58 protein-coding genes and 2 tRNA genes (1 of these 60 running past the window's edge) are annotated in these 54,728 nt (G+C 62.2%); 34 read left to right on the top strand and 26 right to left on the bottom strand.

Features of this window, described 5'->3' with window-relative positions:
• The 3 genes from NKJ08_RS09585 to NKJ08_RS09575 all read left to right on the top strand — a co-directional run.
• Positions 1 to 1,271: the 3' portion of a glutamine synthetase family protein gene (locus tag NKJ08_RS09585; protein ID WP_352526320.1), read on the top strand. It extends 163 nt beyond the left edge of the window; the window shows 1,271 of its 1,434 coding nt (coding positions 164-1,434); its start codon lies beyond the left edge, outside the window; the stop codon is at positions 1,269 to 1,271.
• Between the two features lie 128 nt (positions 1,272 to 1,399).
• On the top strand, positions 1,400 to 2,686 hold the full coding sequence (locus NKJ08_RS09580) for an NAD(P)/FAD-dependent oxidoreductase (protein ID WP_352526319.1): 1,287 nt from the start codon (positions 1,400 to 1,402) through the stop codon (positions 2,684 to 2,686).
• A 366-nt stretch (positions 2,687 to 3,052) separates the two neighbouring features.
• Complete coding sequence (locus NKJ08_RS09575; protein WP_352781680.1) at positions 3,053 to 3,745, top strand: SH3 domain-containing protein; 693 nt, start codon at positions 3,053 to 3,055, stop codon at positions 3,743 to 3,745.
• A 68-nt stretch (positions 3,746 to 3,813) separates the two neighbouring features.
• Here the strand turns inward: NKJ08_RS09575 and NKJ08_RS09570 are convergent, their stop codons facing one another.
• Positions 3,814 to 4,560, bottom strand: coding sequence for an SDR family oxidoreductase (locus NKJ08_RS09570; RefSeq protein ID WP_352526316.1), 747 nt, complete (start codon positions 4,558 to 4,560; stop codon positions 3,814 to 3,816).
• Between the two features lie 274 nt (positions 4,561 to 4,834).
• Here NKJ08_RS09570 and zwf point away from each other — a divergent pair, with 274 nt between their 5' ends.
• From zwf to edd, 3 genes are all read left to right on the top strand, one after another.
• A complete protein-coding gene (gene zwf / locus NKJ08_RS09565; RefSeq protein ID WP_352526315.1) occupies positions 4,835 to 6,304 on the top strand; it encodes a glucose-6-phosphate dehydrogenase in 1,470 nt (489 codons plus the stop codon).
• Positions 6,286 to 7,005: a 6-phosphogluconolactonase gene (gene pgl / locus NKJ08_RS09560; RefSeq protein ID WP_352526314.1), complete on the top strand. Its 720-nt coding sequence runs from the start codon at positions 6,286 to 6,288 to the stop codon at positions 7,003 to 7,005. The genes zwf and pgl overlap by 19 nt, the downstream gene beginning before the upstream one ends.
• Before the next feature lie 74 nt (positions 7,006 to 7,079).
• On the top strand, positions 7,080 to 8,903 hold the full coding sequence (gene edd / locus NKJ08_RS09555) for a phosphogluconate dehydratase (protein ID WP_352526313.1): 1,824 nt from the start codon (positions 7,080 to 7,082) through the stop codon (positions 8,901 to 8,903).
• Positions 8,904 to 9,002: 99 nt separating this feature from the next.
• On the opposite strand, the gene NKJ08_RS09550 is transcribed toward edd, so the two are convergent.
• From NKJ08_RS09550 to NKJ08_RS09535, 4 genes are all read right to left on the bottom strand, one after another.
• Positions 9,003 to 10,670 (bottom strand): vWA domain-containing protein, encoded by a 1,668-nt coding sequence (locus NKJ08_RS09550; RefSeq protein WP_352526312.1) that lies wholly within the window; start codon positions 10,668 to 10,670, stop codon positions 9,003 to 9,005.
• A 111-nt stretch (positions 10,671 to 10,781) separates the two neighbouring features.
• Positions 10,782 to 11,780, bottom strand: a complete 999-nt coding sequence (locus NKJ08_RS09545) for a GlxA family transcriptional regulator (RefSeq protein WP_352526310.1) — start codon at positions 11,778 to 11,780, stop codon at positions 10,782 to 10,784.
• Positions 11,781 to 11,796: 16 nt separating this feature from the next.
• Positions 11,797 to 12,714 (bottom strand): bifunctional methylenetetrahydrofolate dehydrogenase/methenyltetrahydrofolate cyclohydrolase, encoded by a 918-nt coding sequence (locus NKJ08_RS09540; protein WP_352526309.1) that lies wholly within the window; start codon positions 12,712 to 12,714, stop codon positions 11,797 to 11,799.
• A gap of 209 nt (positions 12,715 to 12,923) precedes the next feature.
• Positions 12,924 to 13,658 (bottom strand): hypothetical protein, encoded by a 735-nt coding sequence (locus NKJ08_RS09535; protein WP_352781679.1) that lies wholly within the window; start codon positions 13,656 to 13,658, stop codon positions 12,924 to 12,926.
• Between the two features lie 307 nt (positions 13,659 to 13,965).
• Between NKJ08_RS09535 and proC the strand changes: the two genes are divergently transcribed.
• Complete coding sequence (proC, locus tag NKJ08_RS09530) at positions 13,966 to 14,781, top strand: pyrroline-5-carboxylate reductase (RefSeq protein ID WP_352526307.1); 816 nt, start codon at positions 13,966 to 13,968, stop codon at positions 14,779 to 14,781.
• 14 nt (positions 14,782 to 14,795) lie between these two features.
• Here the strand turns inward: proC and NKJ08_RS09525 are convergent, their stop codons facing one another.
• The 3 genes from NKJ08_RS09525 to NKJ08_RS09515 form a co-directional block, all read right to left on the bottom strand.
• The gene (locus tag NKJ08_RS09525) at positions 14,796 to 15,188 is read right to left on the bottom strand and encodes a type II toxin-antitoxin system VapC family toxin (RefSeq protein ID WP_352526305.1); all 393 of its coding nucleotides are present in this window, start codon (positions 15,186 to 15,188) and stop codon (positions 14,796 to 14,798) included.
• A complete protein-coding gene (locus NKJ08_RS09520) occupies positions 15,188 to 15,430 on the bottom strand; it encodes a type II toxin-antitoxin system VapB family antitoxin (RefSeq protein WP_352526304.1) in 243 nt (80 codons plus the stop codon). Before NKJ08_RS09520 ends, NKJ08_RS09525 begins: the two co-directional genes overlap by 1 nt.
• A 124-nt stretch (positions 15,431 to 15,554) precedes the next feature.
• Positions 15,555 to 16,868: an NAD(P)H-dependent oxidoreductase gene (locus NKJ08_RS09515; protein ID WP_352526302.1), complete on the bottom strand. Its 1,314-nt coding sequence runs from the start codon at positions 16,866 to 16,868 to the stop codon at positions 15,555 to 15,557.
• Positions 16,869 to 17,256: 388 nt separating this feature from the next.
• Between NKJ08_RS09515 and NKJ08_RS09510 the strand changes: the two genes are divergently transcribed.
• The 3 genes from NKJ08_RS09510 to NKJ08_RS09500 are packed head-to-tail and all read left to right on the top strand — an operon-like array spanning position 17,257 to position 19,323.
• A complete protein-coding gene (locus tag NKJ08_RS09510) occupies positions 17,257 to 18,489 on the top strand; it encodes a pilus assembly protein TadG-related protein (protein WP_352526300.1) in 1,233 nt (410 codons plus the stop codon).
• 5 nt (positions 18,490 to 18,494) lie between these two features.
• Positions 18,495 to 18,929: a TadE/TadG family type IV pilus assembly protein gene (locus NKJ08_RS09505; protein ID WP_352526298.1), complete on the top strand. Its 435-nt coding sequence runs from the start codon at positions 18,495 to 18,497 to the stop codon at positions 18,927 to 18,929.
• A gap of 40 nt (positions 18,930 to 18,969) precedes the next feature.
• Complete coding sequence (locus NKJ08_RS09500) at positions 18,970 to 19,323, top strand: TadE/TadG family type IV pilus assembly protein (RefSeq protein WP_352526296.1); 354 nt, start codon at positions 18,970 to 18,972, stop codon at positions 19,321 to 19,323.
• 72 nt (positions 19,324 to 19,395) lie between these two features.
• Here NKJ08_RS09500 and NKJ08_RS09495 read toward each other — a convergent pair whose 3' ends face one another.
• Positions 19,396 to 19,581 (bottom strand): hypothetical protein, encoded by a 186-nt coding sequence (locus tag NKJ08_RS09495; RefSeq protein WP_352526294.1) that lies wholly within the window; start codon positions 19,579 to 19,581, stop codon positions 19,396 to 19,398.
• A gap of 185 nt (positions 19,582 to 19,766) precedes the next feature.
• Here NKJ08_RS09495 and NKJ08_RS09490 point away from each other — a divergent pair, with 185 nt between their 5' ends.
• From NKJ08_RS09490 to NKJ08_RS09480, 3 genes are all read left to right on the top strand, one after another.
• Positions 19,767 to 20,648, top strand: a complete 882-nt coding sequence (locus NKJ08_RS09490) for a YihY/virulence factor BrkB family protein (protein ID WP_352526292.1) — start codon at positions 19,767 to 19,769, stop codon at positions 20,646 to 20,648.
• Positions 20,638 to 21,411 (top strand): SDR family NAD(P)-dependent oxidoreductase, encoded by a 774-nt coding sequence (locus NKJ08_RS09485; protein ID WP_352526290.1) that lies wholly within the window; start codon positions 20,638 to 20,640, stop codon positions 21,409 to 21,411. The genes NKJ08_RS09490 and NKJ08_RS09485 overlap by 11 nt, the downstream gene beginning before the upstream one ends.
• 129 nt (positions 21,412 to 21,540) lie before the next feature.
• Positions 21,541 to 22,041 (top strand): DUF2314 domain-containing protein, encoded by a 501-nt coding sequence (locus NKJ08_RS09480; protein ID WP_352526288.1) that lies wholly within the window; start codon positions 21,541 to 21,543, stop codon positions 22,039 to 22,041.
• Between the two features lie 74 nt (positions 22,042 to 22,115).
• Here NKJ08_RS09480 and NKJ08_RS09475 read toward each other — a convergent pair whose 3' ends face one another.
• The 4 genes from NKJ08_RS09475 to NKJ08_RS09460 all read right to left on the bottom strand — a co-directional run bounded on the left by NKJ08_RS09475 (position 22,116) and on the right by NKJ08_RS09460 (position 27,560).
• Positions 22,116 to 22,877, bottom strand: a complete 762-nt coding sequence (locus NKJ08_RS09475) for a glutamine amidotransferase (RefSeq protein WP_352526286.1) — start codon at positions 22,875 to 22,877, stop codon at positions 22,116 to 22,118.
• An 89-nt stretch (positions 22,878 to 22,966) separates the two neighbouring features.
• Positions 22,967 to 23,968 carry a rhamnose ABC transporter substrate-binding protein gene (locus NKJ08_RS09470; protein WP_352526284.1) on the bottom strand — a complete coding sequence of 334 codons (1,002 nt, stop codon included), beginning with the start codon at positions 23,966 to 23,968 and terminating at the stop codon, positions 22,967 to 22,969.
• 47 nt (positions 23,969 to 24,015) lie between these two features.
• The gene (locus NKJ08_RS09465; protein WP_352526282.1) at positions 24,016 to 25,005 is read right to left on the bottom strand and encodes an ABC transporter permease; all 990 of its coding nucleotides are present in this window, start codon (positions 25,003 to 25,005) and stop codon (positions 24,016 to 24,018) included.
• The gene (locus NKJ08_RS09460) at positions 25,002 to 27,560 is read right to left on the bottom strand and encodes an ATP-binding cassette domain-containing protein (protein ID WP_502906320.1); all 2,559 of its coding nucleotides are present in this window, start codon (positions 27,558 to 27,560) and stop codon (positions 25,002 to 25,004) included. The genes NKJ08_RS09465 and NKJ08_RS09460 overlap by 4 nt, the downstream gene beginning before the upstream one ends.
• 74 nt (positions 27,561 to 27,634) lie before the next feature.
• Between NKJ08_RS09460 and NKJ08_RS09455 the strand changes: the two genes are divergently transcribed.
• The 7 genes from NKJ08_RS09455 (at position 27,635) to NKJ08_RS09425 (ending at position 33,595) form a co-directional block, all read left to right on the top strand.
• Entirely contained in the window at positions 27,635 to 29,038 is a 1,404-nt protein-coding gene (locus NKJ08_RS09455; protein WP_352526278.1) for an ROK family transcriptional regulator, read from the top strand.
• 208 nt (positions 29,039 to 29,246) lie between these two features.
• Positions 29,247 to 29,447, top strand: a complete 201-nt coding sequence (locus NKJ08_RS09450; RefSeq protein WP_352526276.1) for a CsbD family protein — start codon at positions 29,247 to 29,249, stop codon at positions 29,445 to 29,447.
• A 663-nt stretch (positions 29,448 to 30,110) separates the two neighbouring features.
• Positions 30,111 to 30,494, top strand: a complete 384-nt coding sequence (locus NKJ08_RS09445; RefSeq protein ID WP_352777852.1) for a hypothetical protein — start codon at positions 30,111 to 30,113, stop codon at positions 30,492 to 30,494.
• 272 nt (positions 30,495 to 30,766) lie between these two features.
• Entirely contained in the window at positions 30,767 to 31,024 is a 258-nt protein-coding gene (locus NKJ08_RS09440; protein ID WP_352526273.1) for a hypothetical protein, read from the top strand.
• 83 nt (positions 31,025 to 31,107) lie between these two features.
• Complete coding sequence (locus tag NKJ08_RS09435) at positions 31,108 to 31,701, top strand: SOS response-associated peptidase (RefSeq protein WP_352526271.1); 594 nt, start codon at positions 31,108 to 31,110, stop codon at positions 31,699 to 31,701.
• A 70-nt stretch (positions 31,702 to 31,771) separates the two neighbouring features.
• Positions 31,772 to 32,656 (top strand): transglutaminase family protein, encoded by an 885-nt coding sequence (locus NKJ08_RS09430; RefSeq protein ID WP_352526269.1) that lies wholly within the window; start codon positions 31,772 to 31,774, stop codon positions 32,654 to 32,656.
• Between the two features lie 84 nt (positions 32,657 to 32,740).
• On the top strand, positions 32,741 to 33,595 hold the full coding sequence (locus tag NKJ08_RS09425; protein WP_352526267.1) for a transglutaminase-like domain-containing protein: 855 nt from the start codon (positions 32,741 to 32,743) through the stop codon (positions 33,593 to 33,595).
• Positions 33,596 to 33,733: 138 nt separating this feature from the next.
• On the opposite strand, the gene NKJ08_RS09420 is transcribed toward NKJ08_RS09425, so the two are convergent.
• From NKJ08_RS09420 to NKJ08_RS09395, 6 genes are all read right to left on the bottom strand, one after another.
• A complete protein-coding gene (locus NKJ08_RS09420; RefSeq protein ID WP_352526265.1) occupies positions 33,734 to 34,285 on the bottom strand; it encodes a group I truncated hemoglobin in 552 nt (183 codons plus the stop codon).
• Positions 34,286 to 34,589: 304 nt separating this feature from the next.
• Complete coding sequence (locus tag NKJ08_RS09415; protein WP_352526263.1) at positions 34,590 to 34,832, bottom strand: hypothetical protein; 243 nt, start codon at positions 34,830 to 34,832, stop codon at positions 34,590 to 34,592.
• A gap of 118 nt (positions 34,833 to 34,950) precedes the next feature.
• Positions 34,951 to 35,181: a hypothetical protein gene (locus tag NKJ08_RS09410; RefSeq protein WP_352526262.1), complete on the bottom strand. Its 231-nt coding sequence runs from the start codon at positions 35,179 to 35,181 to the stop codon at positions 34,951 to 34,953.
• A 117-nt stretch (positions 35,182 to 35,298) separates the two neighbouring features.
• Entirely contained in the window at positions 35,299 to 35,448 is a 150-nt protein-coding gene (locus NKJ08_RS09405) for a hypothetical protein (RefSeq protein ID WP_352526260.1), read from the bottom strand.
• Positions 35,449 to 35,639: 191 nt separating this feature from the next.
• On the bottom strand, positions 35,640 to 35,903 hold the full coding sequence (locus tag NKJ08_RS09400; RefSeq protein WP_352526258.1) for a hypothetical protein: 264 nt from the start codon (positions 35,901 to 35,903) through the stop codon (positions 35,640 to 35,642).
• A gap of 205 nt (positions 35,904 to 36,108) precedes the next feature.
• Positions 36,109 to 36,183: transfer RNA gene (locus NKJ08_RS09395), tRNA-Thr, on the bottom strand.
• A gap of 160 nt (positions 36,184 to 36,343) precedes the next feature.
• Between NKJ08_RS09395 and NKJ08_RS09390 the strand changes: the two genes are divergently transcribed.
• From NKJ08_RS09390 to NKJ08_RS09345, 10 genes are all read left to right on the top strand, one after another.
• Positions 36,344 to 36,550 (top strand): hypothetical protein, encoded by a 207-nt coding sequence (locus NKJ08_RS09390; RefSeq protein ID WP_352526256.1) that lies wholly within the window; start codon positions 36,344 to 36,346, stop codon positions 36,548 to 36,550.
• Between the two features lie 158 nt (positions 36,551 to 36,708).
• The gene (gene murA / locus NKJ08_RS09385; RefSeq protein ID WP_352526254.1) at positions 36,709 to 38,001 is read left to right on the top strand and encodes a UDP-N-acetylglucosamine 1-carboxyvinyltransferase; all 1,293 of its coding nucleotides are present in this window, start codon (positions 36,709 to 36,711) and stop codon (positions 37,999 to 38,001) included.
• Positions 38,002 to 38,094: 93 nt separating this feature from the next.
• A complete protein-coding gene (locus NKJ08_RS09380) occupies positions 38,095 to 38,529 on the top strand; it encodes a DUF2948 family protein (protein ID WP_352526252.1) in 435 nt (144 codons plus the stop codon).
• A 4-nt stretch (positions 38,530 to 38,533) separates the two neighbouring features.
• Positions 38,534 to 39,826, top strand: coding sequence for a histidinol dehydrogenase (gene hisD / locus NKJ08_RS09375; RefSeq protein ID WP_352781677.1), 1,293 nt, complete (start codon positions 38,534 to 38,536; stop codon positions 39,824 to 39,826).
• Between the two features lie 2 nt (positions 39,827 to 39,828).
• A complete protein-coding gene (locus tag NKJ08_RS09370) occupies positions 39,829 to 40,314 on the top strand; it encodes a UPF0262 family protein (RefSeq protein WP_352781676.1) in 486 nt (161 codons plus the stop codon).
• A 2-nt stretch (positions 40,315 to 40,316) separates the two neighbouring features.
• The gene (locus tag NKJ08_RS09365) at positions 40,317 to 40,784 is read left to right on the top strand and encodes an arsenate-mycothiol transferase ArsC (RefSeq protein ID WP_352526414.1); all 468 of its coding nucleotides are present in this window, start codon (positions 40,317 to 40,319) and stop codon (positions 40,782 to 40,784) included.
• Positions 40,785 to 40,873: 89 nt separating this feature from the next.
• Positions 40,874 to 41,092 (top strand): translation initiation factor IF-1, encoded by a 219-nt coding sequence (infA, locus tag NKJ08_RS09360; RefSeq protein ID WP_006200926.1) that lies wholly within the window; start codon positions 40,874 to 40,876, stop codon positions 41,090 to 41,092.
• 25 nt (positions 41,093 to 41,117) lie between these two features.
• Positions 41,118 to 41,747 carry a Maf-like protein gene (locus NKJ08_RS09355; RefSeq protein WP_352781675.1) on the top strand — a complete coding sequence of 210 codons (630 nt, stop codon included), beginning with the start codon at positions 41,118 to 41,120 and terminating at the stop codon, positions 41,745 to 41,747.
• On the top strand, positions 41,744 to 41,935 hold the full coding sequence (gene yacG, locus NKJ08_RS09350; RefSeq protein WP_352526247.1) for a DNA gyrase inhibitor YacG: 192 nt from the start codon (positions 41,744 to 41,746) through the stop codon (positions 41,933 to 41,935). The genes NKJ08_RS09355 and yacG overlap by 4 nt, the downstream gene beginning before the upstream one ends.
• A gap of 336 nt (positions 41,936 to 42,271) precedes the next feature.
• Positions 42,272 to 42,347, top strand: a tRNA-Phe gene (locus NKJ08_RS09345).
• A 1,054-nt stretch (positions 42,348 to 43,401) separates the two neighbouring features.
• Here the strand turns inward: NKJ08_RS09345 and NKJ08_RS09340 are convergent.
• The 3 genes from NKJ08_RS09340 to NKJ08_RS09330 all read right to left on the bottom strand — a co-directional run bounded on the left by NKJ08_RS09340 (position 43,402) and on the right by NKJ08_RS09330 (position 45,040).
• Positions 43,402 to 43,797 carry a VanZ family protein gene (locus tag NKJ08_RS09340; RefSeq protein ID WP_352526245.1) on the bottom strand — a complete coding sequence of 132 codons (396 nt, stop codon included), beginning with the start codon at positions 43,795 to 43,797 and terminating at the stop codon, positions 43,402 to 43,404.
• A 680-nt stretch (positions 43,798 to 44,477) separates the two neighbouring features.
• Entirely contained in the window at positions 44,478 to 44,744 is a 267-nt protein-coding gene (locus tag NKJ08_RS38985) for a DUF6894 family protein (protein ID WP_502904206.1), read from the bottom strand.
• Positions 44,745 to 44,848: 104 nt separating this feature from the next.
• Complete coding sequence (locus NKJ08_RS09330) at positions 44,849 to 45,040, bottom strand: DUF3606 domain-containing protein (RefSeq protein ID WP_352526242.1); 192 nt, start codon at positions 45,038 to 45,040, stop codon at positions 44,849 to 44,851.
• 419 nt (positions 45,041 to 45,459) lie between these two features.
• On the opposite strand from NKJ08_RS09330, the gene NKJ08_RS09325 reads away from it, so the two are divergent.
• Positions 45,460 to 45,759 (top strand): DUF1236 domain-containing protein, encoded by a 300-nt coding sequence (locus tag NKJ08_RS09325; protein WP_352777861.1) that lies wholly within the window; start codon positions 45,460 to 45,462, stop codon positions 45,757 to 45,759.
• Positions 45,760 to 45,891: 132 nt separating this feature from the next.
• On the opposite strand, the gene NKJ08_RS09320 is transcribed toward NKJ08_RS09325, so the two are convergent.
• Positions 45,892 to 46,527: a hypothetical protein gene (locus tag NKJ08_RS09320; protein ID WP_352781674.1), complete on the bottom strand. Its 636-nt coding sequence runs from the start codon at positions 46,525 to 46,527 to the stop codon at positions 45,892 to 45,894.
• Between NKJ08_RS09320 and NKJ08_RS09315 the strand changes: the two genes are divergently transcribed.
• The gene (locus NKJ08_RS09315) at positions 46,519 to 46,863 is read left to right on the top strand and encodes a hypothetical protein (protein ID WP_198030499.1); all 345 of its coding nucleotides are present in this window, start codon (positions 46,519 to 46,521) and stop codon (positions 46,861 to 46,863) included. The two genes, NKJ08_RS09320 and NKJ08_RS09315, sit on opposite strands and share 9 nt — an antisense overlap.
• Positions 46,864 to 46,948: 85 nt before the next feature.
• On the opposite strand, the gene ggt is transcribed toward NKJ08_RS09315, so the two are convergent.
• The 3 genes from ggt to NKJ08_RS09300 form a co-directional block, all read right to left on the bottom strand.
• Positions 46,949 to 48,685, bottom strand: a complete 1,737-nt coding sequence (gene ggt, locus NKJ08_RS09310) for a gamma-glutamyltransferase (RefSeq protein ID WP_352781673.1) — start codon at positions 48,683 to 48,685, stop codon at positions 46,949 to 46,951.
• Positions 48,686 to 48,999: 314 nt separating this feature from the next.
• Positions 49,000 to 50,292: an L-rhamnose catabolism isomerase gene (gene rhaI / locus NKJ08_RS09305; RefSeq protein WP_352526236.1), complete on the bottom strand. Its 1,293-nt coding sequence runs from the start codon at positions 50,290 to 50,292 to the stop codon at positions 49,000 to 49,002.
• A gap of 168 nt (positions 50,293 to 50,460) precedes the next feature.
• On the bottom strand, positions 50,461 to 52,563 hold the full coding sequence (locus NKJ08_RS09300) for a bifunctional rhamnulose-1-phosphate aldolase/short-chain dehydrogenase (protein ID WP_352526235.1): 2,103 nt from the start codon (positions 52,561 to 52,563) through the stop codon (positions 50,461 to 50,463).
• A gap of 187 nt (positions 52,564 to 52,750) precedes the next feature.
• Between NKJ08_RS09300 and NKJ08_RS09295 the strand changes: the two genes are divergently transcribed.
• Together NKJ08_RS09295 and rhaS are read left to right on the top strand one after the other, a co-directional pair.
• Entirely contained in the window at positions 52,751 to 53,560 is an 810-nt protein-coding gene (locus NKJ08_RS09295; RefSeq protein WP_352526234.1) for a DeoR/GlpR family DNA-binding transcription regulator, read from the top strand.
• Positions 53,561 to 53,615: 55 nt separating this feature from the next.
• The gene (gene rhaS, locus NKJ08_RS09290) at positions 53,616 to 54,611 is read left to right on the top strand and encodes a rhamnose ABC transporter substrate-binding protein (protein WP_352526233.1); all 996 of its coding nucleotides are present in this window, start codon (positions 53,616 to 53,618) and stop codon (positions 54,609 to 54,611) included.
• Positions 54,612 to 54,728: the final 117 nt, after the last annotated feature.

The raw sequence follows: 54,728 nt of genomic DNA, 5'->3' as shown, positions 1-54,728 counted from the left end.
CCGGGGTTGCGCGCGGCAAGATGATGCCGTCGAAGAAATTCACCTCCAACACCTCGCTGGCGCTGCCTTCGGCGGTGTTCATGACAACGATTTCCGGCGGCTACCCGGAGGACGGCAACGGCTTTCACTATCCGGAGGACGACGGCGACCTCAAGCTGATGCCTGATCTCTCGACGCTGACGGTGGTGCCGTGGGAGGAGGACCCGACGGCGGCGGTCATCTGCGACCTCGTCCACCAGGACGGCCGCTCGGTCGAATTCACACCGCGCAACGTGCTGAAGCGTGTGCTTGCCGCCTATGACAGACGCGGACTGAGACCGGTGGTGGCGCCCGAGATCGAGTTTTACCTGGTGCGCAAGAATCCCGATCCGGACTACCCGCTGACCCCGCCTGTCGGACGCTCCGGGCGGCCGATCGGCGGCGGCGCCGGCTATTCGATCGCCGGCGTCAACGAATTCGACGAACTGATCGACGACATCTACCATTTCTCCGAAAGCCAGGGCCTGGAGATAGACACGCTGATCCACGAGGAAGGCGCCGGCCAGCTCGAAATCAATCTGCGCCATGGCGATCCGATCGAGCTCGCCGACCAGGTGTTCATGTTCAAGCGCACAATTCGCGAGGCGGCGCTGAAGCACGAAATCTACGCCACCTTCATGGCCAAGCCGATCCAGGGGCAGCCCGGTTCTGCCATGCATATCCATCAATCGATCATCGACAAGAAGACCGGCAAGAACATCTTTTCGGCGGAGGACGGCTCGGAGACCGACGCCTTCTTCCACTTCATCGGCGGCATGCAGAAACATGTGCCGAACGCGCTGGTGATGTTCGCGCCCTATGTCAATTCCTACCGGCGGCTGACGCAGGCGGCCTCGGCGCCGGTCAACAACAAATGGGGCTACGACAACCGCACCACCGCCTTCCGCGTGCCGCGCTCCGACCCGGCAGCGCGGCGCGTCGAAAACCGCATCCCTTCCTCCGACGCCAATCCCTATCTGGCGCTGGCCGCATCGCTCGCCTGCGGGCTGATCGGCATGACCAACAAGATCAAGGCCGAGCCGCCGGTACTGACGACCGCCAATGAGGATGAGATCGACCTGCCGCGCGGCCTGCTCGAAGCCGTCGACCTGTTCGAGGCCGACGAGGAACTCTGCGCCCTGCTCGGCAAGTCGTTTGCCGCCACCTATGCGGCGATCAAGCGAGCGGAATTCGAGACCTTTATGGAAGTGATCAGCCCATGGGAGCGGGAGTATTTGCTGCTGAATGTGTGAGTGGCGACTTTGTCGCGTGAATGGTGAATAGTGAATGGTGAATAGTTTCATATTGGACGGATGAACGCAGACAGTGCGCTTTCGCAAAGCCGTTCACCATTCACTATTCACCATTCACTGGCGTTCCCATGTCCTACCAATCCCCAATCTCCCCCGGCCGCTCCTGGTACGAGGACACGGCCGGGCCAAGACGAGAATATCCGGCGCTCGACGGCGACCGGACGTGCGATGTCGTGATCGTCGGCGGCGGCTTTACCGGCCTGTCGGCTGCGGTCCATCTCGCCAAGACAGGCGCGGATGTCGTTCTGATCGAAACGCATCGTTTCGGTGACGGCGCATCGGGCCGTAATGGCGGCCAGCTTGGCACCGGACAACGGGCCTGGGCAGAGGAACTTGAGGCGGAATACGGCTTTTCCCGCGCCAAGGCGCTGTTCGACCTGGCCGAAGAGGCCAAGGCGCATCTCCTCGACTTCGCTGCCGTCAACCAGATCGAGATCGACTATATGCCCGGCCAAATGTCGGTGGCGCACAAGAAGCGCTATGTCGACGACTATAAGACGCATGCCGAGATCATGGCGAACCGGTTCGGCTATCCGCACATCTCATTCATGGACGCCGCGGAGACCGCCGAGCGGCTGGGCTCGACGCATTATTTCGGCGGCACCCGCGACACAGGCACTGGCCACATCCATCCGCTGAAGCTGGTGATCGGCACCGCAAAAGTCGCGGCAGAGGCCGGCGCAAAGCTGTTCGAGCAGACGCCGTCGACCGGCGTCACCTCCGACGGCGGCAAGGTGAGGGTGACGACGCCGAAGGGTACGATCACCGCCGGCAAATGCCTGATCGGGGTCAATGCCTATGGCGGCACGCTCGAACCGGTGAGTGCCGCGCATATCATGCCGATCGGTTCCTTCATCGGGGCGACGGTACCGCTGGGAGCCGATTCCAAAGTGTTGCCGGGTGGCGAGGCGGTCGACGATTCGCGCTTCGTCGTGCGCTATTTCCGCAAATCGAAGGATGGGCGGCTGCTGTTTGGCGGGCGCGAGATCTACGCGGTCAACGATCCCAAGGACATCCACATCCACATCCGCCGGCAGATCGCCGAGATCTATCCGGCACTGAAGGACGTCGAGATCACCCATGGCTGGGGCGGCTATGTCGGCATCACAATGCCGAGAAAACCGTTCGTGCGCGAAGTGATGCCCAATGTGATCTCGATCGGCGGCTATTCCGGCCACGGCGTCATGCTGTCGAACTTTTTCGGCAAGCTTTATGCCGAGACGGTCGCCGGCAACCGCGACCGGCTGAAGCTGATGGAGGATTTGAAGATCCCACCCTTCCCCGGCGGTCGGCGTTTCCGCGCGCCACTGCTCTTTCTCGCGCTCAACTGGTACGCGTTGCGGGACAGGATTTAACCAGACGTTGCAGAATCCTTAACCAGAGCGCAGAATTCGCGCCAAGGGCGCAGTGATGCCACAATCGCGGGCGAAAGAAGATGCTCGTGGGCAGCTGAACGGGGAATTTTTGCGGGTCTGCCCGCTTTTGGTTTGGGACCGATGCCGATCGATTGCCGGCTCTCCGGCATGGGTCGTAAGAACATCGGCCCGCAAATGGAGGTGGCAAGAGTGAGAGAGCCCTTCAGTTTCGGCGCGCCGGAACGACGGCGCCTTGCGATGCAATTCGGTTATGATATGCGGCCGACGTTCTGGCAGGGGGTCCGGTCGAACGCGCATCTGGTGATAGCTGCGCTTGGCACGGCAGCTCTGCTCGGCGTTGCCGCGGTGGCGCTGTGGCTGGCATTGCCGGCAAATGAGCGACAGGCGGCCGCGAGCCCGGAGCAGACCGTTCCGACCATTCCGGTCAAGACGACGAAGATCGCGCCTGCCAAGGTTGCTGCGGCGCCGCGGGCGACGGGCAAAGCCGACGCGGTTTCCTCGGCGGTGGCCGCCGCGGAAGCCGAGATACCGGCGCTGGCTCCTAACGATCCACGCTGGACGGGGCCAAAGACCACATCAGCGGCCGCCACGGCAGCATCCGACCAGTTGGCAAGCCAGACCGAGCAGGCGGCCGACAAATCGTCTGCGGCGGCGGCATTCGCCGACCCGGCAGCGAAACCCGACGCTGCAGCCTTGTTTGCCAAGGTGGCGGCTCCCGGCAGCTCGACGAAAAACGCCGGGCCCGACGGCGCGCAGACCGCCGCCATCCCCACGCCCAAGCCGCCGGCAGCGCAGTCCGCGAGCGAAGACGACAACAGCAGCACCAAGACAAAATCCGGGAAGGCGAACGCTGCCGGTACCGGACGCATCCTGAGATCAGTCACAATGCGGATCGGCCCGAAGAAGAATGCGGCCGCCATTCTCACGGTGCCTGCCAAGACCTCGGTGCAAGTGATGAGTTGCAAACAATGGTGCCAGATCGTCTACAACGGCAAGCGCGGCTGGGTCTACAAGAGCTACATCAAAACCGGGGCGTAAGGCCGGCAGAGCGATCGCGGCTCGGATCGCTCCCCGTCAGTCCGGCTTTCGCCGGATGACCGGACTGTTCAAATGCAGCGCCCGCCGTCGACTTCCAGCGCCACGCCGGTGATGAAAACCGCCTCGTCCGATGCGAGCCACAGCGCAGCATTGGCCACGTCAAGCGGCGTCGAAAGCCGGCCGAGCGGGATCGATGCGCGGAACTTCTCGCGGATTTCGGGTGTGTCGGCGCCCATGAATTTCTCGAGCATGCCGGTCTCGCCGGCAACCGGGCAGAGACAGTTGACTCGGATGTTCTTCGGCGCGAGCTCGACCGCCATCGATTTGGCCGCGGTGATCGCCCAGCCTTTCGATGCGTTGTACCAGGTAAGACCAGGCCGCGGCCTGATACCGGCCGTGGAGGCCGTCGTCAGGATGACGCCGCCGCCTTGCCGCTCCATGATTGGCACCACGGCCAGCGCGGCGTGGTAGATCGCCTTCATGTTGACGGAAATGATCAGGTCGAAGGTCGCCTCGTCGACTTCCAGCATGTCACCATTGCGATGAGTGTAGCCGGCATTGTTGACCATGATGTCGATGCGGCCGAAAGCGCTCATCGCCGCACGGACCATCTCATCGAATTCGGAACGCAGCGAGACGTCGGTCTGAGTCCAGATCGCCTTTTCGCCGATCTCGCCGGCGACGCGCTCCGCGCCCTTGGCGTTCAGATCGGCGACGACTACTCGCGCGCCCTCCTCGGCAAAGCGCCTGGCCATGCCCTCGCCAAAGCCCGAGGCAGCGCCGGTGATGATGGCGACCTTGTTTTCCAGACGCATGCTTTTCTCACTTATCATTGACGACGACCGACGGCAGGTTTGGCCATGGCCATCGAAAGATGTGGGTCCATTGCCGATTTCTCCTTTGGCTTTCGCCTCGATCCCGCTCTATGCTGCACCTGCGAAGGCTCCCAGAAGCATCGCTTGCCGACAAGCCTCCGGGTGGCGCCGGTGTCAAGAGCACACGCGGATGTGACGGAATGGCACTGGAACACTTAAATCGATTAGATTATATCAGCCGCGTTATCGCGCCCGGCGTCAGAGCGGACAGACCATGACCAGCCAGATCATCCCCGTCGACCCTTTCGACTTCATCATTTTCGGCGGCACCGGCGATCTGTCGGAACGCAAGCTTCTGCCGTCGCTGTACTATCGCCAGCGCGACCACCAGTTTTCCGAACCGACGCGCATCATCGGCACGTCGCGCTCGAAGATGACCGACGAGGAATTCCAGTCTTTCGCCAGGCAAGCGATTGCCGACCATGTGAAGCCTGCCGATATCGACGCTACCGAACTGAAGACGTTCCTCGCACGGCTCTCTTATGTCCCGGCCGACGCGACCACAGGTGCTGGCTTCGACAGGCTGAAGAAGGCAATCGGCAACAGCGAACATATCCGCGCTTTCTATCTGGCGGTGGCGCCGGCGCTGTTCGGTGACATCTCGCACAAGCTGAAGGAACACGGGCTGATCACGCCGAATTCGCGCATCGTGCTGGAAAAGCCGATCGGCCGCGATCTCGCCTCGGCGCGCGCGCTCAACGATTTGGTCGGCGACGACTTCCATGAAAGCCAGATTTTCCGCATCGACCACTATCTCGGCAAGGAGACCGTGCAGAACCTGATGGCACTGCGCTTTGCCAATGCGCTTTACGAGCCGCTGTGGAACTCCGCCAATGTCGATCATGTGCAGATCACCGTGGCCGAGACGGTCGGCCTGGAAGACCGCGTCACTTATTACGACAAGGCCGGCGCATTGCGCGACATGGTGCAGAACCACATGCTGCAGCTGCTCTGCCTCGTCGCCATGGAAGCGCCGTCGTCGATGGACGCCGATGCCGTCCGTGACGAAAAGCTGAAAGTGTTGCGGGCGCTGAAGCGCATCAACGGCAACGAAGCGCCCAAGCACACGGTGCGCGGGCAATACCGTGCCGGCGCCTCGGCCGGCGGGCCGGTGAAAGGCTATGTCGAGGAGCTCGGCAAGAATAGCAACACCGAGACCTTCGTTGCGCTCAAGGCCGAGATCGGCAACTGGCGCTGGGCGGGCGTGCCGTTCTACCTCCGGACCGGCAAGCGGCTGGCGACCCGCGTTTCGGAGATCGTCATCGAATTCAGGCCAATCCCGCATTCGATCTTCGGCGACAGCGCCGGACCGATCTTCGCCAATCAGCTGGTGATCAGGCTGCAGCCCGACGAAGGCGTCAAGCAGTTCATCATGATCAAAGATCCCGGGCCGGGCGGCATGCGGCTGCGCCAGATTCCGCTCGACATGAGCTTCGCGCTATCCTTCGGCGCGCGCGCGCCCGATGCCTATGAGCGGCTGATCATGGATGTCATCCGTGGCAACCAGACGCTGTTCATGCGCCGCGACGAGGTCGAGGCGGCGTGGAAATGGATCGACCCGATCCAGAACGCCTGGGAGAACGCTAGGCAGGAAGCGCAAAGCTACACCGCCGGCACATGGGGGCCATCGGCCTCCATTGCGCTGATCGAACGCGACGGGCGGACATGGCACGAGAGCAATTGAGCGACGCCGCCGCCTATACGTGGCACGAATTTGCCGAACGCCAGCAGCTGGCGGCAGCACTTGCCGGCCACGTCGCCGGCCGCCTGTCAAAGGCAATCGCGGCGCGCGGCACGGCATTTCTCGCCGTCTCCGGGGGCACCACGCCGGCGAAATTCTTCACGGCGCTTTCCAACATTCCGATCGCCTGGGACAAGGTCAAGGTGACACTGGTCGACGAGCGTTTCGTGCCGGCGTCGTCGCCGCGATCCAATGCCGGCCTGGTGGCCGCCAACTTGCTGCAGAACGCGGCCGCCGCCGCAAATTTCGTTCCCCTCTACCATGAGGCGACAAGCGTCGAGGATGCGGCGGTCTCCGACAGCAAGGCGCTGCAATCGCTGCCTTGGCCGCTCGACGTCGTCGTGCTCGGCATGGGAACCGACGGCCACACCGCCTCGTTCTTTCCGGATGCCGACGAACTAGCAAAATTGCTCGACCCGTCTTCCCAAAGGATCGTGCTGCCGGTTCACGCGGCAAGCGCCGGCGAGCCGCGGCTGACGCTGTCGCTGGCACGGATCGTCGAAGCCAATCTTCTCGCACTGCACATCGAAAGCGAAGACAAGCGCGAGGCATTCGAGAGCGCGATGGCATCGGGAACACGAAAGCCCATTCGTGCTGTGCTCGATGCAGCCGAGAGGCCCGTAGAGGTTTTCTGGGCACCCTGATTTCGAACTTGGCTGCAGGTCCCGGCATCCAACCGGAAGTGTTTGCGGGACCTCGCCTGAAAGGACTGATCGCCATGACCGCAAGACGCGACATCGAAGCCATCACCCAGCGCATCCGCGAGCGCTCCAAGCCCGGTCGCGAGGCCTATCTCGGCCGCATCGCCGAAGCCTCGAACCGCACCGCCAACCGGGCCGTGCTGTCCTGCGGCAACCTGGCCCATGGCTTTGCCGTCTGCAGTCCATCCGAAAAGGTGGCGCTTGGCGGCGACCGGGTGCCGAACCTCGGCATCATCACCTCCTATAACGACATGCTGTCGGCGCATCAGCCTTTCGAGACGTTTCCGGCGCTGATCAAGGACGCGGCACGCGAGGCCGGCGGCATTGCCCAGGTGGCCGGCGGCGTGCCGGCGATGTGCGACGGCGTAACCCAGGGCCAGCCCGGAATGGAGCTGTCACTGTTCTCGCGCGACGTGATCGCCATGGCCGCGGCAATCGGCCTGTCGCACAACATGTTCGACGCCGCCGTCTATCTCGGCGTCTGCGATAAGATCGTGCCGGGGCTGGTGATCGCGGCGCTGACCTTCGGCCATCTGCCTGCCGTGTTCATCCCGGCGGGACCGATGACGACCGGCCTGCCCAACGATGAAAAAGCCAAGATCCGCCAGCTTTATGCAGAAGGCAAAGCGGGGCGCGCCGAACTGCTCGAAGCAGAATCCAAATCCTATCACGGGCCGGGAACCTGCACTTTCTACGGCACCGCCAATTCCAACCAGATGCTGATGGAGATCATGGGCCTGCACACCCCTGGCGCCTCGTTCGTCAATCCGGGCACGCCGCTGCGCGACGCGCTGACCAGGGAAGCGACCAAGCGGGCGCTGGCGATCACCGCGCTCGGCAACGCCTACACGCCGGTCGGGCGGATGATCGACGAGCGCTCGATCGTCAACGGCATCGTCGGCCTGCACGCCACCGGCGGTTCGACCAACCACACCATCCACCTGATCGCCATGGCGGCAGCGGCCGGCATCGCCATTACCTGGCAGGACATTTCCGACATCTCGGAAGCAGTGCCGCTGCTGGCGAGGGTCTATCCGAACGGCCTTGCCGACGTAAACCACTTCCACGCCGCGGGCGGGCTCGGCTTCCTGATCCGCGAACTCCTCGACGCAGGCATCCTGCACGAGGATGTGCAGACGGTGTGGGGCGAAGGGCTGCGCCCCTACGCGGTTGAGGCCAAGCTCGGCGCCGACGGCGGCGTCGTGCGCGAGGCCTCGCCGCGCGAGAGCGGCGACGAGAAGGTGCTGGCGCCGTTCAAGAAGGCGTTCCAGCCGAGCGGCGGGCTGAAGGTACTTTCAGGCAATCTCGGCCATGCCGTCATCAAGACCTCGGCGGTCAAGCCGGAGCGGCGCATCATCGAAGCGCCGGCCAAGGTTTTCGATAGCCAGCAAGGGCTGAACGAGGCGTTCAAGGCGGGGTCGCTGACCGGCGACTTCATCGCCGTCATCCGGTTCCAGGGCCCAAAGGCCAACGGCATGCCGGAATTGCACAGGCTGACCACAGTGCTCGGCATCCTACAGGACCGCGGCCAGCATGTGGCGCTGGTCACCGACGGGCGCATGTCAGGCGCTTCCGGCAAGGTGCCGGCGGCGATCCACGTGACGCCGGAAGCGGCGGAGGACGGGCCGATCGCCAGGATCCATAACGGCGATATCATCAAGCTCGACGCCGAGGCCGGAACGCTGGAGGTGCTGGTGCCGGCCGGCGATTTCGCACTGCGGCGAGCAGCGGACAGCGACCTCATAGGCAATGAATTCGGCTTCGGCCGCGAGCTTTTCGCCGGGTTCCGGCAGATGGTTGGGCGCGCCGACCACGGCGCGAGCGCCTTCGGAACGGCGTGACCGTTTTCGGCATGAGAAAGAGCGGCTGGTGGCCGCCCTATCTATTGTTTTAGCCGCATTTCTACGACGCCAACTGATTCCACTTGGCTGCAAAATGCTCTATTGAACCGTCAGCTCGGCTCGCGCGCCGGCCCTGACCGTTACCGTGCCTTCCTTCGAGCTGTTGTCCGATTTCTCCGAAACCACCGCGTAGTCGCCAGCCGAAAGGGTGGCCTGATACTTCTGGTCATAGGCGTAGCCGACCGACTTGCGGGTTCCGTCGATGTCCTTCTTGGCCTCGAAAACCTCGATCTTCGAGGCGCCTGGCGCGGTGATCGCCAGCACGCCGGCGTTCATGGCAACCTTCAGGTCCTGATGTTCGCCAATCTTGACACTGAACGGCTGCTCGGCCACCGCGAGATCAACCGTCGCGATCATTATATAATTGTCGGGCGGCAGATCGAACTTGCTGTCGGGACCGTAGGCATAAGTCACCTCCTGCCTGGTTCCGTCGACCTGCTTTTTCGCCTGGAGCACCTTGAAGCCGACGCCCGAACCCTCGGCCTTGTCGCCACCGGCAGCATAATAGGCGTTGGCGACCACACGCCCGACGCCGACGATGATGTGCTTGTCGATGACCCTGCCGGCAGCAAGCGGGATCGTCTCGGTGACCACGCCCTGGCCGATCGTGACGGTCACCTTCTCGTCGCCGGCCGGCAGCACGACTTTCGTGTCGCCATAATAGGTCGGCGGCGTGTCGACGCCCGGATAGGCGATCACGACAGCCGCGCCGTCGTCGACGTCCGCCCCTTCGCTTGGCCTGGGGTGGATGACCAGCGTGCCGGCATTCAAGGTGAAGAGCGGTTTGGCGACCTGGCCCGGCTCGATCCTGATCTTCTGTTCGGCCTTGGCCTCGCCGGCGCGCGCGACGACGATATAGTCGCCCGGCTCCAGATTGCCCTTGTAGCGGCCGTATTCGGTGGTGACGGGATCGCCGCGCGTGCCGTCGGAATTTGCCTTGTAGATTTCCCAGGCATTGCCGTCGGTGACGGGGTCGCCACCTTGGGCAAGCACGACGGTCGGCACGAAATTGAATTCCGCCGGCTGAGCGGGCGCCGGCTGGGGAGCAGGCTGCGGGGCGGGAGCCGGTTCAGGAGCCGGTGGCGGCGGCGCAACGGTCTCGACGAGGGCATCCTGCAACGCCTTCTCGTCGGACACCTGGATGTATTTGCCGCCGGTGTTGTCGGCGAGGCAAGCGACCTGCTTGCCTTCGGCAGCCGTCAAGCCGAAGCCGACGACGTCGACGGTGAAGTCGACGCCGGCAGCCTCCAGTTCCTTGCCGAGCGCACAGGGATCGCCGTTGCACGTCTCGATGCCATCGGTGATGAGAACGACCGTCGCCTTGTCTTCCCTGTATTTCAACGATTCCGCCGCTTGCTTGACGGCGGCGGTCAGCGGCGTCTTACCTTGAAATTTCAAGCTGTCGGCCGCGGCTGAAATCGCGCTTGCCGAGCCTGCCTGCGGCGCCACAATGAGTTCGATGTCGTCGCAACTGGCCTTCTCGCGATGGCCATAGGCCATGAAGCCGATTTCCTCGTCTGCCGGGACCGACTGCAGCACGGCTCGCAGCGATTCACGGGCGATTTCGAGCTTGGGCTTGCCGTCGATCTGCGCCCACATCGAGCCGGAGGCATCGAGAATGACGATGACGCGGTCGGCGGCAAAGCCGAGCCCCGTCATCCACAGCAGCAGGGCCGCCGCAGCGACGCTCCGTGCAAATGCCGCCATAAAGATCTCCCCCTCGGTCGCCGCCGCCCGGCGCGGGAAAGCTATTTGACGCCGCGTCGCGACACAAGCCCGGATGGAGCACGAAGCTGCATCGCCAACTGCGCCAAACCCTCAATAGGTCGTGCGGCGCTCCTCGGAAGGCGGCCGGCCGAATTGCAGCCGGTAGCTCTGGGCAAAATAGGAATGCGAGGTGAAGCCGGTGGCGATTGCCACGTCCAGGATCGGCATGTTGGTCTGGCGCAGCAATTCGCGCGCTCGCTCGAGCCTGAGCCGCATGTAATAGCGGCCGGGGGTCACGCTCAGATGGCGCAGGAACAGGCGCTCGACCTGGCGCACCGACAGGCCCGCCGACTTGGCGAGCTGCACCGCCGACAGCGGCTCGTCGAGATGGTCGGCCATCAGCTCGACGATGCGGCGCAGCTTTTCCGACTTACCGGTCAAGTCGCGCTCCGGGCCGACGCGCTGGCGGTCTCCGGCCGAGCGGATGCGCTCATGCTGGAACTGGTTGGCGACACCGTTGGCGAGGCTCGAGCCGAAATCGCCGCGCACGATCTCCAGCATCAGGTCGATCGAGGTGGTGCCGCCGGCGCAGGTGTAGCGCTTGCGGTCGATCTCGAAGACGTTGCCGGTGCAGTTGATGTCCGGAAAGCGTTCGAGGAAACCGGCGCGGTTTTCCCAATGGATGGTGCAGCGGTAGCCGTCGAGCTGGCCTGCCTCGGCAAGCAGGTAGGAGCCGACCGAAAGTGCGCCGAGCGCATTGCCGCGCCGGCCCCAACTGCGCAGTGCCGCCAGCACCTTGCTCTTGCCGGGAAACTCCGTCGTCAGCCCGACCGAGACGAAAAGGATATCGACCGGCGGCAAATCGGCAACGGCGTAGTCGATCTTGAGCGGCAGGCCGTTGGACGCCATGACGGCATCGCCGTCGGCCGACACCGTCGTCCAGCCGTAAAAATCGCGGCCGACCAGCCGGTTCGCCGACCTGAACGTGTCGATTGCCGCGGCCAGCGAGAACATGGAGAACTTGTCGACCAGCAGAAACCCGAACTGCCGGCCGCCCTGAACGGGATCATTAGTGACCGGCCGTTCTAAGGGAACAGTGAGGTTCGGCAAGGACGCTGCTTTCTGGTCAGAAGGAAGGCCGTTTCAACCCGGCTGCGAGATAGGCGGAAGCTAGCGTGTTGGCCATCAGCATGGCAATGGTCATCGGTCCGACGCCGCCAGGCACCGGCGTGATGGCGCCGGCCGCCTTCGCCGCTTCGGCAAAGGCGACATCGCCGACGAGGCGGGTCTTGCCTTCACCCTTCTCAGGTGCGGCGATGCGGTTGATGCCGACGTCGATGACGGTGGCGCCAGGCTTGACCCAGTCGCCCCGGACCATTTCGGGCCGGCCAACGGCGGCAACGAGAATGTCGGCGGTGCGGGCAAGCGCCGGCAGGTCCTTGGTGCGGCTGTGTGCGATGGTGACGGTGCAGTTGGCGGCGAGCAGAAGATTGGCCATCGGCTTGCCGACGATGTTCGAGCGCCCGACGACAACCGCATTGAGGCCGGACAGGTCCTTGCCGCGCACACGTTCGATCAGCAGCATCGAGCCGGCCGGCGTGCAAGGCACGAAGGCGGTCTCGAGCTCGCCAGTGCCGAGCTTGCCGACATTGATGAAGTGGAAGCCGTCGACATCCTTCTCCGGCGCGATGGTCTGGATGATCTTGCCGGCATCGATATGGCCGGGAAGCGGAAGCTGCACCAGGATGCCGTTGATGGCCGGATCGGCGTTGAGCTGGCCGATGATCTTCAACAGGTCCTGCTCGGAGGTTTCGGCCGGCAGCGTGTGCTGAACCGAATGGAAGCCGCATTCCTTGGCGGTGCGGGATTTGGAGGCGACATAGACCTGGCTTGCCGGATCCTTGCCGACGATGACCACTGCAAGACCGGGGACCACTGCGAGACCGGGCTGCCGTCCGCCCGTTTCCGTCAGTTCGGCGGTCAGGGCCTTGACCCGCCGCACCACGTCTTCGGCGACACTTTTTCCGTCAATCAACTCAGCCATGAACCACCCTCGACGTCTATCGCCTAAGCCTGCCGCGTTAAAGCATCCATGCGGCGTGCTCCAGATATCTTTTATGCGTGTCGTTGCCCAGAACCATGCGCAGCCGGACGGACATGCAGCGCGGCATTTTCACGAAAATCCGGCCGGGCAATCCCGCCAATGCGCCGTCTCATGCCGTTAACTCGAAACCGGCATGTTTTATTCGACGCTCAGAAATAGCGGCGACGCGTGCGGTTTTCGGTGAGCTCGCGAACCGCCTCGCGGAATTCGAGCAGGCTGGCGCGGATTTCCTCGATCTGGCTTTGCTGATCGGCGGCTTCCGAAGCCTGATTTGCCTCCGTCGACCAGGCCTCAGTATAGGCCGAATGCGGCGGCGCGGGTTGCTGCGGATAAGGTGCCTGTCCGGCATAATGCGGCTGTGGATAGAAGGCGGGCGGCATGGCTGCGCTGGAATTTGTGGGGGCGGAATTCTCGCCCGACGTCATCTCCTCCGGCGCTCTGCCGGGCACGAGTCTGCGCAGCGCCGACAACACGGCACCGATCGCGCCTGGACGTTTGGTGCGCGCGACCTCGACCGACGGAGCGGGAGGCGGTGCTGCCCGGTACGCGGCGCGATCAGCGGAACCGGCATCGAGGCCGCCAAGGGAGCCAGCGGGGTCGAAAAATACATCGGCAGCTGCAGCCTCTTCCGTCAGTATGGTGCCGCCCTCTGGCTCATCAGGATGGGGCTGGCTTGAGCCGGCGGCCGCCGAGAGGATGGGGCTGGAGCGCGCCTCGCGGCGCGAGCGGGCGAGACGATGGCGTGTGGCGGCCTCGCGCCATGACCGGCCTGCGCGGTCCTCTAGCGAAACCAGCGATGCTTCGTCCTCGGCGCGCACCGCTTCGACGAGCGACAGCAAGGACCGCTCGTTCCTGCAGTGTTCACGATTATCCCTGTAAGCCATGGTTCCTGGAGCTTTCCCCTCGGGCTGGGATGTAGCGACCGCCCATTGGTTAACCGATGCTAAACAGGCATAGGAAATAAAAGGTTAATTGGCCGCCCCCGCCGCTGCGCGACTACATGCGCATCCCAACCGCAAGGAGAACATCTGTCTCGGCGATTTCTTCATTGATGATGGTGGTGTTGCTGGCCTGAGCAAGTATCGTTGCGACCGATCGCAGTCCGGGATTCCGCCTGATCACAGTCCCAACAGGGGCTTCCCCGCCCTGCCGCGAACGTCTATGGGAAGCCATCTCTATGGGAGGCTTTCGATGACGATCAGGCTTGTTCTCGCCGGTTGCGGCAATATGGGCTACGCCATGCTCTCGGGCTGGCTGAAAGCCGGCAAGCTCGCTCCGGCTGCGGTGTTCGTGGTCGAGCCCAATGCCGAGTTGCGCAAGCGTGCCGAAGCACTGGGCTGCGCTGCTGCCGCGGATGCTGGCACGATCCCGGCGGACGCCGTGCCGACCCTCGTCGTCATTGCGGTGAAGCCTCAGGTGATCCGCGACGTGACGGCTGGCTACATCCGCTTCAACGATGGCCGAACCACCTTCCTCAGCATCGCCGCCGGGACACCGGTCGCTACGTTCGAAGGTATTCTCGGCGACCGCGCGCCGATCGTGCGCTGCATGCCCAACACGCCGGCGGCGATCGGCAAGGGCATGATGGTGGTGTTTTCCAACAGGCTGGTTTCCGACGACACCAAACGCCTTGTCGCCGACCTGCTTTCGGCAAGCGGGCAAGTGGCCGATATCGACGACGAGGGCCTGATGGATGCGGTGACGGCAGTCTCCGGGTCGGGGCCGGCCTATATTTTCCATTTCATCGAAGCGCTGACCGTGGCCGCCGAGAAGGCTGGCCTGCCGACCGGGACTGCCAAACTCTTGGCCATGCAGACGGTCTACGGCGCCGCATCGCTGGCCGCCGAAAGCGGCGAGGAGCCGGGCGTGCTCAGGCAGCAGGTGACCAGCCCCAACGGCACGACGGCTGCCGCGCTTGCCGTTTTGATGGGCGAGGACCGGCTGACGCGCCTGCTCACCGAGGCGGTGGAAGCGGCGCGGCTGCGGTCGATAGAGCTGGGGAAGTAATAGCCGATTGCGGATTACGCGAGATCGGTACGCGAAAAGTCGTTGCCCTTGTAGAGCAATGCGGAGCCATGACTTTTTGCGCAGGCATAAGAAAGGCAGTCGGCTAAGTTGAGCTGGGCGGGATGTCCGCGCCACTTTCCGTAGTCTGAAAATGCCTGGAACGCGAGCTTGGCATCGCTGGCGTCGATCGGCACAATTTCGATTTCAGCCTCGCGAAGAAACGCCTCTATCGCATCTCCGGCGACAACCGGTGGCACGGCAAGCATCGTCGAAAGCCGCATCGCCGCTTCAAGCACGACTAGAGCCGAAGTTATCCTTGCTGGCGCTGCCTCGATGCGGTTGCTCCACTCGCCGGCATCCTCTTCTCCTGAAAGAATCGCGACAACCACGGAGGTGTCGACGAACATCAGGAATGCCCCCACATTTCGTCGATCTCATCCTTGTTGACAGCCCGACCGCCCTGGCCTGCCTTGGCCTTGAAGTCCTTGGCAATGGCAGCGAGCCGCTCCGCCAGGGGAATGCGTCCGCTTTCCCGCCTCAATTCGGATTCAAGCGCCTCGATGACCGCCTCTGTCATCGAAATCTTGCGTTTGGCAGCAAGCTCTCGCGCCAGTTCGCGTGCGCGCGGGTCCCTGATCTGAAGATTCATGTAATCATCTGAAGATTCATGTAATCGCCTCCGCCTTCATCGTCACTACAATATAGAGAATTCGTCATGACAACGCCAGTGCGCTCGGCCGGAGGCCATTGCGACGGCTCACCGGTCGAGAGCCTCACGCCCCATACAGCATCTCGTCCTGCAGCCGGCGCAAGGCGAATAACCTGGTCGTGGGGTCGGGCGCGGCATTGTCGGCGGTGAGCAATTCGCCTTTCCGCACCTGTTTCAGCACCTTGCCGCCTTCGAGCAGGCCGACCGGCACGGCGCGATGGGCGCGGGCCTGTTCGACGGTCATGGTCCAGGAGCGGTAGCAGGTCTCGCCGATCGCATCGAACGTCTCGCCTGCCGCCAGATCGCGCTTGGCCACGGCGCAGACCTCGGCCACCGGCCGTGGCAGCGGCACCATGTCGGGCTTGCCGTAAAGCGCGATACGGGCCGCCGTCAGCGGCACTTCCAGCGAGGTCAGATGGTAGGGCCTGAAGAAGCTGTAATAGGGGCCGTGGCCGATATGCAGATCGTCCATGCGCTCGATGATGCGCGGATGCGTCGCCTCGACGATGACGAAGACGCCGGGCGCCACACCCTTGCCGACGGTGTAGTCGACGACGCCCTTCTTCGACAGGATGCCGCCATGCTCGCGCGGGATCAGCACCTTGACCAGCTCGTCGCGGTCGGCCTTGGGGCCGTGCATGCCAGGAATGTCGGGTACCAGCCCGGTGGCGTTGGCGATGGCGCACATCTCAACCATGGTCTTCGAGCCGTCGACGAACTCGACCAGCATGCGCGGGTTCATGTTGCGGCGCAGCGCTTCCTCGCGGTAGTCGTCGGGAACGGCGTCGTGGTTGAGAGGGTTGTTCTTGCCCTTGCCGGCCGAAACGATGGTGTAGCCGAGCGCCGAGGCGAACTCGATCAGCTCCATGCAGCTCGACGGCTCGTCGCCGGCACCGACCGAATAGACGACGCCGAGCCGGTCGGCCTGCTGCTTCAGATAGCACCCGATGGTGACGTCGGCCTCGACATTCATCATCACCAGATGCTTGCCGTGCTGCATCGCCATCAGGTCGAAATCGGCGGCGACGCCGGGCTTGCCGGTGGCATCGATGACGACATCGATAAGTGGATTGGTGACCAGTATTTCGTTCGAGGTGATGGCGATCTTTCCGCTTTCGATCGCCTGGCTGACCTTCGAAGGCGTATCGGCCTCCCGTGCCATCGCCTCGTCACCATAGGCGATGCGGATGGCGTCACGCGCCGTATGTGGACGGCGGGTCGAGATCGCGCAGACCGAAATGCCCGGCATCAGCATGCCTTGCGTCACCAGGTCGGTGCCCATCTCGCCCGAACCAATGACGCCGATACGCACCGGGCGGCCTTCCGCGGCGCGCTTGGCAAGATCGCCGGCAAGCCCGGTCAAGGCGACATTGGTCATGCTGGAGCGTCCACTGCTTTAAGTCTTTGTTTTTATGCATGTCGTTATCCCAAAACGACTGCGCACTTGGGCAACATGCATCAGGACGCGGGAATAGCAGGGAACGGTAACGGTTTGCCAACGAAACCGGCCGCCGGCGGCGTTTTCTTGCGCTTGGCCCCAAAATCGGATTGGTTCCTGTGAAGACAATGCACCCAGCCAAAGTGTTACCGACGGTCCTGTTGGGCCAACGTCCGCGTTCTCAGATCTTAGAAAAGCCTCTCAGGGCACCGATTCAACCGGCGAAACGAGTGGAGCAGAACCGCTAAGCGCCGTTTGAATGGATCACAGCCAAGAAATGGACGGAAATTCTTAGTCATTCTTTTATGCATCCCGACTTAAATGAGGAATGGACTGGCGTGCCCGTATCTTCAGGCGTTTTTTCCGCATGCGACGAACCGGCAGGAGTGGCAACGTTGCTACTATTTTTGCCCTGTCTCTGCCGATTGTCGTCGGCGGCGCGGGTCTCGGCGTTGAGACTTCCTACTGGTATTACAGCGGCCTGAAGCTACAAGCGGTGGCGGATGCGGCAGCCTATGCTGGCGCTTTGGAAAAGGTTTCAGGATCCGACAAGCCAACGATTGTCTCCGCCGCGACAACGTCAGCGACCACGAACGGCTGGAAACCGTCAGCAGGTACAATCGAGATCTTCACGCCCCCGTCAGCCGGTCCAAATGTCGGGAAAAAAGCGGTTGAGGTGATCGTTCACCAGAACCTCGATCGGTTTTTTACGTCGATATTCACTCAAAACGCGGTTGGCGCACAGGCAAGGGCGGTGGCTCTTATCACGGATGCTTCAAAGGCCTGCCTTACGGTGCTCAATCCTTCCGCTCCGAAAGCGGCGCTCTTTTCAGGCAGTTCGAACCTCAAACTGACCGGCTGCGTCGTGATGTCGAATTCGATAGCCGCGGACGCCATCAAGCTTCAGGGATCGGCAAGCCTTCAGGTCGATTGCCTGATATCGGCAGGCGGTGTTTCGTTGAGCAACCCCGTGACGACCGTGTGCGCCAGCCCGATAACCCAGGCGTTGCCCGCTGCCGATCCTTTTGCCGACTTGCCGGCGCCACCGGCCACGAACCCCTGTCAAAACAGCAATCAGTCGACGTTGCAACCTGGAACATACTGCAGGGGGCTCAGCTTGAGCGGCAATGTAACGCTCTCGCCCGGGGTATACGTCATTCAGGGAGGAGATTTCAAAGCGAACTCGAATGCAAATATTTCAGGCGAGGGAGTCATCATCTATCTGGCCGGCAGCTCCGGCGTCAGCATGAACGGCACGGCCACCGTCAAGCTCAGCGCACCGACGTCAGGCACCTATTCGGGGGTGCTGTTTTACGGCGACAAAGCTAACCTGACTGGATCGAACACGTTTAATGGCACGGCAGATTCGCTTTTGACCGGCGCTTTGTATTTTCCAACACAGGATGTCAATTACCTCGGCAATTTCTCGGGCAAAGGTGGTTGCACTCAGGTCGTCGCCAGTACCGTGCAGTGGTCCGGCAACGCGAACGTCAATCAGGATTGCACCAGCCTTGGAATGCGAGACATTCCGGCCACGCAAACCGTTCAGCTTGTCGAGTAATGTTCGTGGAATGGCTATCAGTCCGGATCTTCCGGAGCGATTCGGGTATTGCTGCGGTAGAGTTTGCGCTGGTTGTGCCGATCCTTTGCCTGGTACTTCTTGCCATCATTGACGGCTGGTCTTTTGTATCAAGCGCGTTGTCGATGCGTGCAGGCGTGAAAACGGCGGCGAACCTCGTGATGCAAGGAGCAGTCAACGATGCAGCTACCCAGGCCGTCGCTCTTTCGAGCTGGGAAAACCGTCCTGATGACGCGCAGGTGACACTGAGCCGGAAATACATGTGCGGGAACATCGTGGCCGATCCGTCTATCCTGTGCGACACTTTGAAAGTTCCCTCGGTATTCGTTGTAATACAGGCGACAGCCACCTGGTCAGCGCCCTTCAGTTTTGGCGAGTTCACGCGCGGGCTCAATCATCAACAGGTGATTCGTGTCCGCTAAAAGGAGAGCTTTCACGCGTGATGCATCAGGCGGAGCTGCATTGGAGTTCGCGCTAATCGCGCCTTTTCTGATAATGCTTTTGATCGGCGTTTTCGCATTCGGCTGGGCTCTGAATGCCATGTCGAGTGTTCGGTATACGCTGGAAACGTCCTCACGTGCGCTGCAAATGAAGAACTCGCTGACTGAAGCCGAAATAGAAGCCCTAGCCACAGCGAAACTGCTGAGTTTGGGATTGAGCGACGTCGATGTAACAATAGCAATCGACGCGCCAAGCGGCGGCTTTCGCATGGCCCATCTCACGGCCAGGTATGCTTTCGTTATCGAGTTCCCGTACTTCGATCGGTATCCGATAAATTATGGGACGACTGTCACAGTTCCATTGGTTGGATCGTGAGCGCGTCCAATAGCCTTACACAATAAGGGGTGAGCGGATCAACGAAAGGGGCTGCGTCGGTTTTCTCGCGGGCTACCGCAATTCGGCCAGCAACGCCTGCGCCTCGGCAAGGTTTTTTTCAGAGCCGGCGGCAAGGTCGCCCATCTTGCCATCCCGAAAGATGACGAGCGCATGCTGGCAGGCGGCAATAGCTTCTTCGGCCATCGCCTTCTGCTTGCGGGCAGCATGATGGCCGACGCGTGGCAACTGTTTGGGCAAGACGTGTTGTTGTCATGGGCTCTGCAATGCCGCTCAGTAGCGATCCTTCGCGCCGCCTCTGTCCCGCCGACATCAAAGTTCCGCACCGCAGCAGCCGTCCTGCTTGCGCCCGTTTCCGGCCCTACTACCCCTCGCCCACCTCTATCTCGCCGCTACTTGTTTAATGACAAGCATGCGAGGCCCACATGTGGAACTTGGCGACGGAGGGCTGGGTACTCCTCAGGCAGAGCATCCTCGGCTTCGTCAACGACAATGCGCTGAGCCGTGGGGCGGCGATAGCGTTTTATGCCACGACTTCGCTTGCGCCGATCCTGCTTATCGTTGTCGCAATCGCCGGCATGGCCTTCGGGCACGAGGCGGCGCAACTCGCGCTTTCGGCCCAGATCGCCGGCCTGATGGGGCCGCAAAGTGCCGAGCTCCTGCAAGCGACGATCGAAAACGCCTCGCAGAAAAAAACGGGAATCGTTGCCAGCATTCTGGGGCTGGTCACGCTGTTCGTTGCCGCATCCGGCGTGTTCGGCGAAATGCAGCTTGCGCTGAATGAAATCTGGAAGGTGCAATCGAGCGGAGCATCGATTTCACGGCTGGTGCGGGCACGCATTGCAAGCCTGGGCCTGGTCGCGGCGCTCGGCTTCCTGCTTCTGGTGTCGCTGGTCGTAAGCGCTGCAATTTCGGCGCTCGGAGAGGTCATCAATGCCTATCTGCCGTTTGGCACCATCATCCTGAGCGCCATCAACGGGATTGTCTCGTTTGCCCTGATCACGCTGCTGTTTGCCGCAATCTACAAGGTGCTGCCCGACCGCAGCCTGCAATGGCGCGATGTCGGCATCGGCGCGGTCGTAACCGGGTTTCTGTTCACCATCGGCAAGTCGCTGATTGGCTGGTATATCGGAACCAGCGCCATCGCTTCGTCATACGGCGCAGCCGGTGCCCTGCTCGTCGTGCTGTTATGGGTCTATTATTCGGCCGAGGTATTTTTGCTGGGCGCCGAATTCACGCGAGCCTATTCGGTTCGACACGGCAGCCGGTCCGATTTGAAGAAGAAGGTGGAACTGCATGACAAATGAGTTCACGCCGAAATTCGATCTGGCCGGCAAGGTGGTGCTGGTTACCGGCGCCTCGCGCGGCATCGGCCGCGCCTGCGCACTCGCCTGCGCCGGCTCGGGCGCCGACATGATCGTCGGCGTGCGCAACACTGCCGACGGCGCGGATCTCACCGCCGAGATCGAACGCATGGGCCGGCGCGCGCTTGCCTTGCAAATGGATCTGACCGACCTGGCAACGGTGCGAAAGGCCGTCGCCGATGCCCACGCCGCCTTCGGCCGCATCGATGTTCTCGTCAACAATGTCGGGCTCGGGCCAGAAAACCTGGCCGAGAACGTGATGGAAGAGGATTTCGACCTCACCGTCAACGTCAACCTCAAGGGCACGTTCTTCACCACGCAGGCGGTCGCACGGCTGATGATCGTGCAACAATCCGGGCGCATCATCAACATCAGCTCGCAGGCCGGCACGGTGACGCTGAAGGGCGAGGCGATCTACTGCATGACCAAGGCGGCGATCAACCATTTGACGCGCTGCCTGGCCGCCGAATGGGCGCAGCACAAGATCACCGTCAACAGCGTCGCGCCGACCTTCATCTGGACCGACGGAACGCGGCCTTCGCTCGACGATCCGAAGTTCCATGCGCATGTGCTCGGCCACATCCCGCTCGGCCGCATCGGCGACCCGATCGACGTCGCGGGCACCGTCGTGTTCCTCGCCTCGCCGGCAGCGTCGCTGATTACGGGGGCGAATATATTGGTGGACGGCGGTTGGTCGGTGGCGTGAGAGGGCTCTTCGGCTGATGCTGCGACACCGCCTCGCGAGTGCTTTCCGATGAGCAGCGAACGCAGATGTGGGAAGAGCGATTGATCTCGCAGGTCGTCGAGCTTTCAAAATTACTCCAAGAGGTCTTTTATGAGCGAAAAATCTCAATCGAACGATAAATTCGACGAACCGCGGGATGAGCCACTCTTCGTGGCTAACTCGCAAACAGACCCCCCCTTCCTGGCTGCTTACGACCGAGCGCTTGCGAGTGTGCCGACATTTATCGAACATATAGAGAGGAATGCAGATGCCCTGTGTTCTGCGAAGCTTCGCTTTCGCGATCCCGACGAAGAACGTCTTGGGGAGGACTGCTTTCTTTTCCTTTGGCTTACCGCCGTGCACTATCATGCCGAGGAGCGGCTATTTTCGGGTACATTTTTCGAGGTGCCACCCGAGCTTCAGAAATGGCATCAGGTCGGCCAGCGACTTGCATTTGAAGGCGACGATATTTTCGATTGGATGGTTCTCGACGAGGGGCACTTGCATGGGGGATTCACATTGCGCGTAACCCGAGACAAGCTTCCTGAGAAAGATCGTGGCTCATACGATCGATATGTCGGGGTTTCAGTCTATGAGCCACTTCCGTCCTGAAACGCATGGTTAATGGCCTCGCCTTTCGTTGAGGATTGGGCAACCGCACTGGTCAAACCCGGTATCCGGCTTTCTCATTCATTGCCGGCGAGCCAACGGACCATGTTCGCCATCAGTTTTCCGTAGAACGGCCATCCGAGGAAATCCTGCGAGAGCCAATGCGGGCCGATATCGGTTGCCCAGGCAATCGTTCGGCCGCGGCCATGGCTGCCAACGGCAAGGAGCGGCCAGTCGGTGCCGCGATAATGGCAGGTCGCCAGAAGCTGGCACGAACCGTCGCGCCTGAATTCAAGCTTGTTCATGCCGAGGATCGGCGGCAACGGCCCCTCGACCCCGGAAAAAATCGGGTGCGACGACTGCAGGATGGAGGCCTGCAGGCCTTGCGGCACCTCCATGCCGTCGCAAAAGGGCAGGCAGCGGACCGGCAGCACGTCCTCGACCGGGGTGTCGTGGAACCGCGCCGTCCCGAACATGCCCTGAAAGCCCATGTAGCCGCCGGCCAGCATCAGCCCGCCGCCAGCTTCGACATAGGCCTTGAGCACATCGAGGCGGTTGACGCCGACACGCCCAGCGCGGGCATCCGGCGTGACCAGCAATGTCAGCGCGCCGACATCGGAGATCACCACCGCCTGGTATTGGGCGAGCGCATCGAGGTCATAGGGAAATTCCGCGGCGCAGCGCTCGCCGCCGATCTGCGTGACGGCGATGCCTTCGGCGGCCAGCGCGGCATTGAAGGCCGTCGCGCCATTTGTCGAGGTCGCACTTGTAAGCACATCACTGCCGATGGCGACCGACGTCGTCGCCGCAAAGGTCTCGCCTGCAAGCAATATGTTCATTGCCGCCCCCGCACTGTTTTCATTCGAGAGGTTTTAGGGAAGGGCGCCGGATGGACCCGGCGCCCCGCCGGAGCTTGAGCGCTACAGGATCAGAACTTGAACTCGGCCAGATTGTCGGGGGTCACGATCTTGGCCGGACCAAGGATCAGTTCGCCGCCGGCGCCAATCGTGTATTCGCCGAGCCGGCCGGCTGTGAACTTCTCACCCTCCTTGCCGGTGATCTTGCACTGCGCAAACGCCTGGGCTGTCTGATAGGTAAGATAGCCAAGATCGGTGACGTTCCACCAGATATCCTGAGCCGCTCCGTCCTTGATGTATTTCGAGATCAGAGTGGCCGGCGCGAGGCCGGTCAGCTTGACCTTGCCGATCATGCCCGCCTCCTCGAGTGCACGCGCGGCCGCCGGAAGGCCAATTCCTGCCGGGACGATGATCACCTTGAGATCGGGAAACGCCTGGACCAGCGCCAACGCCTGTTGCTGGTTGATCTGTTCGCTTTCTTCGCCATAGGCCACCTGCACCAGCTTCATCTTGGAGAACTTCGGCTCGGCAGCCATCTTTGCTTTCATGAAGTCGATCCAGGCGTTCTGGTTGGTCGCCGTCGGCGTCGACGACAGGATCGCGAATTCGCCTTCACCGCCGCTGAGGGCGAATGCACTTTCCAGCATCATCTCGGCGAGACTGTCGCCCTTCACCTGATTGACAAACACCGCGCGGGCATCGGCGGCCACATCGGAGTCATACGAAATCACCCTGACGCCCTGCTGAACGGCGCGCTTCAGCGCAGGCGCGACGGCATTGGCGTCGTTGCCGGCAATTGCGATGACCCCAACCTTCTGCGACACGAGGCTGTTGATGAATTCGATCTGCGCCTCGGCAGTCGCCTGCGATGGGGCGACCTGCGTAGCGGTGCCGCCAATTTCCTTGGCTGCCTCTTGTGCGCCTCCAAAGGCCACTTTGAAGTAGGGGTCGGTGTCGAGCTTGGGCAGGAAACCGACCGTTACGGGTTCCTTGGCGCATTCCTGGCTGAACGCCAGCGAGGTTGGCGCGAGCAGAACCGCGGATGCGAGCAGGGCTAATCTAAACGCTTTCATTGTGACTCCTCCGTTTAAAATTCGGGCTTGAAGGAAGGGGCCCGAGATCACCCCTTGGTCTCGCGCATTGCGCGGGATCTGCTGAGCATCTCCTGTGTGGAGCGCCAGTAATTGCCGACCAGCAGCGAGCCGATCAGAAGCAGGCCGATGATCATGCCCTGTGCGTCGCCACCGATCTGGTTGAGCGCTAGCACATTGCGGATGATGGCGATCAGGACCAACGCCAGCATGACGCCGGTCAGGCGGCCCTTGCCGCCAAAGACGCTGACGCCGCCGAGCAGCACGATGGTGATGACGTCGAGCTCCATGCCGAGCGCATTGTTGGCGCGGGCGTTGGAGAGGCGCGCAGTATAGACGATGCCGGCGATGGCGGCGACGACGCCCGAGACGACGAACAGGTTCAGGACCATCCGGCGCGTGTTTATGCCGGAATAGCGCGCCACTTCGGGGCTGCCGCCGAGCGCGTAGATGCGCTTGCCGGTCGGCGTCTTCTGCAGCACGATCGCAAACATCGGCGCCAGCACCAGGAAGGGCACGATGGTCCACGGTATCTCGGTGCCCGGCAGGTTGTTGATGCCGAAATCCACGACCGCAGGCGGCAGGATGTTGACCGAACCGGTGCCGAGCAGGATGTAGCCAATGCCTCGATAGAGCGCCATGGTGCCGAGCGTCACAACCAGCGACTGCAGTCCAAGGCGCGAGACCAGATAGCCGTTGAAAGCGCCAAGCAGGCCGCCGGCGACGAGCGTCAGCGGGATTGCGGCAAGCGTCGGCACGCCGGCCTGGACCAGCAAACCAAAGACGACGGACGTCAGCGCCAGCACCGAGGCGATCGACAGGTCGATTTCGCGGGTGATGATGAGCAGCGTCATCGGCAGGATCAGCAATGCCTTTTCCGAGGCGCTGGCGGCCAGTTGCGAGAGATTGAAGCCGGAAGCGAAATTCGGCACGAAGATCGCCGCATAGAGGAAGATGGCCGCGCAAGAGGTCGCCAGCAGCAGATCCCAGAAGTCGATCGAACGAAGGAACTTTTTCATCTCGCCCTCGCCTGTCTTGCCTGCTCCGCGCGCCGCACGATGAAGGCGTCGATGCCGATGGCGACCAGGATCACCAGGCCGTAGACGCCCTGCAGCCACAGCGGGTCGACGCGCACCAGCGTCAGCCCGTTCTTGATGACCAGCAGCGTGAGCGCTCCGAGGATGATGCCGAGCAGCGTGCCCGAACCACCGCGGATGGCGACGCCGCCGACCACCGCCGACGCGATCACGGTGAGTTCGAACCCGAGCGCAACGCGGGCATCGATGGTCGCATAGCGGGATGCCCACAGCGCGCCGCACAAGCCGCCGAGCAGGCCGGCCATGCCAAAGGCCAGCAGAATGCGCCGGTCGACGGGGATGCCGATAAGACGCGCGCCGTCCGGATTGGAGCCGGCGGCGAACAATTCGCGCCCGATGGCCGTGCGATAGAGCAGCACGTAACCCAAGCACAGGATAACGATCGCGATGACGACGATCAGCGGCACGCCGGCGATCTTCAGGCCGGTCATGTCGAGCCAGGCTTGCGTTACTTCGTCGGCGCTGATCTGGTCGCCGGCTGCCCAGATCGAGTTGAAGCCGCGGAAGATCGACATCGAGGCCAGCGTGACGACGATGGCCGGGATCTTTCCCCTGGTGACGACGAGGCCGTTGATCAGGCCAGCGACACCACCGACCGCGCATGCGGTTACGAGGCCGATGCCGATGTCGAGCCCTGGATAGGCCTGGACCATGCTGGCCGCCATGTAAGCCGACAGGCCAATCACCGCGGCGATCGAAAGGTCGATGCTGCGGGTGATCAGCACCAGCATCTGAGCGAGTGCTGCGACTACCAACAGGGCGGCATCCATCGACACGGCGGTCAGGTTTGCCGCGCTCACCATGCGCGGGTTGATAATGGTAACCGGGATGGCGACCGCCAGCATCGCGGCGAGCAGGCCGAACTCCCGCCGCTTCAGTATGTCGAGCGGTCCTTTTCTGTTCTCCTCGCTGGCGCCCTGCGCTGCCGGGCCGGCGCTTTCACCGGCCTTCGTAGCTGCTTCCAGCACCTTTTCCTGGGTGGCTTCGCCCCTGGCAAATTCGGCCGTCCGATGGCCTTCGCGCAGGACGATGATGCGGTCGCACATGCCGATGAGCTCGGGCATTTCCGAGGAGATCAGAATGATAGCCATGCCCTGTGCGGCAAGATCGGCGATCATCGCATGCACTTCCGCCTTGGTGCCGACATCGATGCCTTGCGTCGGCTCGTCGAGGATGAGGACGCGCGGCTCGGTGCGCAGCCATTTGGCCAACACCACCTTCTGCTGGTTGCCGCCGGACAGTTCCTTTACCGGCTGCCCGTAGCCGGAGAAGCGAAGCTTCATCCGCTTCAGCCAGTCCGAAACCAGATCGATCGCGCGGTCCGTGCCGTAGAAGCCGGAGCGAGCTGCCTTGTCGAGGACGGGCAGCACCGCGTTGTCGAGGATAGAAAAATCCATCACCAGGCTCTGGCCCATGCGATCTTCCGAGACATAGGCGATGCGCGCATCCATCGCGTCGCGTGCCGATGCGAAGCGCACAGCTTCGCCGTCGATCAGGATTTCGCCGGCATCCGGCTGCTCGATGCCGAACAGCACGCGCGCGATCTCGGTCCGCCCGCTGCCGACCAGGCCGCCGAGCCCGAGCACCTCTCCGGCGTGGAGCTTGAGGTCGATGTTGGAAAAGCCGCCGGCGTGCGAAAGCCCCCTCGCCTCCAGCACCAGCGCGCCGGTGGCGTGGTTTCTTTCCGGATAGAGGTCGGTCACCTCGCGGCCGACCATCATGCCGATGGCGGCGGCGCGGCCAAGCTCGGCCTTCGGCTTGACGCCAATGAGGCGCCCGTCGCGCAGCACCGCGATGCGGTCGGCGATGCGGAAGATCTCGTCCATGCGGTGGCCGACGAACATCATCGCCACGCCATGCAGCCGCAGATCGGCGACGACGGTGAACAGCCGCTCGACCTCGCGCTGCGACAGGGCGGCCGTCGGCTCGTCCATGATCAGCACCCGCGCGTCGAGCGACAAGGCGCGGGCGATCTCGACCAGTTGCTGTTCGGAGGTGCGCAACGTTCCGAGCCGTGTTTCGGCCGGCACGTCGAGGCCGACCGTCGCCAGCACCTTGCGGGCGCCGGCAAACATGGCGGCGTTGTCGATGCCGCCGAAGCGGTCGCGCGGCATATGGCCGAGATAGATGTTTTCCGCCACCGAAAGATCCGGAAAAAGACCGGGATGCTGGTGCATGACCGAGATACCGGCAGCCTGGGCGTCGTGCGGCGAATGGAAGACCGCAGGCTTGCCATCGACTTCGATATGGCCGCCGGTAGGAAGATACACGCCGGCCAGCAGCTTCACGCAGGTGCTCTTGCCGGCGCCGTTTTCGCCAAGCAGAGCCAGCACCTCGCCTGAGCGCAATTCGAAGGACGCGTCCTTGAGGGCAATCGTGCCGCCGAAGGCCTTTGTCGCCTGAACCAGGGCGACGGGGACAGCCACGTCGCTCTTCACTATGGCATCGGCTTCGCCTAATGCGCCCAAGTGCAGCACCCTTCCTCCCTGGTCCTGTTTTTTAAATTTGCTATATTAAATGGCTTAACGCCGCAACTGGAAAATTGACTTCCATGGCCCCGAAGGGCACTGTCGCGTCGCGCACGGGTGCAGCTGAAGTGCTCGACCGCAGCAGCTTCAAAGCTGCAGGCGGCCAGAGTGGCTCCGCGAGAATGAATGGGGAGGCGCCGGTTTTGTCCGGAAAAGGCAGCAATTCGGTCAAGGTTCGGCATTACAACGAGCGCTTCGTGCTTGATGCCATCCGCCGCCTGAAGGAGGCATCCAAGTCCGACCTGGCGCGCGCCGCAAATCTGACGCCGGCCGCGGTCGCCACCATTGTCGACGGGCTGGAGTCGTCCGGATTCGTAAAGCAAGTGGGAAAAAGGTTCGGGCAACGTGGATCGCCGTCCACTCTCTACCGGCTTACACCGGAGCGCATCTACAGCGCCGGCATCAAGATCGGCCGGCGCGCGCTGGAAGCCGTCCTCGTCGACTTCGCCGGCGAGGTCCGCTCGCGCGAGTCGCACGAATATCGCTTTCCGGATCCCGACATGGTGCTCAAGGCCGGCAACATGTCGCTGGCCAATTTCGACAAGCTGGTCGAGGGGCTTGGCGATGCCAGCATCGTCGGTGTCGGCATCGCCTCGCCATATTTCCTCGGCGGCTGGAGCGAGGAACTCGGCTTTCCCGATGACCTCGGTAGCCGCTGGGAAGCAATCGATCTGACGACATTCTTCGCCACAAAACCGAAGACCCCGGTCTTCGTGGAAAACGACGCGTCATCGGCCGCACTCGCCGAACTCATCCAGGGGACCGGCGCGCGGTTCCGCGACTTCATGCATATTTCGATCGACACCTTTGTCGGCGGCGGATTGGTGCAAGGCGGCAAGGTCCATACCGGTCCGCACGGCAACAGCGCCGCGCTCGGTCCTTTGCCGGTTTCGCCCTCAAGCCTCGATTCGGTCGCGGCCAAGCCGGCGCGTTACCAAAGTCTGCTGCATCGCGCCTCGATCTATGTGCTGGTCAATCATCTCAAATCGCGCGGCATCGAGATCAATCGTGTGCGCGAACTGGATCCCTTGCCGCCGGGGGCGCGCGAGCCGCTGTCCGAATGGATCGACGATTGTGCCAATGCGCTGGTCGAGGCGATCATCGCCATCACCTCGGTCATCGATATCGAGGCGATCGTTCTCGACAGCATCCTGCCGCGGCCGATCCATCTCGAGCTGCTGGCAAAGGTGCAGACCCAGTTCAACAGGATCAGCGCCATCGGCATCGTGGCGCCGGAAATCGTATCGGGACAATTCGGCCCCGAGGCTTCACCGATCGGCGCGGCGATGCTGCCGTTCTCGGCACTGTTGGCACCCGACAGCGGCGTGCTGATGATCGGCAAGGACAGAACAATGCTGCTGGGCAGTCTTTCGAGGCTTGCCAGCCAAAGCCACCCAGCGAGAAGCTCAGCGACTTCAACAGGATAGGATGGCGTCGCGCCGACCTTCATCTGGGCAAAGTCCCCTCATCCGAAGGCACGGCGGGCTTTTTGCGCCGGCCCCGGAACTTTTAGCGGCTGCTAATCTTCATTCGTCACCGACAGATATCCCTCTCGGTGTTTGGATCGAAATGCTCGATCGGTCCGCGCTCCGCTTTAGTGCGGGCCCACAACACGCAGGAAGCAAGGAGGAACATATGAACTGGGATCAAATCAAGGGAAAATGGACACAGTTCAAAGGCAAGGCGAAAGAGCAGTGGGGGGACCTCACCGACGATGATCTTGATCGGATCGAGGGCAACCGAGACCAGCTCTTAGGACGGATCCAGGAGCGATATGGGATCGCCAAGGAAGAGGCAGAGCGCCAGGTAGATGACTGGTCCCGAAGCGTCCGCTGAGCCTTGGAGGCAACGCCGTCTGCTGCTCACCACCCGGTGAAACTCTGCGTCGCCCGCCGTGCCGACTGGTGCGGCGGGCCCTTTCGACAGCGAGGCCCGCGAGAGAACCTTTAGCCACATCTAATGTTCTACTCGCGTGGCGGGCTTCGCCCCGGGGTGTGCCCGGCCCGGAGGCGAAGGAGCGTAAGCATGAACAACATTATCTGGCTGGTCGGCGCCATCGTGATCGTAATCGCCATTTTGAGCTTTTTGGGTCTGCGGTAGCCTCTCTTCGACCCGACAGCCACTCCCCGGTCGGCGTGGCCTCACTGACCGCTGCTCTCAAGCAGGTCAGACTTAGGTCCTAAGCAAGACGCTCCAGGAATGGACCGAAGCCCCGGCACAGGAACGTCTCCAGCTGGCTCACGTTGTGGTGAGTCTTGGCGCGATGAAGATGCGTGCCAGCGAAGAGCTCAAGGGAGGAGAGGGCCCGACGCTCCGAACGAACGGCGGGCTTGGGTGTAAATGCAAACGATCAGCAGACTGTTCGATTCCCATGCCCAGGCAGCACGGGCCGTCGCCGCGCTTCAGGCGGCCGGGATTCGTCGCCGGCAGATCAGTGTCGTCGGATCTTACAACGACAACAATGAACCGATTAGCGTTGTCGGATCTTACAAGGATGAGATGAGCGCTCTCTGGCGGGGTCCGGGGGTCGGTGCCGTCGTTGGCGCGGCGGCCGGTCTGCTAGCCGGCTTTGGCGCTTTTGGAGCTCAGGGCATCGATCCTGCGGGGATGACCGGCATGGCCCTGGTCGGTACGGCGTGGGGCGGCTTTGCCGGCGGGCTTCTCGGAACGCTGGCCAATTTTGCCCAAAAGCCGGGCAAGCCGAAGATTGCAGAGGGTGTCGTTCTGGTGATGGCCCGCGTCGATGAAAAGCAGGCCGGCGCCGCGCAGGCAGTGTTCCGGAGTTCCGTGGAGATGCCGCAGCTCATCTGCGCTTCCGGGCAGATGAAGGGGAGCGCTTACACAAATTCAAGCCGGCTCCGCGTCCGATCTGGTGCCAGATGAAGTTTGTTCCGCGAAACAGGAATTCAGGCGGGAGGCGCCCGATGAAACCTTGGCAAACCAATACCTTGGAGGCATGCGGGCTGCTTGCCGTCGTGCTGTCCCTTATCCTTACGGTTCTATTGGCGGGTCTCATCCTTAGCTGAACCCGTGCCCTTGCCACCGGCGACACGGTGTCGAGCCCGGGCAACTGGCGAAAGGTGCGGCCAATTCGAAGGATTAAACCATTCGTGCTAAGCGTTAATAGGTTGTCGGCAAAAGTAGAGGGCGATCACGTGGACAAACGGGCTGAAGGAGACGCGGAGAGGTTGGCTCGGGGCGAGTTCGAGCTCAAAGCCGAACGATATGGCGTGAACGCCTTTCTTCTCGTTGTCGAACTTGTAAATCTGCTGGAAAAGCGTGGAACGATCAGCAGCGACGACGTCGCGAAAATAGCCGAAGCTGCAGCACTTGCTGTTGCCGCATCCAGTCAACCCGACATGAACAGCATCAATCTCTTGCAGACCATCGCTGCCGCACGCCGGCCCAAATAGGGCGACGGCAAGTCCGCCAGCAATCGGCGCGAACCGATAAACGCTACATTGAACTGATCTCGATCGAGCGTGCGGAGCCTTCCATGTGCAATGACTACGAGCAGCATATCGCCTGGGCCGAGTATTGCCGGATGATGGCTTCGCTGGCGCTCAAGATCCCCAGCCACCAAACCGAGCTGGATCTGCCGCAGGCGGATGACATTCACATCAACGACCCCGGGCCTGTGATGCGCGCGGCCGGCGACACAATCGAACTGGCGTCGATGACGTTCGGCTTTCCGCCGGCCGGACCAAAAGGCGGACCTGTATTCAACTTTCGCTCGGAGGGTCGACAGTTCGGCAACAGCAAACGCTGTCTCGTTCCCGCATCGGCATTCTTCGAATTCACCGGAACGAAGTATCCAAAAGCCAAGCACAGGTTCACGCTGAATGGCCATTCGTTCATGGCGATTGCCGGGCTGTGGCGCGAGGGTGCCGGCAACAAGCCGCCCAATTTCACGATGCTGACCACCGATCCAGGCCCGGATGTCGCGCCATATCACAATCGGCAAGTGGTTGTGCTGCGGCCATCGGACTGGGCGGCCTGGATCCACCTGACGAGGTCCGAGGCTGAACTTTTGCGGCCGCTGCCGGCAGGGTCGCTCAGAGCGGAAACAGTTCGGGCAAGTTCCGAGTAGGAACCATCGGATGACCCTGGAAAAGAGTATATGCTTGCGCCAACATCGCAGGTAAACTTGTCGGAAGCTGATGCCGATCTTTTCAGTCCAGCACACGACGCTCTATCGCTATAGCCGACCGGTGAGGTTCGGCGAGCACCGGCTGATGTTCAGGCCGCGCGATAGTTTCGATCAAAGACTTCTGGACCACGCCTTGTTTGTCGACCCCGAACCGAAAGAGGTTCGCTGGATCCATGACGTTTTTGGAAACTGCGTGGCGGTGATCGACTTCGAGAGCCCCTCAACCGAACTGCGCTTTTCGACAGACATTCGGCTGGATCACACGCCGCAGCATGCGCCTGATTTCCGTATTGACGAGGCGGCGCTTCATTATCCGTTTTCCTATGATCCGGACGAAGCCGCCGATCTCTCCCAGACGATGGAACGTCAATACGAGGATGACGGTGACGAGGTTGGCAAGTGGGCACGACAGTTCCTCAATGCCGCAGGGCACACCGGGACCGGCAACTTGTTGATGACGCTTTGCTACGCCATCCATGAGAGCTTTGTGTATTCCCGTCGAAGCGAGCCAGGGACGCAACCGCCTCTGATGACGTTGCACCTGCGTCGCGGCACATGCCGGGACTTTGCGCTGTTCATGATGGAAGCGGTTCGTTCGCTCGGCTTTGCCGCCCGTTTTGTGACTGGTTACGTCTATGTGCCAAGCCGCGACAGCGCGGCGGTTCTTGGCGGCGGCTCGACGCATGCCTGGTGCCAGGTCTACCTGCCTGGTGCCGGCTGGGTCGAGTTCGACCCCACCAATGGCATTGTCGGCAACCGGGATTTGATCAGGGTGGCCGTGGCTCGGCATCCCCAGCAAGCCATCCCTCTTTCCGGGAGTTATTCGGGAAGCGCGTCGAGTTTTCTGGGAATGACCGTCGAGGTAAAAGTGGCCAAGGACATCGGTCCGCAATAAAATTAGCACTCGCTTATGTTTTCCGGAACTGTTTGGCCATCGCGGAGTTTGCCCGGTTGCTGAATGACACCAATCGGAGCCTCGATGCGGATCCGCGCGGGTTTCACCCTCACCTATGAATGTCCGCGGCCAACACCGATGCTGTTGGCGCTCGAGATCCACCCATCGCGCCGTGTCGATCTGCTGACGGAACAGATCATAGGTTTTGATCGCTCCGTCGAAGCACGCGGTTACGTCGACGGTTTCGGCAACGCCTGCACGAGGATCGAGGCGCCCTCGGGCCTGACGACGATCTCAACCACCTTCGAGATCTATGATAGCGGCGAGCCCGATGCGGTCGCCGAGCAGGCTGTGCAGCACAACATCAAGGAGCTGCCGGACGAGGTGCTCGTTTTTCTTCTGGGCAGCCGCTACTGCGATACCGATCGTCTTGGAGATTTCGCCTGGGCGAAATTCGGCAATACCGCGCCTGGATGGGCGCGCGTGCAGGCGATCTGCGATTTCGTTCACAATCATATCGTCTTCGACTACCAGAAAGCCGACTCGCTGCGGACCGCCCATGGCGGCTTCACCGACCAGGCCGGCGTTTGTCGTGATTTTACGCATCTGGCGATTGCGCTATGCCGCTGCATGAACATTCCAGCGCGGTACTGCACCGGATATCTCGGCGACATCGGGGTACCGCCGGCGCCGGAACCGATGGATTTCAGCGCCTGGTTCCAAGCCTATCTCGCCGGCAATTGGTTCACATTCGATCCTCGCCACAACTGCCCGCGGATCGGGCGCATATTGATGGCAACGGGGCGCGACGCGACCGACGTCGCCATCTCAACCAGTTTCGGTTCTTCGCGGCTTACCCGCTTCGAAGTCATCACAGAAGAAGTCCGGGCTGAACCTTCATCGAATGCGTTTATCGAAGATCCCGCGTCCTCACCTTGAGCTGGAAGATCAGGAAGCGTGGGTCGACGACGTCCCGAGGCCCTCTGCAGACCGCGTGGTCAGGGCCGCGCTGCATATTCACGGCGACGCGCGCGCCATACTCAGAACCAATGCGTCCGCCGGCACTATACAGGCGCTTCAGCCCTGCTTGACGTAGCCGGCGGTGACCTCGTCTTTGTGGGCGGCGAAAGCTGCCAAGACCTCGGTTTTCTCGGGCTTCGGAACTTTGAAATGATCCAAGGTCCGCCCGAGTTCCGCTGCGACCTCATCGAATTCTGCGGGAGAGATCCGCAGGTCCCGATGGGCCTCCTCGAGGCCGAGCGGCGTCGTGCCGGGCTTGGTGGCGACGAACTTGAAGGGCCCGCCAGAAACGTCGCAGACCCACAGCGTGCGCATGAACTTCAGGCCAGGCAACCTTTCCAGGTTCTTGGTGTGCCATTTGCGCAGCTGCGGATTCTTGGACTTTTGGCCGACGATGGGGTTCTTCACGACGGCGTCGCTGAAATGATCCACCACCGCCGCGATGGCGAACACGCCGCCCAGCCGGTCATATAAACTCTTGTCGGATGTGGTTTTCTTGGCCTGCGCTAGCGCGTTGTCGGCAGGCAACACGGCCGGCGATGCGGCGGCCAGCGCCAGCCCTGCGACCACGCTTCGTCTTGTGAGAGAGGTCGAAACAGCCGTTTTCATCCCTGGTATCTTTCGAGGTTAGGCCAGAGCAAGCCGCAGCCTGTCTGGCGGGCTTCATGAAGTGACATTCGGACATATCCACTTTGCCGTTAACTGGCATCGTCTAACGACTTAACGAGCCCCCCGCCCGAATTATTCCGATGCACTGCATTGTCAGGGTCAACATGCGTCAAAGGGCGAAGACGCGCGGATGAGGAAGGCTTAAGCAGGCGTCGCTGCACGCGGCAGAGGTCGCGAAGCCACTTCGGCCGCATCTGTGCCCTGACCTTGGCATTTTCCTTCTGTGTCGTGTTGTCGGCGGCAATCAGCCGCTGTAGGGAGCGTACAATCGCTCCACGCGGCTTTGCCGGCTGCCTGCGGCCAATAGCTTGTGCTTTTCGAAGATCGCGAGCTTCTGCGGATAGGTGATCCGCACCTTGGCGTTGCACCCGTCGCATCTGAAGTACGCGATTGTTCTTAGTGCAGAGCCCTTTCTTACCGCCGGATGCGAGCAATCCGGACATTCGAATGTGAGCGCGACGTCAGATAAGTCTTCGGCCAAACCCATTTCCATCCCCTTTGCAAGCTCGGTGGCTACACTCTGGCGAGTCTCAATGGGCAATTCAGATGCCAATCCGATTGTGCCAATGCGGGACTAGAACAATTCGCCTCGGAACGCCGCCTAGCTAGTGCGCCTTCTCTGCGCCTTTTGAGCGACGAAGAGACCTGACTTCCTCCAGCAGTTCGCGCTCATTGGTAAAGTTTCGGAAGATTGCGACAATAATCACCGCTAAGGCTTCGGCATCCCGGCTTAAAGGGTCAATGTGTTCATCTGCGCAAACCTGTTCAAACACGCGTTCACAAATAGCCAAATCGTGAGGGCTGAGGCGGGTGCGATTGAAACGCCGGCGCGACATTTGCGAGCCTTCGAGGCCCGCTGCCCGTGCAAAAGAAGCGGGTCTTCGCAAGAAACGCGAGTCGTTGAGTGGTTGTTCCCGGCTGCAAGCTTGTTAAGCCGCCTGCAGCAGGGCAGACTAGAACGCTTTCCCCGCGCGCATCATGGCGCGTGCGAGCGCGAGCTGCGCCTCGACCTTGGCATTTTCCTTCTGCGTCATGTTGTCGGCCGCGATCAGCCGCCTCAATGAGCGCATGATCTCTCCGTGCGTCCCGCCGACCTCGATCATGCAATCGGCATCGCCGAAAGCCGAGCTCCCTTACCTCCTTGCTTTCGATCTTGCGGTCAGGGCAGTCGTCGGGTCGCTGATCATCCTTTCCGCGCTCCTTTGCACTGTCTCATCGACTGTCGATCGTCATCGCGACAAGAGTGTAAAAGCACGCTCCATCGAACACCGCGACATGGAACCTCCGGCTGAATTTACTCCATGTCCGGCACGTCACCGCTGGTGAACAGCACGGTCGGCGGGCCGTAGTCGCCAAGCGCCGGGTTCGCGTCACGGCTCCATGCGATTACGCCAACGTGCTTCCCTGCGAGCGCCTTGGCGGTGCGGATGGCGCGTTCCTCGCTTTGCTGATCGGCCGGACCAAAGGCGGGAAACAGTTCACCGTCCTCGCCACGATCGAACGCAACGACGACGATCAGCTTGGGCTGCTTCTGGCTAGGCAAAATATGATCCGACATGGCGGTAAGCTATCACATCACAGAGGATTGAGTCGCGTTCGAGACTCGGGAGGTGAGCGTGCAAGACCACAGTTTTTGACGAGCCTGTGCGCGTGGCACTCGGCAGGTCGCGGGGCGCCATATTTTTCGGCAACCTCGCCAACCGCGCACAATCATCATCGAGCAGGTCAAGGAGGCCTTGGAAGATGCGCCAGCGAAAACAATCTGGTGCTGCGAGAGAGGATTGAACTCTCGACCTCTCCCTTACCAAGGGAGTGCTCTACCACTGAGCTACCGCAGCCGCCGATGGCGGGGCTTCTGCCATATCGAACCGGCAAGCGCAAGGCCAAGACAAAGACGGGTTGAAAGGCCGCACCGGCGATTGTTCCGGACATGGCCGCGCCACAATGTTGGCTATCCCTTAATGATGCGCTGGGCGGGTCGCCGGCCGGGACGGGACGATGAACGACAAGACAAATTCTCCGAACAAGGATGGTCCACCGAAGAAGGCCGGCCGCAAGGACCGGCTGGCCGAGCAGTTGCGCGCCAATCTGCTGAAGCGCAAGGCGCAGTCGCGCTCGCGGCGGACCGGCGACGCCGACAAGCGGCGCGCTGGCGAGGCCGACCAGCGGCCGGACGGGCTGCAGGCGGCGATGCAAAAAGATTAACGCGAATCGGCTATGTTGTCCCCGGTATTTTGGCCAAAGGCATCGTGGGCGAAAGAGGGGAATAGCCTGTTTCTTGAACCAAGCCGGCCAATGGTCTAGACGGGCCGCAACAGACTCAACCGATTTAAACCGGCCTTTCGGCCGAGGGGACGCTCTTCATGGATCGCATCAGAATTGTCGGCGGCAACAAGCTTGCCGGAAGCATCCCGATCTCGGGTGCGAAAAACGCCGCGCTGCCGCTGATGATCGCCTCGCTGTTGACCGACGATACGCTGACGCTGGAAAACGTGCCGCATCTGGCCGATGTCGAGCAGCTCATCCGCATCCTCGGCAACCACGGCGTCGACTATTCGGTCAATGGCCGCCGCGAAAAGCAGCAAGAGGGCTATTCGCGCACCATCACTTTCTCCGCCCGCAACATCGTCGACACCACGGCGCCTTATGAGCTTGTCTCGAAGATGCGGGCGTCGTTCTGGGTGATCGGCCCGCTGCTGGCCCGCATGGGCGAGGCCAAGGTGTCACTGCCCGGCGGCTGCGCTATCGGCACGCGCCCGGTCGACCTGTTCCTGGAAGGCCTGCAGGCGCTGGGTGCCGATATCGACGTCGACACCGGCTATGTCATCGCCAAGACCAAAAACGGCCGGCTTGTCGGCAACCGTTATGTGTTCCCGAAAGTCTCGGTCGGCGCCACCCATGTGCTTGTCATGGCGGCCTCGCTGGCCAAGGGCGAGACGGTGCTCGAAAACGCCGCGCGCGAGCCCGAGATCGTCAACCTCGCCGAATGCCTCAACGCGATGGGCGCGAAGATCTCCGGCGCCGGCACCGCAACCATCACCATCGACGGCGTCGAAGCGCTGTCGGGCGCCCGCGTCAGGGTGATCCCCGACCGCATCGAGACCGGCACCTATGCGATGGCGGTGGCGATGACCGGCGGCGACGTCGTGCTGGAAGGCGCACGGCCCGACCTGTTGCAGACCGCGCTGGACATCATTTCGCAGACCGGCGCCGAGATCACGCAGACCAATTCCGGCATCCGCGTCAGGCGCAACGGCGCCGGCATTTCGCCGGTCGACGTCACGACGGCGCCGTTCCCGGCATTCCCGACCGATCTGCAGGCGCAGTTCATGGGCCTGATGACAATGGCCAAGGGCAAGTCGCGCATCACCGAGACGATCTTCGAAAACCGCTTCATGCACGTCCAGGAGCTCGCCCGGCTCGGCGCCCACATCACGCTGTCCGGCCAGACGGCGATCGTCGACGGCGTTTCGAAGCTGAAGGGCGCGCCGGTCATGGCGACCGACCTTCGCGCCTCGGTGTCGCTGGTCATCGCCGGCCTTGCCGCCGAAGGCGAAACCACGGTCAACCGCGTCTACCATCTCGACCGCGGCTTCGAGCGGCTGGAGGAAAAGCTGTCCGGCTGCGGCGCGGAGATCGAGCGCATTTCGGGCTAGAGCCTTTCCGCAGGGCTTGCGGCGCGGTTGCACGGATCGCCAAGACCGCCTAACAGAAGGCCAATCGTAAACCTTCGCAGGTGCGAATTCCGCATGAATGCCCTCAAGCTTGTCGCGTTCGACGATCAGGATCTGAGCATCATCTCGGCGCATGTCCAGGATGCCGTGATGAAGGTCAGCGATCTCGAATTCCTGCCTTCGGTTAAGCGATTCGTGCTGACCATGAACCGGTTCGTCTGGGAGGCGAAATCCGGCTTCCTGCGCCAGCACAATGAGCGGCGGCAAGCCGTGCTGCATTTCGACCGGGTGCTCGGCGCCAAGACCAGCGGCATTGCCCGCGACAAGCCCGACGAGGTGCTGTCGCTGCTGGCGATCAGCTTCGTCGCGCTCGACAAGCCGGCCGGCATCGTCGAGCTGATCTTTTCGGGAGGCGGCGCGATCATGCTCGACGTCGAATGCATCGAAGCGCGGCTTACCGATGTCGGCGGCGCCTGGGAAGCGACGTCGCGCCCCGTCCATAGGGTCTGAGCCGATGGCCATCACGCTTTGCCAGTCCGACGCCGATTTCGAGCAGCGCTTTGCCGCCTTCCTGTTGACCAAGCGAGAAGTCTCGGCCGACGTCGACGCCGTAGTGCGCGAGATCATCGCCAAAGTACGCGCCGAAGGCGACGCGGCGCTGGTCGCCTACACGCAGAAATTCGGCGGCGGCGACTTGGCCAAGCTCGGCATTGCCGTCTCCAGGGACGACATCGCCAAGGCCTACGATGCAGCCGATCCGCAGACGATCGAGGCGCTGAAATTCGCGCGCGAGCGCATCCGCTCCCATCACCAGCGCCAGCTGCCGCAGGACGACCGCTATATCGATGCCGCCGGCGTCGAGCTCGGCTCGCGCTGGACGGCGATCGAGGCCGTCGGGCTCTATGTGCCGGGCGGCACCGCGAGTTATCCGAGCTCGGTGCTGATGAACGCCATACCAGCCAGGGTCGCCGGCGTCGAGCGCATCGCCATGGTGGTGCCAGCGTCGGGCGGCGACGGGCCGCCGCTGGTGCTGGTGGCGGCCGACCTTGCCGGCGTCTCCGAAATCTACCGCGTCGGCGGCGCCCAGGCGATCGCCGCCCTTGCTTACGGCACCGAGACGATAAAGCCGGTCGCCAAGATCGTCGGCCCTGGCAATGCCTATGTCGCGGCGGCCAAACGCCAGGTGTTCGGCACGGTCGGCATCGACATGATCGCCGGGCCGTCGGAAGTGCTTGTGGTGGCCGACGGCAGCAACGACCCGGACTGGATCGCCGCCGACCTGCTCGCCCAGGCCGAGCATGACGTGTCGTCCCAGTCGATCCTGATCACCGACGACCCTGCCTTTGGCGAAGCGGTCGAACAGGCGGTCGAACGCCAGTTGCGGAGCCTGCCGCGCGCCGAGACGGCGGCGGCGAGCTGGCGCGATTTCGGCGCCGTGATCCTGGTGCCGACGATCGAGGCAGCACTGCCGCTGGTCGACCGCATCGCCGCCGAACATGTCGAGCTTGCCATCGACGACTCCGAGGCTTTCCTGGCGCGGATGCGCAATGCCGGTGCGGTGTTTCTCGGCCGCCATACGCCGGAAGCCATCGGCGACTATGTCGGCGGCTCCAACCACGTGCTGCCGACGGCGCGCTCGGCGCGCTTCTCGTCCGGGCTTTCGGTGCTCGATTTCGTCAAGCGCACCTCGATCCTGAAGCTCGGGCCGGAGCAATTGCGGGCGCTGGCGCCGGCGGCGATCACGCTGGCCAAGGCGGAAGGGCTCGATGCGCATGGACGCTCCGTCGCCATACGGCTGAACATGTAGCGATGTCGGACTACGACCATACAAACGCCAGGCTGATCGATGTCGAGCTCGACGAGACGATCGGCCGCTCGACGCCCGATGTCGAGCATGAGCGGGCGGTGGCGATCTTCGACCTGATCGAGGAAAACCGCTTCCAGCCGGTCAATGACGACGGCGCCGGCCCTTACCGGCTGAAGCTGTCGCTGGCCGAATCCCGCCTGGTGTTTGCGGTGACGCGCGAGGACGGCGCGGCCGTCGTCACCCACATCCTGTCGCTGACGCCGCTTCGGCGCATCGTCAAGGATTACTACATGATCTGCGAGAGCTATTACGACGCCATCCGCACGGCGACGCCCAGCCATATCGAGGCGATCGACATGGGCCGGCGCGGCCTGCACAATGAAGGCTCGCAGACGCTGATGGACCGGCTTGCCGGCAAGATCGACATCGATTTCGACACGGCGCGCCGGCTGTTCACGCTGATCTGCGTGCTGCACTGGCGAGGCTGACACTGGCCGCCCCGCTGCCCCGCTCGATCCTGCCCCGCTCGATCCTGTTTGTCTGCGGCATGAACGCCGTGCGCTCGCCGATGGCCGAACTGCTGGCGCGCAAGGTGCTTCCGCCGACGACTTTCGTCGCCTCGGCCGGGGTGCGCGGCGGTGAGCGCGATCCGTTCGTCGACGCCGTGCTGGCCGAGGACGGACTGTCGCTCGGCGAACGGCACCCGAGAACGATGGACGACCTCGAGGACGACTATTTCGACCTGATCGTGACGCTGGCGCCGGAAGCCCACCACACCGCGCTCGAGCTCACCCGCTCGCTGGCCGTCGAGGTCGAATATTGGCCGATGCCCGATCCGACCGGCGTCAGCGGAACGCGCGAACAGATCATGGCCGCCTATCGCGACGTACGCGAGCGGCTGAAGGCGCAGATCGGCCGCCGATTCCTCAGCAACGGGGCTAAAAACGCCGCGGATTAAGCATGTTCACAAGCGGACGTTTATCATATAGGTTCCGCGCAACTTTCCGGCCGGGGCGCTGGAAGTACCCATCCAAGCAAAGGTATCGAATGCCGAAGGAAGAAGTCCTCGAATTTCCGGGTGTCGTCACGGAATTGCTGCCCAACGCGATGTTCAGGGTCAAGCTCGAAAACGAACATGAAATCATCGCCCATACGGCCGGCCGCATGCGCAAGAACCGCATCCGCGTTTTGACCGGCGACAAGGTCCTGGTCGAGATGACGCCCTACGACCTGACCAAGGGTCGCATCACCTACCGCTTCAAGTAAGTTCAAGGACCCGGCCGGGATCGCGATGGGCATTTTGCAGAAGCTCGTGCTTGCCTCGGGTTCGCCGCGCCGGATCGAGCTGTTGCAGCAGGCCGGCATCGAGCCGGATCGTGTGCTGCCCGCCGATGTCGACGAGATGCCGCTGCGCGCCGAGCACCCGCGCTCGCTGGCCAAACGCCTGGCGACGCAGAAGGCCGAGAAGGCGCTGGCCTCGCTGAAGAGCGAGACCGACTGCGCGCCGAGCTTCGTGCTGGCGGCCGACACGGTGGTCGCCGTCGGGCGGCGCATCCTGCCCAAGGCCGAGACGCTCGACGACGCCGCCAACTGCCTCGGCCTTCTGTCCGGCCGTTCGCACCGGGTCTATTCCGGCATCTGCCTGATCACGCCGGGCGGCAAGCTGCGCCTGCGGCTGGTCGAGACCAGGGTGCGCTTCAAACGGCTGCCGCGCGAGGAGATCGACGCCTATATCGCGTCCGGAGAATGGCGCGGCAAGGCCGGCGGCTATGCCGTCCAGGGGCTTGCCGGCGCCTTTGTCGTCAAGCTTGTCGGCTCCTACACCAACGTCGTCGGCCTGCCGCTCTACGAGACGGTGGCGCTGCTCAGCGGCGAAGGCTTCAAGGTGCACGCCAACTGGCTGTCGGGTGCGCGGATATGAGCTCGGACGACAAGGTCACGCCGTTGCGGCCCAAGCGGCCCTGCCCGGAATGCGGCAAGCCTTCGGCACGCGATACCTATCCGTTCTGCTCGAAGCGCTGCAAGGATATCGACCTCAACCGCTGGCTGAAGGGTGTCTATGTCATCCCGGGCCGCGACGACGAGGACGAGAGCGACGACCAGAAATAGCGCCGTCACCTGTGTTTTCCGCAAGCTTGGGTCGGCTTGCCCGGCCTGACCGCGGCCGGTGAATTGGCCCCGACGCAGGCCCATTCGTTTCTGCCTGAAATCCCCATTCGTTTCTGCCTGAAAATCAATGTCTAGAGCCTGTTCCATCCGGATAGAATCGGATGGAATAGGTTCCGGCTTTTTGTTTGAGCATGATCTTTTCCGAAAACCGGATTCACTTTCGGGATCATGCTCTAAGCGCTGGACAGGCCGAATTCCCGTGCTATAACCCACGCGCTTTCAAGGGGTGCCGACGGCGCTTTCATGAACCCGGTGTGCAGACCGCCCGCCGGGCAGGCCCAGATAGCTCAGTTGGTAGAGCAGCGGACTGAAAATCCGCGTGTCGGTGGTTCGAATCCGCCTCTGGGCACCACTTTTCCAATTAAAACCAATGCATCGCCCCATGTGTCTGGTCGGTAAAGTCGGCACTTCAAGTCGCGCCATGTTGCAGACTGGGAGCAGATGGACGACCCGCTACTCTGCAGGCGGCGCGTTCGGGTCTGGGCAATCAGGTTGCGGCCATTCCTCACATGCAGAGGGTCGATCGCCAACGCTGCCATAGCGTTCCACGAGTTTTGCGAATCCGTAGGCGAAGGCGAAAAGAAGCGCCAGAACAACCACTATTCGGACGGCCATAGGGGATTGTATCAGGATCCCACTTAAGATTGAGCAGCATTCGCATTTGGCCGCGCGATTTCCTTGGCGAAGTCGCCGATTTCGCGGCGCAGGTTGCCGCGGGAGCGCTCCCTAAGTTTTCCACTACTAATGTCGGCCGTTTCTCGACTTTTTGTACCCACCATTTCCGAGACTCAATTAGCTTCTGCTTATGGAGAGTCGGCACGCCATCCGAAGGATTAAGGACGGGCTTTGGGAGGTCTACGATATAGACCACGATAAGGTTGTCTTCGCAGACGGGGTGGCTCTGACAAATTTGCAGGATGAAGAGGCACTCGACGCGTTGGAGTTACTAAAAGGGGGATTCCTGGTCCCGAGCAAACGAAGGTCTTCATCACCCCGATCCTGACCATGAGCGACCAAGTTGGTGGCATCCAATTTTCAAGCGCCGCGGCGGCCGTGCATCCGGCAAAAAAGGCCCGCCGCTCCATTCGCGAAGCGGCGAGGCCCCATATTCGGGGACGATTGCCGGGGTGTTCCCCGGCATTGACTACGGTGCAATTCAGGTGCCAGGCTTGATGACCCATAATGGGTCATCACACGGGGGAAAGCGAGAAAAGCGAACGCGGACCTTCCGCGATCACGCCACTGTCGCGCCTTGCCATTGCTGCTACATTGCTTTGCGGCGGACATGATTTTTCCGCCTGGCCGGCGTCCATCAGGCAACTTACCCCAACGCGCCCCCCAAGTGACGCCGGCCATTTTCACAATATTGGAGCGCGAGTACGCCGGCGCCGTTATGCGCTTTCGAGCTATGGCAATCCGCCGGCGACCCGCCTTGTGCAGCCTGCAATTATCAGCCCGCACGCCATTCCGGCGCAGTCGGCCACCCAGTCGAACAGATCCGGGTCGCGCCCTATCAGTTGCGCAGCCTGAAGACCCTCGATCACTGCGCCCGTAAGAACGAGGAGTCCGATCAGCTTTGCCTTGTGTTCCGGCCAGCCGAGACTTCCGAGAGCCGCCAGGACGACGAAGGCGGCGGCGTGATTGAGCTTGTCGTGATCAAACGTGAAAGCGAGGCCAAGACCCTGCAAGACCCGCTCCGGCAAAAGGGCGAACAGCAGAACGCCGGCAAACGCGACGGGAAAAGCAATCCTTGCCACGGTCTGATAAGAATCTAGGCGCAACAGGGTAGAATAGCCTTTCATCCGAAATCTGCAGGGAACACCGCCGGCCGCTGCAGTCGAGAGCTAGCGCGGCGCTCAATTTCCGCCGTCCGGGCGTCGGGTGCATCGTCAGAATGAATGAATGCCTCGGTCGGCCGCTGCACAGGCCGGGCTCGTGGCGAGTGCTCTGCAATGGGCTGGCTTCCCGGGCAGTACCTTCCGCGATCACGCAATTACCTGCCGTGCGAACGCGGCTACTATCTGGCTGCGGCGGACCTGATTTCCGCTTGGCCGGCGCTGCATTAGGCACCTTACCCCACGCCACACGAAGTGGCGCCGGCCCGCTCTCCCAGCTAGATTTCCACCGGTTGCGTGATGATCGACCCGCGTCAAAAAGCCCGCCGCCCTGTCGGACGACGGGCTCCGTTGCCTGGGCGCCAGGGCGCCGCGGTAGCGACTTATGCTACTAATGCTCCCGCAGGTTTCCAATATGCGGCCGCCGCGCGGCGTGGCGCATCGGCTAAACAAACGAAGCCCGCGCCTCTGGCGGAGGGCGCGGGCCGATCGGGTTGCGGCCCGATCTGCAGCAGAAACCCGGGAGGTTCCCGCTGCGCAGAGATAACTATTAGAAACTTCTAATGTTCCGCCTTGAGGAAGATGCCGTCTGCACCAGAAATTTCGGCGCGGCACGTGGCATAGTCGGCGCGATGACGATCGAGCCGTCAGCTCGTGCGCAAGTTGATTCGGAAAATCTGCTCGCCGAAACGCCGCGTTTCGACGGCAAAGGTCAAGGCCACTTCAAGGACCAGACCGTCATGGCCGTCCCGGACTTTGACTGTGATCCTACGGTGAGGAAGGCCATCCCTGGCCATCTCGGCCAATGTGCGAAGGGCTTCTTTCCTGACCAGCGAGAAATCGTCACATAACGTTCCCTGATCGTCGGAATAGACGATTCCGTCTTCATCGGAATCGAAGAAGTAAACGGGCATTGCGCTTGGCCGAAGCGTCGGCATCTGGGCACGTTGTCGATGGCTGGCCGGGATCTCGGCCGATCGCGATCAGTGCCTTTCCAGCCGTCGGCTTCGCCGGCATCTCACTTGCGCTCGCGCAATGCTTTCACCGCCTGCGAGAGGATCATCCGGTCGCCACCGGTCCTTTTGATCAGCTTGCTCACCTGGCTGGGCGAAATACCATTTTCCCGCGCGAAATATTCGACCTCATAATACTCATCCGCCGAAACGCGGTTGCGGTCGCTGAAGTCTCGCTTGCTCTTGTCGTCGGCCATTTCATTTCTCCTCGCCTCAGGGTCAATTTTGGTCGGAAGCACGCTGCAATTTGCGGGTTCGCCGCCATAAAAGTGACGCGCGAACCCTATCGGCGCAGGAAGGGACGGGGCTGCGCAGATGCCGGGTTCGATCGGAGTGGAAACAGCGAAGATCGGTGCGAGCGACCGGCGGCCGTCTACATTTTTCCACGGAATCCTCCCGAAACGTGCAACCAGCAACGGGTACGAGCCGTGGCGGTTCCGGGCTGCGCGACGGCCCCGCCCTTTGCCCGCAAGGATCAGACTTAGGTCCTGCGACAACACGTCGATTGGTCCCGCTCGGGTGGGACCGAAGCCCCGTCGACGGAACGTTTTCAGCTGCCTTCCGTTCGAATGAGCCTTGGCGCGAAGAGCGTCCCGAGTTCGCAAAGGAGACGACCATGAGAATGCATCTTTCCACCGCGGCAGCGGGACTTTTGCTTCTGGCAGGTGTCGGCGCCGCTGCGGCGCAAGACGTTGTCATCGAACCGCAGCAGGAAACGGTCATCAAGGAGTATGTGAAAAAGCAGCCGCTGGCCTCGGTGAAAATCCCTGGGGTGGAGCTCAATATCGGCTCAACGCTCCCCGACACTGTCGAACTTCATGAGGTCCCCACCGTCAAATATCGATATGTCGTCGTTGACAACCGCACCGTCGTCGTCGACCCAGGCACGCGCAAGATCGTCAAGATCATCGATTGACGTGAATGCTCGGGCAGCCGTCGCCCGCTGCTCAGAAATGAGCGGTGGGCGACGTATGTGTTGGGCAGTTTTCAACGTCAGCCAGCAAGAACCCTGCCCCCACTCTGGAAAGGCCGGGCCTAACAGGCAGTTTCAATGCGAACCATCAGCAGACTTTTTGATTCCAATGACCAGGCGGCGCGTGCCGTCGCAGCGCTTCAGGCGGCTGGAATTGGCCGCCAGGAGATCAGTGTCATCGGACCCTACGATGACGAAATCGGCGCCGTCTTGCGCGATCCAGGCACCGGTGCCGCTCTTGGCGCGGCAGCCGGTTTGTTGGCCGGCCTCGGCGCCTTTGATCTCCCCGGCATCGATCCCCTCGGCGCGGGATGGCTTGAATCGGCCCTCGTCGGTGCAGTCTTGGGCTGCGTTATCGGCAGACTTCTCGGGACATTGTCCGATATCAGCAAGCAGCCGGGCCAGCCGGATGCCGCACAAGGTGTGATCCTGGTGCTGGCGCATGTCGATGAAAAGCAGGCCGACACCGCGCAGGCGGTGCTTGGAGCTTCCGTTCAGGCGACGCAGCCCATGGCCACTGCCGCCTGAAGATTCAGCTCCGGCAAAGCACTTGACCGGGCCTGGCAGCGGGGCGATCAAGCACGAACCCAAAAAACTCTGGCAAGCCGCCGCCAGAAAGTGTTGAACACCGTGCCGATCACATTCGACGAGCGGTTGCGCTCGGCGAGGCTTGATGATTTGCTGCCAGTTTGCGGAGAACGAATGATGCATGAGCCTGTCGGTCAAGACGAATATGGGTCGACCAGCCCGTTCGATCCGGACGACCTGTCGAGGTTGAACGCGATCGGCCCGAGCGCCGGCAGCAACGATTTCGAAAAATACGCAGTCGCCGTGATCATCGTGTTCGGCGCCCTGATCATCGGCGGCCTGATGGCCGCCGGCTTGAGCTTCGGGCGCCGCAGCACCTTCTTTTTCGCGCTTGGCGGCGCCACCGCCGCATGGATCTCCGGCAATGCGCTTCTGCTCGACCGGCCGCGCATCTACGCGCTGTTCGTCGGCGTCGCGGCGCTGATGCTGATTGCGTCCACGATCGCGCTGGTCACCTGATTCAAGGCGAAATCTTCCTGTTGACCGTGATCCTGAAAACGGTTTGCACTTTTTGCTGCGCTGACCTTCGGTTTGGGATCATCGTCTAATACCCGATAGCCTCGCCGGATGCGGCGCGGCTGTCGATGGCGCCGTTGTAGCGGGCGCCACCACCCTTCTCGATTTCCGTCAGGCTCTTGCCGCCGACCAGGATGCCGGCCGCCTGGCCCCAGGTCGTGTCGGCAAGATCGAGGTGGTAGCCCATGCCGGTAAGCAGCTTTTCGGTGTCGGGCGACAGGCCGAAAGGTTCGATATAGACCGTGTCGGGCAACCATTGGTGATGGATGCGCGGCGTATCGATCGCCTCCTGGATGTTCATGCCGTGGTCGATGACGTTGACGATCGCCTCCAGCGTGATGGTGATGATGCGTGAACCGCCAGGGCTGCCGATGACCATGAACGGCTTGCCGTCTTTGGCGAGGATGGTCGGGCTCATCGACGACAGCGGCGTCTTTTTCGGCGCAATCGCGTTCGCCTCGCCCTGGACCAGGCCATAGAGATTGGGCACGCCGGGTTTCTGGGTGAAGTCGTCCATCTCGTTGTTGAGCAAGATGCCGGTGCCGCCGGCGACGACGCCGGCGCCGCAAGGCCCGTTCAGCGTGTAGGTTACCGCGACGGCGTTGCCGTCATTGTCGATGATCGAATAATGCGTTGTCTCGCTGCTCTCGCCAAAGCCCTTCGGCATCAATTCCTGCGACACGCCGGCCCGGAACGGATCGATCTTTTCGCGGATTTCCCTGGCGTAATTCTTGTCGAGCAGTTTTGCGACCGGGTTGTCGACGAAGCCGGGATCGCCGAGCGCCGAATTGCGGTCAACATAGGCATGGCGCATCGCCTCGACCATGACGTGAACCGTCTCGGCCGAGCCGGCGCCGAGATAGGACAGTGGATAGAACTCAAGCACGTTGAGTATCTCGCAGATGATGACGCCGCCGGAGCTCGGCGGCGGCGAGGAAATGATCTCGTAGCCGCGATAATTGCAGGTCGCCGGCTTGAGCTCGCGCACCGCATAGTTTTCGAAATCCGCCTTGGCCAGGATGCCGCCCTTTGCGCCGCTCGCCTTGACGATGGCGTCGGCGATCGCGCCTTTGTAGAAGGCATCCGCACCGCGTTCGGAAACGGCGGCAAGCGAAGCCGCGAGATCGGGCTGAACAAGGCGCTCGCCAATGGCATAAGGCTTGCCGTCCGGCTTGAGGAAAATGGCCGCCGCCGCTGGATCCCTCGCCAACCGCTCCGCGCCGCCCTGGAGCGAGGCCGCATCGCCCTGCTCCAGCACGAAGCCTTCCTCGGCAAAGCGGATGGCCGGCGCCAGCAAATCCTGCCGCGTCAGCGTGCCGTATTGGTCCCGTGCCATCTCGAAACCGGCAACCGAGCCCGGCACGCCGACCGCCAGATAGCCGTCAAGACTGGCGCCCTTCACCGGCTTGCCGTCCTTGTCGAGATACATGGTTTTGGTCGCGGCCAACGGCGCGCGCTCGCGGAAATCGAGGAAGGTCGAACGGCCGTCCTTGAAGCGGATGGTCATGAAGCCGCCGCCGCCGATATTGCCGGCGGTCGGATAGACCACGGCCAGCGCATAGCCGACGGCGACCGCGGCATCGACGGCATTGCCGCCCTTCTTCAGCACCTCGATGCCGACCTCAGACGCAAGATGCTGGGCGGTCACAACCATGCCGTGCTCGCCCTTCGCCGGCTGCGGCGAGGCGGCAAAGGCGAGGAACGGGACAAAAGTCAGGGTGAGGGAAAGGCTGACGGCTATCAGGGTGCGGCGGGTGGAATGCATGGCCGTTCTCCGAGGCTTGGGGTGAGCCTAGGAAAGCCGTTTGGGGAGGTCGAGTCTACTGACAATGATGCGAGAAAGGCGTCGTATGCTGGTGCCGGTTCGCTGCGTAATCACCGTTGCGATCTTTGACTGATGCCGCTGAGCGCCGCCGCGTTGGCAGCAAGGCCACGCTTCATTGCGGCTCTCAGAATTTTTTCCCGTTTCAGCAATTTGTTCTTGCTTTGTGCCGGCAGCTATGCTACTAATCTGGCTGTGGTGCCAATTGGCTCAAACGACCCGCCCTTCGTGGCGGGTTTTCCATTTTCACCCCAGCTTCAAACAATCCCGCCGCCGACGCTCGCCACCGCCGGCCGTTCTGCTGCGACCTTCGCCCGGTAGCCGGCGGCGCGGTAGGCGGCGACCGGATCGATGGCGCCGCCGGTCTTCAGCCGCGCCATGGCGAGGATCGGCTCGACATCGGTGCGGTAGGCGGCTTTCAGCGTCTGCGTCGCCATCAGCGCGTCATTGGCGTCCTGGAAGCCTTGAAGCGCCTCGCGGTCGACCAGCAGCGCCTGCGCATAGGCGCGCTGCACCTCAACTGCCGACAACATCAGGCTTTCGATCGGATCGGTGACGTTGTGGCTCTGGTCGAGCATGTGGGCCGGATCGAAACCTTCGGCACCTGAGAGTTCGGCATCGACCAGCTCGTTGAAGACCAGGAACAGCCGGTAGGGATCGATGGAGCCGGCGTCGAGGTCGTCGTCGCCATATTTCGAATCGTTGAAATGGAAGCCGCCGAGTTTTTTGAACTGTATCAGCCGCGAGACGATCATCTCGATGTTGACGTTGGGCGCGTGATGGCCGAGGTCAACCAGGCAAAACGCCTTGTCGCCGAGCTCTTTGGCGATGATGTAGTTGGTGCCCCAGTCCTGCACGACCGTCGAATAGAAGGCCGGCTCGTACATCTTGTGCTCGGTGAACAGCTTCCAGTCGCTCGGCAGTCCGGCATAGATCTCCCTCATCGCGTCGAGATAACGCTCGAACGCCTTGGCGAAATTGACCTGGCCGGGAAAGTTGGAGCCGTCGCCGATCCACACCGTCAACGCCTTCGAGCCCAGCGTGCTGCCGATCTCGATGCATTCGAGATTGTGCTCGACCGCCTGCTGGCGCGTCGCGGCATCGGCATGCGACAGCGAGCCGAACTTATAGGAAAGTTTCTGGTCGCTGGCGTCGGAAAAGGTGTTGGAGTTGATGGCGTCGAAGCCGAGTCCAAAGCGCGATGCGGCCTGCTTCAGCCGGTTCGGATCGGCCTTGTCCCACGGAATATGCAGCGAGACGGTCGGCGTTGCCTGCGTCAACTGCCGGATGACGGCGCAATCCTCGATCTTGTCGAAAATGTCGCGCGGCTCGCCGGCGCCGGGAAAGCGGGCAAAGCGGGTGCCGCCGGTGCCGACGCCCCAGGACGGAATGGCCACGGCAAATTTCTCGACCCTGTCGCGGATGGCGTCGATGGCGATGCCGCGGCGGTCGAGGCGCTCGCCGAGCGAGTCATAATCGCGTTCGAGGTCGGCCTTGCGTGCCGCGTTGTCTTTCTCGACAACATCGGCGGAGATAATGGTTTCGGACACTGCGTTTCCTCCCAAATGCGTTCGGTTGGCGCTGCCCCTCATCCGCCTGCCGGCACCTTCTCCCCGTAGAGAGACGGGAAGAAGGGAAGCGCTCCGGCGTTGGCGACCCCCTCTCCCCGTCGTTACGGGGAGAGGGTAAGGGTGAGGGGCAGCGCCGCCTTCAAACTATTACCGAGTAAAGCTCTGGGCGTTGCCAGCGTCGACATTGACGATGTTGCCGGTCGACTTGGCCGACATGTCGGAGGCGAAGAAGTAGATCGCCTCGGCGATGTCCTCGGGGAATACCGACCGCTTCAGCATCGAGCGCGAGCGGTAATGCTCTTCGAGATCGTCGGTCGACATCTTGTATGCGGCGGCGCGCTGTTCCTTCCACTCGCCGGTCCAGATCTTCGAGCCGCGCAGCACGGCGTCGGGATTGACGACATTGACCCGGATCTGTGCTTCCGCGCCTTCCAGCGCCAGGCAGCGCGCCAGATGGATCTCGGCGGCCTTGGCCGTGCAATAGGCGGCGGCGTTGGGCGATGCGGAAAGCCCGTTCTTGGAGGCGACGAAGACCACGTTGCCGCCGATTTTTTGCGCGCGAAACAGCCGGAAAGCCTCGCGCGAAACGAGGAAATAGCCGGTCGACAAGATGTCCATGTTCTTGTTCCACAGCGCCAGCGTGGTTTCTTCGATCGGCGCAGCGGATGCCAGGCCAGCATTGGAGACCAGGATGTCGATGCCGCCGAACTCGACCGCCGTCTCGGCAAAGCCGGAGATTACCTGATCTTCAGACGTGACGTTGATGACGACGGGCCGCACGAAATCCTTGCCATAGGCCTTGGCAAGCTCGTCATTGGCGCTGGCAAGGGCTGCCTCGTCGATATCGGCCAGCACGACGCAGGCGCCCTCGCGCAGCAGCCGGTTGGCGGTGGCCCGGCCGATGCCGCCGGCGCCGCCGGTGACCAGCGCGATCTGGCCGGCAAGGGCTTTTGGTTTCGGCAGGCGCTGCAGCTTTGCCTCTTCGAGCAGCCAGTATTCAATATCAAAAGCTTCCTGGTCGGGCAGGCCGACATAGGTCGACACCGTCGAGGCGCCGCGCATGACATTGATAGCGTTGACGTAGAATTCGCCCGAAATGCGCGCCGTCGCCTTGTCGCCGGCGAAGGTGAACATGCCGACGCCTGGCATCAGATAGACCACGGCATTGGGATCGCGCACCGATGGCGAATCCGCGTGCTTGCAGCGGTCATAATAGGCCTGATAGCCGACGCGATACTCCGCCACATCATCGGCAAGACGGGCAATGACGGCATCGACGTCGGGCGCCTTGGGATCGAACTCGATGACCAGCGGCCGGATCTTGGTGCGCAGGAAATGGTCCGGGCAGGACGTGCCAAGTGCGGCCAGTGGCCGCAAATCCTTGGAATTGACGAATTCGAGCACGGCGGGCGAATCGTCGAAATGGCCGAGCTTGTGGCTTTTCTCCGAGATCAGGCCGCGGATACTCGGCATCAGTTTTGCGGCCACCGCGCGACGCGCCGGCGCGTCGAGCGATTTGACCACTTCGCCGCCGAAGATCGGCTTGCCCTGGCTCTTGCGCTCGAACCAGTCAATCGCCTGGTTGATCACCGAAATCGTCGTCTCGTAGCATTCCTTCGGTGTGTCGCCCCAGCTGAACAGGCCATGGCTTGCCAGCACAACACCCTTGGCGTCGGGGTTCTCGAGGCAGAATTTCTCCAGCCATAGGCCGAGCTCGAATCCCGGACGTTTCCATGGCAGCCAGCCGATCGTGTCGCCGAAGATCTCCTTGGTCAGCGCCTGCGAATCCTTGGCGGCGGCAATGGCGATGATGGCGTCGGGGTGCATATGATCGACATGCGGCTTCGGCACGAAGGCATGCAGCGGCGTGTCGATCGAGGCCGCGCGTGGGTTGAGATTGAAAGTACAATGCGGCAGATAGCCGACCATCTCGTCCTCATGCTCGAGGCCGCGATAGAGACCCTTCAGCGCGCGCAATTTATCCATGTAGAGCGTGGCGAAACCGTCGAGCTTGATCGAGGCGCTGTCGCCGCCCGAGCCCTTGACCCACAGCACTTCCACGCTCTCGCCGGTGAGCGGATCCTTTTGCCAGATCTTGGAGGAGGTGTTGCCGCCGCCATAATTGGTGACGCGCTTGTCGGAGCCAAGAACGTTCGAGCGATAGACGAGACGTTCCGGCTCGCTCATTGCCTGGGCTTTCGCCTCATCCCAAAGATTGGCGAGGCGCGTGCCGGAGCGCTTGTCGAGCATAGGTATCCTCCCTTTGGGACACGCAAACGACGCGGGTCCCTTTTGCCCGAATTTCTACGCAAGCGGCTGTCTTGTCAATCACAAACGATCAATATCAATCATATTGCATTGCACAATGAAATTATCTGATCGGAAATGATTGACACTGCGCGCTTTGGGTGCCTAGATGCTCAAGCAGGGAGGAACCATGCACGAGAAAGAGCGCCACAGGATCATTCTGTCCGCCGTCCAGGAAAAACCTGTGGTGACGGTGCAGGAGATGGTCGACCTGACGGAATCGTCCGAGGCGACGATCCGGCGCGACATCGCGGCATTGCATGTGCAAAAGCGCCTGCGCCGGGTGCGCGGCGGTGCCGAGGCGCTGTCGCCGCCGCAGTTCATCGGCCTTGCCGGCCGGCCGTTTTCCGTCAACGAGACCATCAACGCCTCGCAGAAGCGGGCAATCGCGCGGGAAGCCGTGGAACTCTGCAAGGATGGCGAGCCGATCATCATCAATGGCGGCACCACCACCTTCCAGATGGTGCATTTCCTGACCGGCCGCCGCATGCCGATCTTCACCAATTCCTTTCCGATTGCTGAGCACCTGCTCAGGCATTCCAAGAACACGGTGATGCTGTCGGGCGGAACCATCTACCGCGAGCAGAACATCATCCTGTCGCCCTTCGACAATGACGTGACGCGCAATTTCTACGCGCGCCGCATGTTCATGGGCGCGCAGGGACTGGGACCGCTGGGTCTGATGGAAGGCGACCCACTGTTGATCCAGGCCGAGCAGAAGCTGATCGACCAGGCAGACGAGCTGGTGGTGCTGGTCGATTCCTCGAAATTCCGCAAACGCTCGAGTCTGATCCTGTGCGGCCTGTCGCGCATCGCCACGGTGATCACCGACGACGGCATCGAGGATCGCGAGGCCAAGATGCTGGAGACCGCCGGTGTGACGCTGATCGTCGCCCGCACAACGGCAAGCAACAAGGAAGAATCTTCGCTGCAGGCCTGAGAAAAACTCACGCCCGCAGCGGCGATGGAATGCAACGCTCAAGGGAGGATATTCGATGAGCTTTCTGAAGAAATTGATGATTACGGCGGCGTTCTCCGCCGCCATGTTCGTGAATGCTGCCTATGCCGAAAACGTCAAGATTGCGCTGGTGGTGAAGTCGCTCGGCAACGGCTTCTTCGACGCCGCCAACAAGGGCGCCGAAGAGGCGGCCAAGGAACTCGGCGATGTCGAGATCATCTATACCGGCCCGACCAAGGCGACCGCCGAAGCGCAGATCGAAGTGGTCAATTCGCTGATCGCCCAGAAGGTCAATGCCATTGCCATTTCTGCCAATGACGCCGACGCGCTAGTACCGGCGCTGAAGAAGGCGATGGAACGCGGCATCACCGTCATCTCGTGGGATTCAGGCGTCGCGCCGGAAGGCCGCCAGCTTCACCTCAACCCCTCCGACACCAACCTGATCGGCGAGACCATTATCAAGCTTGCCGCCGACTACCTGCCGGAAGGCGGCGACGTCGCCATCCTGTCGGCTTCGTCCACCGCGACCAACCAGAACGCCTGGATCGATGCGGCCAAGAAGGTGCTGCCGGAGAAATTCCCCAAGATCAAGCTCGTCGCCACCGTCTATGGCGACGACGACTCGGCCAAGAGCACGGACGAGGCCAAGGGCCTGCTGAAGTCCTATCCGAACCTCAAGGCGATCATCGCACCGACCACGGTCGGCGTCGTTGCCGCCGCTCAGGTGGTGACCGACGAAGGCCTGATCGGCAAGGTCAACGTCACCGGCCTAGCGCTGCCGTCGGAGTTCAAGAAGTTCATCGACAATGGCGCTTCGCAGGCGGTTGCGCTGTGGAACCCGATCGATCTCGGCTATTCCGCCGTCTACCTCGCCCATGATCTGGCGGTGAAGAAGGAAGAAGCCAAGCCGGGCGCGACGCTGTCGATCGGCCGTGTCGGCAAGGTCACGCTCGACGACACCAACTCGGCTGCGATGGCTCCGCCCTTCCAGTTCGACAAGTCGAACATCGAAAAGTTCTCCAAGATCTATTGATCCTGGAGCCCTTCAACCTGGCGCGGGGGGGGGGGGGGGGGGGGGGGGGGGGGGGGGGGGGGGGGGGGGGGGGGGGCGCGGGGGGGGGGGGGGGGGGGGGGGGGGGGGGGGGGGGGG

This window comes from Mesorhizobium sp. M0244 (genome assembly GCF_040321795.1).
Lineage (GTDB): Bacteria > Pseudomonadota > Alphaproteobacteria > Rhizobiales > Rhizobiaceae > Mesorhizobium.
The sequence above is the reverse complement of the archived record's forward strand: the minus strand, read 5'-3'. Positions and strand labels throughout refer to the sequence as shown.

Coding starts and splice junctions, on each gene's coding strand:
- NKJ08_RS09580 (WP_352526319.1), top strand. CDS start 1,400: ATGTCCTACCAATCCCCAATCTCCCCCGGCCGCTCCTGGTACGAGGAC.
- NKJ08_RS09570 (WP_352526316.1), bottom strand. CDS start 4,560: ATGCGTCTGGAAAACAAGGTCGCCATCATCACCGGCGCTGCCTCGGGC.
- zwf (WP_352526315.1), top strand. CDS start 4,835: ATGACCAGCCAGATCATCCCCGTCGACCCTTTCGACTTCATCATTTTC.
- pgl (WP_352526314.1), top strand. CDS start 6,286: ATGGCACGAGAGCAATTGAGCGACGCCGCCGCCTATACGTGGCACGAA.
- edd (WP_352526313.1), top strand. CDS start 7,080: ATGACCGCAAGACGCGACATCGAAGCCATCACCCAGCGCATCCGCGAG.
- NKJ08_RS09550 (WP_352526312.1), bottom strand. CDS start 10,670: ATGGCGGCATTTGCACGGAGCGTCGCTGCGGCGGCCCTGCTGCTGTGG.
- NKJ08_RS09540 (WP_352526309.1), bottom strand. CDS start 12,714: ATGGCTGAGTTGATTGACGGAAAAAGTGTCGCCGAAGACGTGGTGCGG.
- NKJ08_RS09535 (WP_352781679.1), bottom strand. CDS start 13,658: ATGGCTTACAGGGATAATCGTGAACACTGCAGGAACGAGCGGTCCTTG.
- proC (WP_352526307.1), top strand. CDS start 13,966: ATGACGATCAGGCTTGTTCTCGCCGGTTGCGGCAATATGGGCTACGCC.
- NKJ08_RS09525 (WP_352526305.1), bottom strand. CDS start 15,188: ATGTTCGTCGACACCTCCGTGGTTGTCGCGATTCTTTCAGGAGAAGAG.
- NKJ08_RS09520 (WP_352526304.1), bottom strand. CDS start 15,430: ATGAATCTTCAGATCAGGGACCCGCGCGCACGCGAACTGGCGCGAGAG.
- NKJ08_RS09515 (WP_352526302.1), bottom strand. CDS start 16,868: ATGACCAATGTCGCCTTGACCGGGCTTGCCGGCGATCTTGCCAAGCGC.
- NKJ08_RS09510 (WP_352526300.1), top strand. CDS start 17,257: ATGGACTGGCGTGCCCGTATCTTCAGGCGTTTTTTCCGCATGCGACGA.
- NKJ08_RS09490 (WP_352526292.1), top strand. CDS start 19,767: ATGTGGAACTTGGCGACGGAGGGCTGGGTACTCCTCAGGCAGAGCATC.
- NKJ08_RS09485 (WP_352526290.1), top strand. CDS start 20,638: ATGACAAATGAGTTCACGCCGAAATTCGATCTGGCCGGCAAGGTGGTG.
- NKJ08_RS09480 (WP_352526288.1), top strand. CDS start 21,541: ATGAGCGAAAAATCTCAATCGAACGATAAATTCGACGAACCGCGGGAT.
- NKJ08_RS09475 (WP_352526286.1), bottom strand. CDS start 22,877: ATGAACATATTGCTTGCAGGCGAGACCTTTGCGGCGACGACGTCGGTC.
- NKJ08_RS09470 (WP_352526284.1), bottom strand. CDS start 23,968: ATGAAAGCGTTTAGATTAGCCCTGCTCGCATCCGCGGTTCTGCTCGCG.
- NKJ08_RS09465 (WP_352526282.1), bottom strand. CDS start 25,005: ATGAAAAAGTTCCTTCGTTCGATCGACTTCTGGGATCTGCTGCTGGCG.
- NKJ08_RS09455 (WP_352526278.1), top strand. CDS start 27,635: ATGGCCCCGAAGGGCACTGTCGCGTCGCGCACGGGTGCAGCTGAAGTG.
- NKJ08_RS09450 (WP_352526276.1), top strand. CDS start 29,247: ATGAACTGGGATCAAATCAAGGGAAAATGGACACAGTTCAAAGGCAAG.
- NKJ08_RS09445 (WP_352777852.1), top strand. CDS start 30,111: ATGAGCGCTCTCTGGCGGGGTCCGGGGGTCGGTGCCGTCGTTGGCGCG.
- NKJ08_RS09435 (WP_352526271.1), top strand. CDS start 31,108: ATGTGCAATGACTACGAGCAGCATATCGCCTGGGCCGAGTATTGCCGG.
- NKJ08_RS09430 (WP_352526269.1), top strand. CDS start 31,772: ATGCCGATCTTTTCAGTCCAGCACACGACGCTCTATCGCTATAGCCGA.
- NKJ08_RS09425 (WP_352526267.1), top strand. CDS start 32,741: ATGCGGATCCGCGCGGGTTTCACCCTCACCTATGAATGTCCGCGGCCA.
- NKJ08_RS09420 (WP_352526265.1), bottom strand. CDS start 34,285: ATGAAAACGGCTGTTTCGACCTCTCTCACAAGACGAAGCGTGGTCGCA.
- NKJ08_RS09415 (WP_352526263.1), bottom strand. CDS start 34,832: ATGGGTTTGGCCGAAGACTTATCTGACGTCGCGCTCACATTCGAATGT.
- NKJ08_RS09410 (WP_352526262.1), bottom strand. CDS start 35,181: ATGTCGCGCCGGCGTTTCAATCGCACCCGCCTCAGCCCTCACGATTTG.
- NKJ08_RS09405 (WP_352526260.1), bottom strand. CDS start 35,448: ATGATCGAGGTCGGCGGGACGCACGGAGAGATCATGCGCTCATTGAGG.
- NKJ08_RS09400 (WP_352526258.1), bottom strand. CDS start 35,903: ATGTCGGATCATATTTTGCCTAGCCAGAAGCAGCCCAAGCTGATCGTC.
- NKJ08_RS09390 (WP_352526256.1), top strand. CDS start 36,344: ATGAACGACAAGACAAATTCTCCGAACAAGGATGGTCCACCGAAGAAG.
- murA (WP_352526254.1), top strand. CDS start 36,709: ATGGATCGCATCAGAATTGTCGGCGGCAACAAGCTTGCCGGAAGCATC.
- NKJ08_RS09380 (WP_352526252.1), top strand. CDS start 38,095: ATGAATGCCCTCAAGCTTGTCGCGTTCGACGATCAGGATCTGAGCATC.
- hisD (WP_352781677.1), top strand. CDS start 38,534: ATGGCCATCACGCTTTGCCAGTCCGACGCCGATTTCGAGCAGCGCTTT.
- NKJ08_RS09370 (WP_352781676.1), top strand. CDS start 39,829: ATGTCGGACTACGACCATACAAACGCCAGGCTGATCGATGTCGAGCTC.
- infA (WP_006200926.1), top strand. CDS start 40,874: ATGCCGAAGGAAGAAGTCCTCGAATTTCCGGGTGTCGTCACGGAATTG.
- NKJ08_RS09355 (WP_352781675.1), top strand. CDS start 41,118: ATGGGCATTTTGCAGAAGCTCGTGCTTGCCTCGGGTTCGCCGCGCCGG.
- yacG (WP_352526247.1), top strand. CDS start 41,744: ATGAGCTCGGACGACAAGGTCACGCCGTTGCGGCCCAAGCGGCCCTGC.
- NKJ08_RS09340 (WP_352526245.1), bottom strand. CDS start 43,797: ATGAAAGGCTATTCTACCCTGTTGCGCCTAGATTCTTATCAGACCGTG.
- NKJ08_RS38985 (WP_502904206.1), bottom strand. CDS start 44,744: ATGCCCGTTTACTTCTTCGATTCCGATGAAGACGGAATCGTCTATTCC.
- NKJ08_RS09330 (WP_352526242.1), bottom strand. CDS start 45,040: ATGGCCGACGACAAGAGCAAGCGAGACTTCAGCGACCGCAACCGCGTT.
- NKJ08_RS09325 (WP_352777861.1), top strand. CDS start 45,460: ATGAGAATGCATCTTTCCACCGCGGCAGCGGGACTTTTGCTTCTGGCA.
- NKJ08_RS09315 (WP_198030499.1), top strand. CDS start 46,519: ATGATGCATGAGCCTGTCGGTCAAGACGAATATGGGTCGACCAGCCCG.
- NKJ08_RS09320 (WP_352781674.1), bottom strand. CDS start 46,527: ATGCATCATTCGTTCTCCGCAAACTGGCAGCAAATCATCAAGCCTCGC.
- ggt (WP_352781673.1), bottom strand. CDS start 48,685: ATGCATTCCACCCGCCGCACCCTGATAGCCGTCAGCCTTTCCCTCACC.
- NKJ08_RS09300 (WP_352526235.1), bottom strand. CDS start 52,563: ATGCTCGACAAGCGCTCCGGCACGCGCCTCGCCAATCTTTGGGATGAG.
- NKJ08_RS09295 (WP_352526234.1), top strand. CDS start 52,751: ATGCACGAGAAAGAGCGCCACAGGATCATTCTGTCCGCCGTCCAGGAA.
- rhaS (WP_352526233.1), top strand. CDS start 53,616: ATGAGCTTTCTGAAGAAATTGATGATTACGGCGGCGTTCTCCGCCGCC.